Genomic DNA, 57,053 nt, shown 5'->3' on the forward strand with positions numbered 1-57,053 from the left:
ACCTCGAAGCGCAGCTTGGGCTGAAGCTGTTTGAGCGTGAGGGCACGCGTGAGCCGCAACTGACCGATGTCGGCAAGGCGACGCTGGAAGATGCGCGGCGCATGGTCGGCGTGCTGCAACGCATCCGCTCGCGTATCGACGGATATCGGCAGGGATTGGAGGCGGAAGTTGCGCTGTCGGTCGACGTGACGCTACCGTCGCCGGTGCTGGTTCGGGTGCTAAAGGCATTCGAGGTGCAGTTTCCGGCCGTGACACTGCGTCTGCATATCGGCTCGCTTGGCCTTATCCTCGATCATGTTGTCGGCGGACAGGCCGATCTCGGCATCGGAGGGCTTCTGGGCGAGGCGGACGTGAATCTGCTGCGCATCGGTTTCTTCTCCCTGGTGCCGGCCGCAGCGCCTGATCACCCGCTGGCGCTGCTGCCCAGACCAGTGGCGCTGGAGGATGTCCGCGAACACATCCAACTGGTCGTCTCGGACCAGTCCGAGCGTACGCGCGGGCGCGACTATGGCGTCTTCGCCTACCGCACTTGGCGGCTGACGGATGTGCGCACCAAGCACGTGCTGATGCGCGAGGGGCTGGGCTGGGGCGGGCTGCCGCGATGGCTGATTGCCGATGATCTGGCGAACGGCCGGCTCGTCGAACTCGATCTCGAGCCTTACAGCGAAGTCCGCTCGCCGCTTTATGCCATGCACCGCGCCGATCGCAGCCCGAAACCGGCGGCCGCCTGGCTGATCGATCAGTTCAAGCGCCAGCTTGGTTGTTTCAACGAATTCGAGCCGGGTGAGGTGCCTAAGGAGGAGCCGGAGACAGACCGTCGATCAGCGCGATGAGAACGGCGCGATAGTCTTCGATCGATGCTCCAGCTTCAATGGCGAGCGCTGCGCGGTCGAAGGCAGCGGCGAGCAAAGCGGTCAGTGCTTCCACAGGCAATCTCGTCATAGAGTGCGAGCGCATCGCGGCAACAAGGCCCTCACGCAGCGAACGGTTGCCATGGCGATTGTCGATCGCATCCATGGCGGCGCGGCCGAGCACGGCGGGGCCATCAAGCAGCAAGAGCCGAGTTCGGCCGGGGGCGCGCATGGCAGCCAGATAGGCATCCGAGCCGGCAATCAGCGCATCGCGGGCAAATAGCGAAGGCGGCGACGCGCGTTCGATCTCTTCCGCCACGGCTTGCGCCTCCTGTTCGACCACAGCGGCAAACAGCGCCTGCTTGTCTGCAAAGTGATGATAAAGCGCGCCGCGCGTTACGCCGGCAGCGGCGACGATCTCGGGTGTGCTGGTCTCGGCATAGGATTTTTCGGTGAACAGTTTTCGCGCCGCGGCGATGAGCTCGGCGCGTGTCGCTTCGGTGCGATCACGGTTGGAGCGGCGAGCGGATCGCTGTTGCATACATTCAGCCTGTATGTTAGTTACATTTACATGCAGATTGTATGTTGTTCGCCGGGAGAAGGAAAGATGAGGACGACGAGCTATTATCCGGTGCTGATGACGGGCGATGTTGCCGGCACTGCAGCCCTTTATGTCGCGCATTTCGGCTTCAAGCCGCTGTTCGAGGCCGACTGGTACATCCATCTGCGCTCAGCCGAAGATCGCCGCGTCAACCTCGGCATCGTCCAGGGCGATCATGAGACGATCCCGGAGGAGGGGCGGGGCCGCGCGTCTGGCGTGCTGATCAATTTCGAGGTCAGGGACCCGGATGCCGTCTATGAGCGGATCACCGCCGCCGGCCTGCCGATCCTGCTAACGCTGCGCGACGAACCCTTCGGCCAGCGCCATTTCATCACCAAGGATCCCAACGGCGTGCTGATCGACGTGATCAGGCCGATCCCGCCGAGCCCGGAATTCCTGGCGCAATATGCGCAGGTGCTGCAGCGAGCTAGCTTGCCCTCGCCAACGGCATCACCGTGACCTGGGCAATGCCGGAGCGGCGCACCACCGTGCACAGTGTCTCGCGGCCGATGCGCTCGGCGTCGAGCATGCGCACAAGATCGTCGACGCCGGTGACCGGGCGGCCGTCGATGGCGGCAATAATGTCGCCTTCCCTGAGGCCGGCCTTGTCCGCCGGGCTGTTCTTCTCGACGCTGCGCAGGCGCACCGCCGTGCTGCTCGACACTTGCGACAAGAGTGCTGCGCGGCGCGGCAGGTTGGTGGTGTCGGCGGAAACGCCGATGAAGGCGCGGCGCACGCGGCCGAAGCGGATGATCTCCGAGATGACGAAATTGGCGGTGTTGGAGGCAACCGCGAACGCGATGCCTTGCGCTCCGTGGATCATCGCGGTGTTGACGCCGATCACCTCGCCGGCCGAGGACACCAGCGGTCCGCCGGAATTGCCGGGGTTGAGCGCGGCGTCAGTCTGGATGACGTCGTCGATCAGCCGGCCGGTGGAGGCACGCATCGAGCGGCCGAGCGCCGAGACGACGCCGGTGGTGACGGTCCATTCGAAGCCGAGCGGGTTGCCGATGGCAATTGCAATCTGGCCGCGCCTCAAACGCTTGGAATCGCCAAGCGGCGCAACGTCGGCAAAGTTGCCGTCGGCGCGCACCAGCGCAATGTCGGTGTCGGGGTCGCGGCCGAGCACGCGGCCTTCCCTGGAGGCGCCGTCCGGCATCGACACGCGCACACTGCGCGCATCGCCGACGACGTGGAAGTTGGTGACGACCAGCCCGTCCGGCGTGATGACGAAGCCTGAGCCATGGCCGCCCGGGCCACCGACACGCTCGATGCGGCAGACGGCGGGCCCGATGCGGTCGACGGCATCGGCGACCGTCGCCGAATAGGCATCGAGAAGGGCATCGTCATATTGCAATTGCTGGGCGGGCAGGGCCATCTGCGGGGCTCCGTAGCTTTTGGAACAAGATGAACAATGCCTATATGTGCGGAGCGGCCGGACCGGCCGCGACCTGACCAGATGGCCAGTCAAACGCCCAACTAGCCGTCAGGCGAGTATCCGCCAACGCCCTGCCGGGCGATATCTGGGTCACGAGGAACCCAGGAGACAAATCATGAGCGATTTCAATCTGAGCACATTTTCCGACGCCATTGCCGACATCGCCGCAGCCGCGGCTCCAGCGACGGCCAGCTTCGCGACGCACCACCACCGCACGTCTACCGCTTTCCACTGGCAGGACGGCTATTTCGTCACTGCCGAGGAGGCGGTCGAGGCCGGCGAGGAGATCGAGCTGACGTTTCCTTCGGGCGAAACCGTCAAGGCCGAGCTGGTCGGCCGCGACCCGTCCACCGGCACGGCCGTTTTGAAACCCACCGGCGCACCAAGCGTGCCGTCCCTGGTGAAGGCGGATGCAGTGCGGCCGGGCAATCTGGCGATCGTCGCGGGCAATAGCGACGGCACCTCGCTCGCTACCTTCGGCACGGTCGGCGAGGTCGGCCCGGCCTGGCGTTCAATGCGCGGCGGCACGATCGACCGGCGCATCAACCTTGCCGTCAATGCCGGCGGCCGTTTCGAGGGCGGCCCTGTGCTCGACGCCAAGGGCGGACTGATCGGCATGCTGCTGTTCGGGCCACGCCGGCGGGCGCTGGTCATGCCTTACGAAACGATCGAGCGGGCAGTCACGACGCTGCGCGAGAAGGGTCATGTGGCGAGGGGCTATCTTGGTGCCGGCCTGCATCCGGTCCGCAATGGTGATACACAGGGCGCCATGGTGATGAGCCTTGACGATAGCGGCCCGGCGAAAGCCGCCGGTCTCAGTCTCGGCGACATCATCGTATCGTGGAACGCAGAGACGGTGCATGGCCCGCGCGAGCTGATCCGCAAGCTCGGGCCGGACAGCGCCGGTGCCTTGGTGACACTCGGCGTGGTGCGCGGCGGCGAGAACCGTGAGGTCTCACTGACCATCGGTGAAAAACCACTGAGCTGAGGGATAGATGGTAAGCGGTGAGGTCGCTGGCAGACGGCTGACGGTGCTGATCGTGCTCGGTGACGTCGAGCGCGCGCGAAGTCTGTCCGCGGCTCTCGCTGCGACCGATGACCTGCAGCCTTTTCTGGCGGGCGAAGTCGACGGGCGTTGGGCGGCGGATGTCGCCATCGTCGATGATCATGGGGTGCAAGGCGGGCTCGTCGACGCCGCTATGCCTCGGGTGCTGCTATCGTCGCGAGCGGCCGGGGAGCGGCCGGCCGATACAGTGTTTGCCGTGCTGCCGGTGGCAGCGGACGACGTGCTGATCGCCGCTGCGGCGCGGCTGGCGGCGGCTGGCTACCGGATTTCGCGTGACAGCCACGCTCTGTCAGACGGGCACGATTTTACCTTTCATGACAGCGACCGGTTCGACGAGGAACCGAGTAACGAGCAAATCGTCCGGCCGACGCTTTCGCCGCGCGAAAGCGAGGTGCTGGCACTGCTCGCCGAAGGCGCGCCCAACAAGGTCATCGCGCGGCGGCTGAACATCTCCGTGCATACGGCGAAATTCCACGTCGCAGCGATCCTGACGAAGCTCGGTGCCGCCAACCGCACCGATGCGATCGCCATCGCCATGCGGCAGGGCCTGGTGCTGGTCTAGCCGTGGATCAAACAGCCGGTTCGATGTCGGTCAGCCGGAAATCGTCACCCTTGAACAGCAACGGCATGGCTTCGATACGTGCCGCAGCATAGGCAATGCAGTCGCCGAAGTTGAGGGCGGCCGGATGCCGGCCCTTGCCATAGCGCAGGAACGCCTGACGAGCGACCGCGGCGTGGTCGGCCGTGAAGGGGATCGTCTCGATCGAGGCGGTGCGCAAAAAAGTTTCGAAGCGATCGATAATCTGGTCCTGCCAGCGGCCGACGAGCACCATTGTCGTTTCAAGCAGTGTCGGTGCCGGAAGCAAACGTCTTTCAGCCTGGGTGATCGCCAAAACGAAGCGGTCGTAGCCCGGCTCCGTGCGTAAAATGGCGACCAGCGCCGAGGAATCGATGATCATCGCGTCGGGATACCCAGTTCGTCATAACCGAGAATTTCATCGTCGCTCATCGCGTCTTTGCGCTCCGGTATTCGTGCAGCTCGTTCCGCAATCGCCATCAGACGTTGAAAAAGGTCACCGGTCTCGTCGCGCGGCACAAGCCGCTCGCGCGCAACTTCGCGCTCGAGGCTTTGACGGATGGCCTCCGTCACCGATACCTGGCGCCGGCGGGCGAGCTCACGTGCCAGTTGCTCGACCGCCATATTCTTGATCGATAAGGCCATTTATATATTCTCCCTTTTCGTATAGAATATATACCAACTTGCCCGACAGATTCAACGCGCGCTCCCGCGAAATCCACGACCCTCCGTAGCGTCACACCACCGCTGCGGGTTAAGGGCGCTTGTATCCGCCGGCGGTGCAGGCAAGGATCGCAAGGAGAAAAGATGGTAGAAAAGAGAGTAGCACAGGGAGGGGCGAGGATGTCGCTCAAGGGAAAGACGCTGTTCATCTCTGGCGGGTCACGCGGCATCGGGCTGGCGATTGCGCTGCGCGCCGCGCGCGACGGCGCCAATGTGACGATCGCGGCCAAGACCGCCGAGCCGCATCCGAAGCTGCCGGGAACGATCTACACAGCGGCGCAAGAGATCGAGCGGGCCGGCGGCAAGGCGCTGCCGGCGCTGTGCGACATCCGCGATGAAGCGCAGGTCGCCGAAGCCGTCGCCAAAACCGTGGAGACGTTCGGCGGCATCGATATCTGCATCAACAATGCCAGCGCCATCCAACTCACCGGCACGCTGGAGACCGACATGAAACGCTACGACCTGATGCACCAGATCAACACGCGCGGTACTTTTCTCGTCTCCAAAATGTGCATTCCACACTTGAGGTTGGCGGAAAATCCTCACATTTTGAATCTGGCGCCGCCGCTCGACATGAAGGCCAAGTGGTTCAAGAACCATGTCGCCTACACGATGGCGAAGTTCGGCATGTCGATGTGCACGCTGGGCATGAGCGCCGAGTTCGCCAGGGATGGCATTGCGGTCAATTCGCTCTGGCCGATCTCGACCATCGACACGGCGGCGGTGCGCAACCTCCTGGGCGGGGCGACGGTGGCGGCGATGAGCCGTTCGCCCGACATCATGGCCGATGCCGCACACGCCATCCTGGTCAGGCCGTCGCGCGGGGCAACCGGTAATTTCTACATCGACGAAGAAGTGCTGCGCGCCGAAGGCGTCAGCGATTTCTCAGCCTATGCGCCGGGCGCGACAGGCCCGCTCGCCGGCGACTTTTTTGTGCCGGACGAGGTGTTCGAGCGGACTGATACCAAAATCAAAGGTATTTACTGACGGAAAGCATCTAGCTGACAGGCGTATCTCTTAAAGACCGGCACAGACGCGTGCTCAGCCTTCGGCTTTCTTGGCTTTGCCAAGACCCATCAGCCGGTCGATATAGGCAAGCATCAGTGCCGACAGAACGAAGGCCAGATGAATGATGGTCAGCCACATCAGCTGGTCGGTCGTGTAGGAGACCGAGTTCAGGAAAACCTGCAAGAGGTGGATCGAGGAGATGGCGACGATTGTCGAGGCGACCTTGACCTTCAGCGAGCCGACATCGATCGTGCCCAGCCAATGCACCTTGCCGTCATTTTCATCGAAGCGGCTTACGAAGTTTTCGTAGCCCGAGATGATCACCATCACCACCAGTGAGGCGACCAGCGCGGCGTCGATGAGGCCGAGGATCTTCAGGATGGTATCGGTGTCGTCGAGCGTGAAGGCCACGGAGACAAACTCGAACAGCTTCTTGCCGAAGGACACGGCATAGATGGCAAGCGCCGCGCCCAGTCCGAGATAGAAGACGACCAGCAGCCAGCGCGAGGCGAGAATGATCGATTCGATGGCGAGTTCGAGGCGCTTCATGCGGCGATTCCGGGCTCCGTTGTCGGAGTGCCGTATTTCGGGCAGGCTGCGGCGGTTTGCAAGGTTCTAAAAAACGAAACCCCGCCGGGGAGGGGAACCGGCGGGGCTCGTGTGTCCCGCTGGAGTCGGGACGGGGCAGGGACGCCCTTTCCAAAATTTGGGATTGGTGACCTCGCGTTTCAAGATTGGTGACCGCGCGATTCAATGGTTGATCGGATCGCGCGGTTCACATTCCGCTTATTGGGCGCTGGCCACCGGCGCCACCAGCGAGGTGATGCGGCGGATGGCGACGCGGCGGTTCTCACGGTTGGGTCCCGACGTGTCTACCTTGAGATACTCCTCGCCATAGCCCTGTGTCGTCAGGTTCTCCGGCGGGATGCCGAAGGCATTGGTCAAGGCTTCGGCGACTGCCTCGGCGCGGCGGTCGGACAATGCAAGGTTCGCTTCCGGCTTGCCGACTGCATCCGTATGGCCTTCGATCAGGAAGGTCTCGGCCGGGTTTTTCTTCAGCAGCTTGTCCATGGCGTTGGCAACACCCTCCAGCTTCTGGACCTCGGTGTCGGAAATCGAAGCCGAACCGAATTCGAAGTTGAGCGTATCGAGGTCGATGCGGCGGGCAATGTCGCGCACGCGGGCCGAGCGTTTGACCTCGTCGATCGAATAGAGGCGCTGGACCTTCTCCACCGGCGGTCGTTCGAGGAAGGTGTAGTAGTCGTCCGGATCCTCGACCTCTTCGGAATCCAGAATGTATTCCTCTGGCGGGATGGTAAGGCGCATCGGCGGCAGGTCGTCGCCCGGGTCGCGCCAGTCTGCATCATCGTCATAGTTCCGCTCGTCGACATAGCTCAGCACATATTCGCGTCCGTCAGGCGCGATGCGTGAACGCTGGATCACGTCGCCGTAGTGGTTGCGGATGGTGACGATCCGGAAACCGTTGTCACGCTCCACGATTTCCCGGGTGCGATCGCCCGACAGGTCCTCATAATAGACATTCCTGGCGCCGCGGTGCATACGCGGGGCGTCGCTGCTTTCGACGAACGTCTGGTTGTTGAACTGGAGGATGACGCGGTCGCCGAATTCCCTGAGGACATTGGTGCCTTGCGGGCGCCGCCGACGACGAACATCCTCGAAATCGGCTGAGCGCTCGACGCGCTTGCCTTTTTCCTCGGTCACGGGAGCGATCTTTTCAGGTTTGATCTCCTGCTGCGCTGCCCGGTCGTCGGTCGGGGGCGGCCCCTGGTCGACCGGAGCCGGTTTCGAGACTTCCGCCTGGTTGCCGTTCTCCTCGACGGGCTGGTTGCCTTCCTGACCACCCGTTTTGCCGCCACTTTGGCGACCCGCGTTTTGGCCGCCTTGGTCCTTGCCGTGCCTGCGCCTGACATCCTTCTGACTGTCCAGTATGGGCGCCTCGTTCGGGTTGGCCGCGGCTTCGCCCGGAGCAGGGGGCCTACCCTCGGTGGGTGCTGCCTGTTCGCCGGTGGCGGGTTGCTCACCGGTTGCGGGCTGCTGTTCGCCTGTCACCGGCTCTTCCCCAACGGGCTTCTTGCCGCGCTTCTTCGCCTGGTCCTGGGGCTGTTCGGCTTGAGCAGGAGCGGCTTGCTTGTCGGTTGGAAGTGGCTCGGCCTGTGGGAGAGCCGGCGCCGCCTGCTGGTCCTGCTTGTTCTTCCTCTTGCGCGGATTGCCCTGCTCGTTGGCGTTTGCAGGGGCAGCCTGCTCGGCCGGCTGGTCAGCAGGTGCGGCCTCCTGCTGTTGCTGGTCGCGCTTCTTCCTGCGCTGCTTGAGCTGCTGCTGAACGTCGTTCGCGGGCGCAGCCTGCTCGGCCGGCTGTTCAGCAGGTGCGGCTTCCTGCTGTTGCTGGTCGCGCTTCTTCCTGCGCGGCTTGATCTGCTGATCGTCATTCGCGGGCGCAGCCTGCTCGGCCGGTTGTTCGGCAGGTGCGGCTTCCCGCTGTTGCTGGTCGCGCTTCTTCCTGCGCGGCTTGATCTGCTGATCGTCATTCGCGGGTGCAGCCTGCTCGGCCGGCTGTTCGGCTTCGATCTGCTGTTGCTGCCTCTTTTTCCTGCGTTGATTGCCCTGCTCCTCTCCGCCCGAGGGCGCGAGTTGTTCGGCGGGCGCGGATTCGGTCTGTTGCTGCTCGCGCTTGTTCCGGCGCGGCTTTTGCTCGGACTCGCCTGATTGTTCGGCGGGTGCTTCGGTTCGCTCCTGCCGTTCGCGCCTCTTGCCGGGCTTCTGTTCCGGCTCCGCCTGCCCGCCTTGGGCACAGGCTTCGGCCGACTCGCCTTCGGCGCAATTCGACTGCGCCGGGATAAGCACTGCGCTGTTCCGAGCGGGGCCGAATGCGGCGCTGCCTTGCAGCGGGAACGCGCCTAACGGCGCGGACGCCATCAACAGGCCAAGCGCCGTGCCTGCCAGAATCCGTGGTTGGCGTTTCATCATAAACACTCCTTGTGGCGTCCCATCCCTGCCCAAACTTTCAGCAACCATGTTTGGTTCCTGTTTGTAGGTCTTAGCGGTGGCACAGGGCGATTGACCGGCGTTTTGAAGGCGACTTCATGTCATTCGTATGGTCTTGGCGTATGGTCCCGGCGTATTGTTCGGACGAGGGTGCATGGGTTGCTGCGCTTGACCTTGACGCCTCCGAGGTCCACATGCCGACGATGGAAAAGCCGTTCTGGAAAACCAAGACGCTGGAGGCGATGACCCCGGCCGAGTGGGAATCGCTCTGCGACGGCTGTGGCAAATGCTGCCTGTCCAAACTCGAAGACGAGGACACCGGAGATATCTACTGGACCAGCGTCGGCTGCCGGCTGTTCGACGCTGGAAGCTGCCGCTGCTCCGATTATACCAACCGGCTGGCGCGTGTTCCGGATTGCGTCGGGCTGACGCCGCAGAATGTGCGCACCATCAGCTGGCTGCCCAAGACCTGCGCTTACCGGTTGGTTGCCGAGGGCCGCGATCTCTATTGGTGGCACAGGCTGGTGTCGGGAAGCGACGAGACTGTGCACGAGGCCGGCATCTCGATGCGCGGCCGGGTCAGCGCCAGCGAGACGGAGCTTGCCGAGCCGGAGGATTATTTCGACCATATGCTTGCAGACGAGCCTTAGGATTCACTCCGGAATCGAGGATCCAGAACCGACAGCAAAACGGACGTTGCCTATCCGCCCATGCCGGTCCACCCTATGTAGGACCGCCGTCCATAGCACCGGTTCCGGAAGCGAGAGACTATCCCGGTTCTGCCGCATGAACCGGAGATGAACGGCCGGTTCGCAAAAAATTCAGACAGGCGGGTGCATTCTCCTCCCATCGGTTCGACGAAAACGGGTGGAAACCCTCAAACAAGGAGAGAAGACAATGTTCAACACCATCAAGACGGCGGCTCTTTCGGCTCTTGTCGGCCTTGGCACGCTTGCTGCCATCCCAGCCCATGCAGACAGTATCTATCTCGGCTTCGGCAACAACCAAGATCCGCGCGTCGGCGTCTATACCGGCGACGAAGATGATGGTTACTATCGCGAACACCGCCGTGAGCGCAACTGGCGCCGCTCCTGTTCGCCGGAGCGTGCCCTCGACAAGGCCGAACGTATGGGCCTGCGCCGCGCCCGCATCGTCGACATCAACCGCCGCACGGTCAAGGTCGCTGGCCGCCAGTACGGCGACCGCGTGGTGATCGTATTCGCCAACGAGCGCGGTTGTCCGATTATCTATCGCTAAGCCCGTCGAAGCTTTGCGGCCGGCGTCTTTCAGTCGGTAAAGTAGCGGAGCCTCTTTCCGCCAGGACGGAAAGGTGCGGCTCGAAAACCCCGGAGGATCGGTCCTCCGGGGTTTTTTTATGTGCTGCGATCGACGATCACTTCAGTTCGAAAGTCACCGTCACCTGCGCGGTATAGGAATTCTCGCCGGCCTGCACGGGGACCGATGCGCCGGCCGCATCGAAAGCCTTGGCGTTGATTGGCATCGGCGGCGGTGCGAAATTCTGGTCGGTGATTTCCAGAACCCGGCCGATGCCGACGCCGGCCGCTTCGGCCAGCGTCTTGGCCTTGGCCATGGCATTGGCGACGGCCTTCTTGCGCGCTTCAGTGACGGCTGCCGCCGGATCGTCGTTGGAGAAGGAGATGCCGCCGCCCTGGTTGACGCCGAGCGACACCGCCTTGTCGAGAATGTCGCCGGTCTTGTCGATGTCGCGGATGCGCACCGAAAGCGTGTTGGTCACCTGATAGGCGACAAGTTCGGCCTCCTGGCTGCCGTCGGGCTTGTTGGTGTAGTTATAGCGCGGGTTGATCTGGATGCCCGCGGTCTGCAGGTCGCGCTCCTTGATGCCGGACGATTTCATTGCCGCGATCACCGCGGCCATGGCGTCGTTATTGGCATCGAGCGCGGCACGCGCCGTCTTGGCCTCGCGCATGACGCTGAGCGTCAGCAGAGCCAGATCGGGTGCTATCGCCGCCTCGCCTTCGCCGGTAACGACGATGCGCGGCGGCGGCGGCGAATCGGCGGCGCCGGCGATCGCCGGAAATGCGATTGCGGCGGCAATCGCCAGTGGCAAAATACGTCTGGTCATGAAATCTCCTCGATCTGCGATCCCAAGACTGCCGAGTGTCGAGCGGCTCCAATGGGGGACGTGCAATAGGTTATCAATATGGGCTGATTTGGGCGGTCTCGGCCAGCCCCCTCGGAAAGCCGCTCTGAAAGCCTTGTGCGGTTCAGGGAAAAACACTAATCCAACGCCGTGGGGCCTGTAGCTCAATGGTTAGAGCCGGCGGCTCATAACCGCTTGGTTGGGGGTTCGAGTCCCTCCGGGCCCACCATTGGCTTTTGTGGCCGTTGATTTAATTGGATTTTTTGGCCATTTTTGTCCCACCTCTTTCAACCCCCTCAGAAAGTGGGACAATTTTGTTCTCTTTTCGATCGATAACCAGCAGGTATTTCGCCGCTCTCGCTACCTTCCGGCGACGCGCTTTCTTGATGTAGTGGTCGGGCTGCTGGTACGTAGTCCACCCATATATCGCCTTCAGCTGCTCGTGCGTCGCGCCGTTCTCAGCGGCGATCGTCGCGCCGGCCTTGCGAATTCCATGAGCACTGCAGTGCGGCAGCTCAGCTTGATCACACCACTGGCGCATCTTGTTGCCCAGACCGTTCTCCGAGAACGGGCGACCATACTCATTGACCAGGAAGGTCATCTGGTCGGAGGGCGTGTGCTCAAGTTCCGCCTCTAGTTCGGGCAGAAGCGGGAGCTCCACCAACACCGCATCCTTGTTACGACTGGTCTTCCCAGGCTTAATTCTGATCCACTTCTCCCACTGCTCGGTCTCCTCGTTGTAGACGAGCGTGATGTGCTGTCGACCGAAGATCGCGACGTCGGACAACCGCAGGCCAGTAAACATGAAGATCGAGAGCGCACGTCTGGCTGCGGTACCCAGCGGATGCCGCTTCTCATATTGAACGATCTCCGACACGTCCCATGGGTGCCAGCCGTCGCCGCTCTTTAGCCGTCTGATGCCGCGGGCGGGATTGGAGTCGACGCCCGGAATCTCTGTGTCCTTTGCCCACTCAAACATCGCGCTGATGGCTTTTACGATATTGTTTGCCGCGCCAAGGGCGTCGAGCCTGGTGTCCCTGATCTCCTTAACATGAGACCGTTTCATACCGGCGAATGGCAGAGATCCCTTGGTGGGATACTGAGGATCCGGGTCACCTTCGAGGGGATGAGGTAATTCGCATACGCGCTCCAGAATTGCTCGTCGGCGCGCCATAGTGTCTTGGGTGATTTCCGTGCCGCCCCGACGGTAATACTCCTGGCAAAGCCACAGCAACGTGCCTTTCTTCGCTGGCTCGGAAGGCTTGGGGAGGCGCCGGCAAATCTCGGGAAGAGTGCCGGGCCGAACATAAGTGACCTCGGCGCGCGCGCACCGCAGTTCCTCGAGGAACTCGTCGCTGCCGGTCGGTTCACGGAGCCGGACCTTCTTCCGACCCGGTGCGCGAAAATAGTACCGATCATTGCCGTGGCGATCAGTGTCCTTCACTACGCCCTTAAGATCGACCTTCACGGGCTCATCCGTCATGTTCGTGGTTTTCGATCCCAAGGATTGTCTAGTGGCGGCGAATCTTCGTCAAGCTTTGGTGCTCCTCCGATTTGGCGGTGAGGGAGCTTTCGAAACGCCAATACAAGTTCCTCGACGTCCCAAACAATGCGCCCCTTGCTCGGCATTCGTGGCTGCGGCATCCGGCCGTCCTGGACCATTTCATCAAAGGTCGTTGAGCTTACGCCGATGAACGTCGCAGCCTGCTCGCGATTGATTCCTACCGGCGGGAGCGAGGGCGGCAAGACGCTCGGGGTGCGCAGCATCGGTTTAGTGCGTTGAAAGCGCGTCTTTGGCGCCTGCCTGTCTTTCTATGCACCTGTCCGAATATTGCAGACGCTCAATCATGTCCTGGCCCTGTGCTTGCAGGCTCACCTAGGTCTCCAGACCTAGGATCGCTCAAGACACCGGACTCTTTTCCAGCCTTTGTGTACGATGATGGGTATCTTAATGCGCTCGAGGCCAAGAACTGAATGGGCAGCGACTTGCAAGGGCAAAATGACCGCGGAACCACGTATCTGAGTCAGAGGCGCAATCCAACTGAGGAACGCATGGTTGTGTTTTCAGACGGTTATGACTCTCATGCATGCGTAACAACCAACAAGAATACCAACAAAATATTTCTGTGGATCACTTTCATTCCTCATGGAATGCGCGACTGATTTGGTCCGACAGCGGCTTCACAAAATAAGAAAGCGCCGTACGCTCGCCCGTCTGGATCATCGCTTCGGCCGGCATGCCGGGCACGAGCGTCAGGTCCTTGAGCTTCGTCAGTTCCGCATGCGGAACCGACAGACGCACCAGGTAATACGAAACGCCGTTTTTTTCGTCCGTCGCCAGATCGGCTGCGATCCGGCTGACATATCCGTTCAATACCGGCGTGGTCCTCAGATTGAAGGCTGACATCCGCAGCACGGCCTTGTGACCAAGCTGGATTTGGTCGATGTCCTTCGGGGTGATTCGTGCTTCAAGCGCAAGATCGTCGCCTTCCGGCACGATTAGCATAATCGGATCGGCGGGCGTGATCACTCCTCCGACAGTATGAACTGCGAGTTGTTGAATGGCGCCTGACTGCGGCGCGACAATATCGATCCGTCGCAGTTCCTGTTCAGCCGCCACCTTGCGCTCAACATACTCCCCAACCTGCGCCTGAACCTCTCTGAGCTCTTGGCCGACTTCCGTCTTGAAATCCGGATCGATCTGCAGGATCTGCAGGCGCGTTTCGGCTATGCGGGCTGCCCTCTGTGCCTGTTGTGCAATCTTCTCACCGCGTTCGCCGCCGAAAGTGGCAACCTGCGTCTTCAGACTGTTCAAGCGTTGGTCCGAGACAATGCCTTGGACGCGCAGCCCACTCAGGGCAGCAATTTCCTTTTGGAGGATCTCGGTGCTTTTCTCACAAGCGATTTCCTGCGCCTTGAGCCCCTCGATCTCGTGCTCATATTGAGTGATGCGTTCCGCTAGCTGCGCCTGCCTTCCGTGGCGGGATTGTCTGCGGAATTCGAACAGCCGCGTCTCGCCATGTACTGCCGAAGCTACGTCCGGAACATCTCTGCGGGCGAGCAGCCAGTCCGGGAAGGCGATCTCCGCCAGATCGTCACGCTCAGCTTCGAGTCGTGCCAGGTTGGCGGCCAGCTCATCGAGCCGCTTGGTGACTACAGCGAGAGTGGCGCGCGTCTGGGTGGCGTCGAGCCGCATGAGGATGTCGCCGGCTTTTACTTTATCACCTTCGCTCACCAGGATTTCTCCCACCACCCCGCCGGTCGGGTGCTGCACCTTCTTCACATAGGAATCGACGACAAAGTGTCCGGACGCGACAACCGCGCCGGACAGATTCGTGAAGGCCGCCCAGGCTCCGGCTCCTCCCACAAAGATCACGCTCGCCAGCAGGCCCGCCACCAGATGCCGGCGAATGGACCTGGAAACGTCATTGTTCTGATGAATGCCGGACACCGGGATCCTCCATGTCAGCGCGCTCGTTATCCTGTGTAGACTCGATGGCCTTGACCCCAGCGCCTGATGCCATCGCTGCCCCCTTAAGGACTTTGGAAAGCGCTTCATCACGCGCACCGAATGCTCGCTGCCGTCCACCTTCCATCACCAACACCAAATCCACGGCGCGGATGGCGCTCGGCCGATGGGCAACGACAACCGCAATGCCCTTGCGCTCGCGCACGGAGGCGATCGCCTTAACGACCGCAGCCTCGCCTTCCGCATCGAGATTGGCATTGGGTTCATCGAGCACAACAAGGAAAGGGTCTCGATAAAGGGCACGGGCAAGACCGACACGCTGGCGCTGCCCGGCGGAAAGTGCCGATCCGGCCTCACCAATCGGGGTTTCGTAGCCGTGCTCAAATCGGAGGATCAGTTCGTGCGTGCCCGCTGCCTTCGCCGCGGCGACAATAGCCTCAGGGTCAGGATCGTCTTCAAAACGAGCGATGTTTTCGGCAATGGTGCCGTCGAATAGTTCAACACCTTGCGGCAGATAGCCGATATGACGGCCTAGCGCTTCCCGGTCCCATTGATCGAGGCTTGCGCTGTCGATGCGAACCTTTCCGGCGACCGGCGTCCATGCGCCGACGATGGCGCGCGAGAGTGTCGACTTGCCCGAACCCGATGCACCGATGATCCCGAGTGCGCTTCCCGCCTGAACGGCAAACGCAAGGCCGGTCACGGTCGGCTTCCTTTCGCCGGGCGGAACGATTGTCACGCCTTCGAGGCGGAGTTCGCGTTCAGGTGCAGGCATTGGCATAACAGGAGCGGTTTCAGGAACCTTTCCCAGGAGGTCCTCCAGCCGCGCCCAACCCTGGCGCGCCATGAGGAAGGGTTTCCAGCTTGAAATGGCCAGATCGACCGGAGCCAGCGCACGCCCCATCATGATCGAACTTGCAATCATGACCCCGGCGGTAGCCTCCTGACTGATCACAAGGTACGCGCCGACGGCAAGAATGGCCGATTGCAGCAGCACGCGCAGCGACTTTGAAATGGCACCCAGCCCACCTGCCACGTCCCCGGCTTTCCGGCTGGCGGCCAGATACTTGGCATTGGCCGTGTGCCATCGGGCAGCGATCCGCCTTCCGAGACCGAGAGCTTGCACGACCTCGGCATTGCAACGCGCTGCTTGCAGTAGACCATTTCGTGCCATGTTGTGGGCAATGGTATCGCGTATCGGTTGTTGCGAGAGAGTGTTGGCAAGAAGTGTCAGAGATGTGAGACCGATCGCCCCGATAAGGGCCGTCATGCCGATCCAGAAATGAAAGAGGAAGCAAATGGCAAGATAAAGCAGCATCCATGGCAGATCGAAGAACGCTGTCGGACCGTTTCCACCTAAGAATCCGCGAATATTGTCGAGATCGCGAAGCGGCTGCAAGCCGTCGCCCGGCATGCGCGTTAAAAGCGGAAGGCGAACGATCGCATCGTGAACGCGTCCGGAAAACTGTTCATCGAAACGCTCGCCAATCCGCAGCAGCACGCGGGCGCGCAAAACGTCGAGCAGGCATTGGAACGCATAAAGCCCCGCAGCAAGCACGACGAGCCCCACTAGCGTCGATACGCTGCCACTTGCCAGAACGCGGTCGTAGACCTGAAGCATGAACAGCGGCGAGATCAGCGCAAGCACGTTGACCACGCCGCTGATCAACAGAATTCCCCAAATAGCGGAACTCAGAGGGAAAGGTCTCAAAGCTGAATCCTTCAAGGAATGGTTACTCACGTAGGTCTCCGTGAGGATCTGGCGACCCAGCTCCCTATATTGCTCCCCGAGCGGCAACCGACTGCATCCGCGCGCTGATTCAGGATCAGTGCTCCCGCCGAATGTGTTTGGTTTGGCATCTAATGGAGCGGGTCAACAACAACACCGTCCGGCTGAAGGTTTGGAAGGGCAACGTCATCGTGGCCGGCCGCAAGGGCCCGAACAGGCTTCCGCCTCCACGCCTTCAGGGAGATTTCGGTGTACGACCAGCGCGACGTGCAGGGCTTCGTCAAGCTGTACACGCTGCGACTGCTCCCGGGCGCCCCGGCCCATCGCAAGTAGCGGAAACGGAAAGCGCCCGCCCCCGGGGGGCGGGGCGCTGTTCCGTATGGGTTTTCTGGATCAAACGAAGGTGAAGTCCGACGCGGTCAGGCCTAGGTCGGCCACGGTGACCACACCGCCCAGGTGGACGAATTCATGCGCGTTGTTGTCGGCGGTGACATAGGCCAGAGTTGCGACTCTGTCGGTGTAGCTGCTTTGGTAGACAATGATGTCGCCGGCGTGCTCGCCGGAGATCGCACTCGCGGCTTCAGAAGCAGAGTTGAAAGATTCGCCAGTGATTACCACGACGTGTTCGCCGTTCGCACCTGAGGCCGCACCACTGTAGAAGCTGCTCACCGGGTAGCCGGACTGTATGCTGGCGTTGTTGACGAAGTTCGCGCCAAAACCGTCATTGTAGAGGCCCACCGCATCGAAGGCGAACTTGTCCTCCGCCGGGTTGAAATCGGTGATAGTGGTAATGTCCGACTTCGACCCGACAACCCCAGGCACCGGATTGTGGAACTGGAACACGAACGTGTCACTGTCGGTGCCCCCGGTCAACGTGTCCTGGCCGTCACCCACGTAGAGGACATCCTGGCCGGGACCGCCGCTGAGCCTGTCATTGTCCTCACCGGAGACGCGCGGGTTGAAGCGGCCGTTGTCGCCGGAGAGATCGTCCCAGCCATCTCCGCCGAAGATGCGGTCGTTACCCTTGCCGCCGATGAGTCGGTCACTGTCCGGGCCACCCGAGATCTCGTCGTTGCCGCCACGACCGTCAATCCAGTCACCGCCCTGGAAACCCTCCATCCAATCGTCAAGCTCGGTGCCGATGAGTGTTTCGGCACCCGGGCCACCCTCGATAATCTTTGCCATCGAAAATACTCCTAATGATGCACCCTGCCTGACGCGTTCATATTGCTCATCGGATAATTAGAGAAATCGATTGCTTGGATAGACACACATTTACGAAATGGATGCACTCACGTTCACTTCCTTCTGCTGAGCAGTTGCGGGCTCGCTGGCGGCGGGGACGCTGGTCGCCCAAGCAATCGATCTGAAGATTCGACACTCAAACCACCAGGACAACACTTCGTAACGGGGCCGACCTGGTTCGGCCCCAAACTTCTCTCTGTTTGCTCGACGCCGGCATACCCGCACCGTAAGCGCTGGACGAGGACAAGTTCCGCTGGCCGCGGGTGGAGAACGGCGTGATCCGGCTTGCCGCGCGGAACTGATGGCGCTCGTCGAAGGCATGGACTGGCGCGTTTGAGCCGAACGGAGACGGCGTCCGACGTCGGCCGGATAGGCCGTGGCGAAGTGACTCAGGCGCAAAAGGCGGGCCTCAGGCCGTGCAAAATAAGCTCCTGTCGGCGTCATGACGAGAAGCGCTTCGGCCCGTCCCCACGAATCGATCCGCTCAAGGCGATGTTCGTCGCCATGGCGGCGGAGAAGGCCGAACTGCAACAACTCCGGAGCGAAACACTCAAGGCCGAGATCGTCCGGATGGCGACACTCAACGAGCGTGCCCAGGAGAAGATCGCCGACCTTCATGGGATCATCAAGCAGCTGGAGCGCGCCGCTTCGGTCGCAGCTCCGAGAAGCTCGAACGTGCCCAGCAGGCCTTCGCCTTCGAAATCCAGACCGGGCTCGGCGCGATTGAGTCCGAGCTCGAGGCCGCAAGACCGACAGGCGAGCCGCGACGTGCTGCGCGACCGCGCAAGGCGTTCCCGGCGCATCTGGAGCGGGTCGAGATCGTCATCCAGCCCGAGCCATGGGGGAAGAAGCGCTCCCGCAGCCAATCGTCCAGTCCGTCAAACGCGGTCGGCCGCACAGGCTTGCGAAACGGAACAGTCCCGCCCTCACTTAGATACCGAGGCACCGTGTTGCGCGCGCACCCGAATTCCTTCCCCCGTCGGTTCATTCCCCAGCCAAGCTCATGCAGCCGCAGCATCGTTGCCACCTCTTCAGGCTGAAGGATCTGCTCTCCCTGCATCGTTCTCGACAATGCAGGAATCGCCCAATCCCAATCGCCATCCATGCCTCCTCTCATAACCGAGGGGTCGTCGGCCGACAACTGAGACGTCCGGTGCTCTTAGGCGGGGTAATCATACGAGATGCCTCCTGCAACATCATTTCCCGCATCCATAGGCTTGCCGGATCATTATTGTGAAGCGCAGGCCATTGGACGGCCTCCGTGAATGCGGCAGGAAGTGGCGGCGGAAGTTCGACAATCCGCAGGGGTGTTAATTTTGCGAAATGCTGCGCCAGCCGTAAGGGCATTGTCCCGATGCGGTTGGTGCCTGATAGAAGGGGCGGGATCATGCTAAAGCCCTGTACGACGACCTCGATACGTCTCTCGAAACCGTTCTCGAGCAAATACCATTCCTCGATGGAGGGCTGCCGGGTGTCCCCGAATTTAAGCACAACCTGCCCCATCGACAAGTATCGGTCGAATGTAAGTGGCTCTGACAGCTGCTTGTTCGTGCCGCAGCCTACGCACACGAGCATATCTTCGAACAGGGCTGCGCGAGGATGTTTCGACATGAACACTTCCGGCATAATCAGAAAATCAACGTCGCCGCGCCGGAGAAGCTCCTCGGGGTCGTCGGAAATAAGCAGACATTCGAAGCGGACGGCGGGAGCTTCCCGCGCAGCACGCTTTACGATCTTCTTAAAAAATACGAGCGTGAGGTAATCGGAAAGGATGATGCGGAAGCGACGATCCGATCGGGCCGGGTTAAAGGCGTCCCAGGAAATAATCGACAGCTGGATGTGCAGCAATGCCTCCCGGACTGCTGTGGCGAGCCCCTCCGCGCGCGGTGTCAAAATGAGCTCGCGGCCGTTCATCGTAAATAGCTCATCGCTGAAATAGGCGCGTAACCGACCGACGGCGGCGCTCATGGCCGGCTGACTCAGGTTAATACTGCGGGCCGCGGCGGTGACTTTACGCTCCCTGATCAAAGCGTCCAGCACAACGAGGAGATTTAGATCGAGTCCCTTAAAACGCATGTATTGACCTATCCGACGCGTGGATGGGTATCGCCCAAAGAATCAATTTTACGAATGGTGAGTAGCGTCAACGCATCAGCCGACGACGAAATAGAGCAACCGATAGGAAGAACGGTAAAACCGTGTATATGCAAAGCGCGCCGATATGCAGGCCCATGCTGCCGGCCGGACGGCCAAGCATCGCCGGACGAATGAGGTCAATTGCATGTGCGAGCGGCAACAAGGAGGCGACGTCCTGAAAAGCGCCGGGCAATTGGTTGACCGGAAACATCGCGCCGCAAAGGAACAGCATGGGTGTTATAACAAGCGTATTATAAAATATGAAATATTCATAACTGGGCGCAAGCGCCGTGACGACCATCGCTAGACTCGCGAAGGCGAGGCCACTGAGAGCGATGACTGGCAGCAAGCAGAGGATGGATGGCCACGATGTGTAGCCGAGCGTGGTGGCAACAATAGTGATTGCTGTGCCCGCCATCAGGGCCTTGGTGGCTGCCCACGCCAATTCGCCGAGTAAGATATCGCCGAGCGTCAGCTGAGTGCATAGCATTCCTTCCCAGGTGCGCTGGTTGTCCATGCGGCCGAAACTCCCGTAAACCGTTTCAGCAGTCGCCGATGCCATCGCGCTTGTGGCAACCATGCCAGCCGCGAGAAACGCAATGTACGAAGTGCCCTCAACAGGACCTATCATTGTTCCGATGCCAAAGCCGAGACCGAACAGATAGATCATCGGATCGGCGAGGTTGCCGAGAACCGATGCAAGCCCGATTTTCTTCCATCCAAGATAGTTGCGGCGCCAAACCGCGACCCAATTCCATGCATTGGCGGGCATGGCCGCCGCATAACGTTCGCCCATTGTTCAGTCCTCCATCTCGCGCCCGGTTAGCCGCAAGAACACATCCTCGAGATTGGGGGGTCGCTGCAGAAGGCGCAGACCCGCGCGCCCGCGTAGCTGCACCAGCACCTGCTCCGGATCGGGTGCATAGCAAAAAAGCGTCTCACCGCTCACCTCGATGCGCTGTGCGTACGGCCGGATCAGCGCACCCAGTTCATGCGGATTGCCGCCGTAGACCTCGACCACGTCACAGCCGATCTGCTCGTCAATGAGTGCGGACGGGCGGCCTTCGGCGATCTTGCGCCCCTCCTCCATAACGCACAGCCGATCGCACAGCCGCTCGGCCTCTTCCATGAAATGGGTAGTCAAAAGAATAGTCTTGCCCCGCGCCAGCAGCGATCGCAGCCGTTCCCAGATCAGGTGGCGGGCCTGCGGATCGAGGCCGGTGGTCGGCTCGTCCATCACCAGCAAGTGCGGGTCATTGATCAGCGCACGCGCGAGCGTCAGGCGCCGCTTCATGCCGCCGGACAGTTCGCCGACGCGCGCATCCGCTTTGTTCTCGAGGCGGGCGAACTCAAGCAGCGACGGTATGACCGCTTCGATCTGGCGTCTGCTCATCCGGAAGTAGCGCCCGAACACCAACAGGTTCTCGCGTACAGTGAACGCGGTATCAAGATTGTCGAACTGCGGGACCACGCCGATGCGCATACGTGCCAAACGCGCGCGCGCCGGCACTGGAGCGCCGAGCACAGTAATCTTCCCCGCATCAGGCGATGTCATGCCGAGGACCATACGCGCAATCGTGCTTTTGCCCGCACCGTTCGGTCCCAAGAGCCCGAAGCATTCCCCCGCCGCAACGCGGAACGACAGTCTGTCGACAACGAGCTTGTCATAAGTTTTGCTTACGTCAGTAAGATCGATCGCTACCATGGACATGGGTTCATTTTACCGAGGGGGACGCCAAGACTGGCGGTTGTTTGGTTGCCTGCCGGACCTGAAACTGTGACTCGTCTTCGCCATCCCAGGCGTCGATAACGAACTGATCGACATCACAAGGATTTAGCCCCTGTTCCGCCAAAGCGGCGACAATTGCGTCGAGATTATCGATGGTTTGATAACGCGGATTGTTGTGCCGCTTTTCCTGCTCAACGCAGAAGACGAGCCGTCCATCCTCGACAAGGGCGATCGCCCCATCATGGGTCAGCTTGGTACCACAGATGCGCATACTGTCTCCACGTTAACGGCGATAGATTCGATTCATCAGGAAGCGGAAAGCGGGTTCCGGAAACGGACGAGCAAGCAGTCTTCGTTGACCGACTCGCCCCGACACTCAAGACGCTCTACCTCGATCAACGTTTCGTTCAGCATGGCGATGACCGGCTCAGCACCAGCGGCGTGACCCCAGCGACGGCAATTAGCATCCCTTGCCGATCCGAAGATCAGATGCCCGCCTGGCGCAAGCACCCGCACCAGGTTTTTGACGGCCGCGCGCATCTCGGCTATGTCTTCGAGGTAGTATAGGACCTCCGCCACAACGATCAGGTCAAACAACTCGTCGGTCGAAAACTGTTGAACATCGGAGACTATCCAGTTGATGCGCGACGGCTCCTTTATCCGTTGACGTGCTCGAGCAATCGCTTGCGCCACGACATCGATGACGGTGAGCCCTTGGCAGTTGGGAGCTAATTTTTCCGTGAATGCGCCGGCAGCGCACCCGACTTCGAGGGCATTTGTAATGGAGCCTTGGGCAAGCGCCAGCTGGAGCATTTGCGTGTGGCGCTCCCGCTCGAACGGATTGCCGTCGAGGCGCCACGGATCGTCTGCGGCCAATTCCCGATCGAGCAACTGATGATTCATGTTCTGGGTCAAACTCGTCCACCTCTCGTCCACCTAGGTAATTAGCGATCACTCGTCGCCGCAGATGTTGCTCGACAGCGCTAATCCCGAAGAATCCGCGCAAGATTGAGCCTGCGAAGCGGAGCCGCATGCGGTGAGAATTCTGCCCTGCTTGATCCAGTGATCGGAGTTTGGGTGGGGGCCTGTTTTCCCCCAGTGTTCGATGTAGCGACAGCAGAGCTTCGCGACAGCCAATCGCTATTGCTCAATGTACACAGCGCGTAGGCCTTCAAGGGAAGTAAGAGAAAGATGTTGATGAACGTGTGCAGGGAAAAGCCCAGAAATCGAAACTGTCGAGCACGAAATGCTACCACGCTGCATCGGAGCATGGTCATGGACACAATCATCAGTCCTGTCCACCAAGGCACAGTGCCTGTCAGTGCGAAATGTGCGAGGCCCGTTAGTACCGATAGGGCGAGGAGTAGCGGCCCGAGATTCTGTCCGACCACGTCCAACGTGAGATAGCTATTGAGGCCGGGCAGCAAGCGCAGCCCAAGCAGCGTGTCCCGGAATGTGCTTCGTGCCCAACGGAGTTGTTGGCGCAGATACGGTCCGAGTCTGTTCGGAACGACTGTGGCCGCGATGGCGCCCGGAACGTACTCGGTTCGAAAGCCTGCTTTCAGCATGAGGATAGTGAGATGCCGATCCTCCCCGAAGTCGCTTGGCTTGCCCCGAAAAAATTGCGACTCGTACTGGTCCAGTAACAAAAGGAGCGCAGACCGGCGGTACATGGCACATGGGCCGCAACAGCACATAACGGCACCGAAGCGAGCCTGTGCCGCGCGCTCCTCGTTGCAAGCCAGCCAGTACTCCATGTCTATCAGCCTTGTCAGCCAGCTCTCGCTCCGGTTACTGGCAATCAACTGACCCATGACTGCGCCGACCGCTGGATCTCGCATCTTCGGTACAAGCTTGGTGATGACGTCGGGCGCGAGTATCGTGTCTGAATCAACGTTAAGCACCAAATCCCCGGATGAGCGGCGTATCGCGGCGATCTGCGCCTTGCGCTTTCCAACATTCTCGGGAAGCAAAATGATGTCGAACCTAGGGTCGCGCGCGTAGGTTTCGTGGACAGTTCCTACGGCTTCGCGATTTCCAGAACCGTCATCAACCACATAGACCCGAAGTCTTCCGGCGTATTCTTGGTCTGCAATGGACGCCAGGCACTCTGAAAGCGTGCGCGGATCCTCGTTGAAGCAGGGGACGATGACATCCACGCTGGGCAGTTGATCGGAGCCGACGAGATCCTCCAACGCCGATGAGTCGTTTGTCGGCAGAGCATAAATCCCCTGCATGCTCTTATAAGCAGTCGAGAGCAGTGCATAAAGCGAAATGGCCACAGTGCTGGTTGTACCAAGAAGAGTCATGGGATCTCGTTTGTTCAGTGATGTTGAGGAAGTGAGCGGATTACAAATCCGCGCTCATGAAGTGCTGGAATCAGCCGGGACAGCGCCGTGACCGTCTGGTCGCGCAGACCGGCGTGAGCGCCCTGGCTCAACTCGCCGGGAGGGCATCCGTCGTGCAAGAGTACGATTGCGCCCGGCCGGACAGAGGCGAGCACGGTATCGATGATCGCGTCGGCCCCAGGGCGAGACCAATCTCGAGGGTCGACGGACCAATGGAGGGCCGTCAGCCCGGCGATCTGTGACGCTGTGAAGACTTCTTCGCTCCAGGCCCCGTAGGGCGCGCGAATATAGCGCACCGAGGCCTGAGGGCACGCCCTCATGATGGCGCCGTTCGCTTCAAAGATCTCACGTTGCACTTCGCCGAAGCCGCATTTGTACAGATCCGGATGAGTCATCGTGTGGTTGCCTAGCTCGTGCCCTGCTGCAAACATTCGTTGGATTAGATCCGGGTGCTCTAAGGCGTAGGCGCCGATGACGAAGAAAGTCGCCGGCACCCGCTGCTCTGCCAACACATCCAGAATCTCCGGTGTGAAAAGTGGATTGGGACCGTCGTCAAACGTCAGATAAACGCTGCGACGGCCGGTGCCGTCAGAGCACTCACGGCGCACTTCGTACAAGCAATCGGGACGGCTCATAGCTCTGGTCCGTTCCGATCGATCATCGTGCCCGTGGGCCATTCGCTGATCGGCCGTCCAACTGGCAGAACAATGGTGAGTGCGTCATCGATGCGTGTGGGCGGCAGGTCGAGGCGCGCCTCTGGTCGGGTGGAGCGCACGCGAATTCCCGACAAAACGGCCATAGGGCTGTATCGCCGCCCGAACCTCTCAACATGATTCCGCAGCGCGTCCCGGACGGTTCCGAAAGCGAATGGAACGCCAAGCTCCTGCAGTATTGGAAGCATGACATGGATTGAATGGGCGATTCCGAGACCCTCAAGATCCGGACGTACCCCGTACAGGCCCAGCTCAGCCACCAACAGATCGACCGCGTCAACCTTGATGAAACGGCGCAGTATGCCCATGTGAGCCGCTACACCGCTCGAATCATAGGCGATTGCGCGGAGTTCAGGCCTGGCTCCGGCCCAGCTTCGACTACCTTTGAACGGTTCTGCGTTGGACGCCCCAGTCGGCCCGTAGGTATTACGAAAGAACTGGGCGAGCTCGACGTGGTCCGAGAGCTGCAACTCGTTTTCCCAGCACAATTTCCACTGCACCTGAGGGCGCATTCAGGACCTCTCTTCAAAATAGTTTCTTGCGGGCCGCATTACCCGGCCAAAGCGGCGGCGTTGTTGGCTGCACTCAACCGTTGTCGTTAGCGAAGGTGAGCCAGCCGGTGGGGCTCGCCAATGAGCTCTCTCGATGTTCCCGCCCGTCGCGGCGCCGTCGATTTGAGCTTGACGTCGGTCATTTACGTTCCTCTAATGCATGGTTCGTAAATTCGTAAAATTGATTGTTTAGATGATGCCCATCCACACGCTGGATAGATCAGGATATGCGGTTTAAGGGGCTGGATCTGAATCTCCTCGTTGTGCTGGACGCTCTGATCAGGGAGCGTAAAGTCACTGCCGCGGCCAACAGTATTAACCTGAGCCAGCCGGCCATGAGCGCCGCCGTCGCTCGGTTACGCGCCTACTTCAGCAATGAGCTATTTACGATGAACGGCCGCGAGCTCATTTTGACACCGCGCGCGGAGGGGCTTGCCCCAGCAGTCCGGGACGCATTGCTGCACATCCAGCTATCGATTATTTCCTCCGACGCCTTCAACCCAGCCCAATCGGATCGTCTCTTCCGAATCATGCTTTCCGATTACCTCACGCTCGTGCTTTTTAAGAGGATCGTAGAGCGTACTGCGCGGGAAGCTCCCGCCGTCCGCTTCGAATGCCTGCCTATTTGCGACGACCCCGAGGAGCTTCTCCGGCGCGGCGACGTTGATTTTCTGATTATGCCGGAAGTGTTCATGTCGAAACATCCTCGCGCAGCCCTGTTCGAAGATATGCTCGTATGCGTAGGCTGCGGCACGAACAAGCAGCTGTCAGAGCCACTTACATTCGAGCGATACTTGTCGATGGGGCATGTCGTGCTCAAATTCAGGCACACCCGGCAGCCCACCATGGAGGAGTGGTATTTGCTCGAGCACGGTTTCGAGAGACGTATCGAGGTCGTCGTACAGGGCTTTAGCCTGATCGCGCCCGTCCTATCAGGCACCAACCGCATCGGGACCATGCCCTTACGGCTGGCGCAGCATTTCGCAAAAACAACACCCCTGCGGATTGTCGGACTTCCGCCGCCACTTCCTCATCCCGCATTCACGGAGGCCGTCCAATGGCCCGCGCTTCACAATACTGATCCGGCAAGCCTGTGGATGCGGGAAATGATGTTGCAGGAGGCATCTCGCCTGGCGCCTTTGCTTGAAAGCTATTGAGCGTCTCGGGCTTCCTGGAGGCGGTCGCGATCGCGTAGGAGCGGTTGCCATTCGGGCGTCAGGCCTTTGGCTCGGCAGAGCGGCGCAGTTCCTTGCTGAGTACGAGGGCCAGGAACGAGCAGAACACATGCCCGGGTTGGTGCTGAGTTGACTGCCGCCTCCGATTTCGCGTGCGAAGTCCCAGAAGATGTCTAGCCCCACTCAAATGCCAACTTTGCCGGCCTTGCCGCGGCTTTTCACGCGCGGCCAGGCGAGGAGGTGCCGGTCGACGAGGTCAATCCCAATGGACTGTGCCGGCCTCGCTCGGCTACTGGCGTGAGGCATCCTTGACGACACCGCCCTGGACCGACAACGTCGAGATGTTGGCAATGAAGCCGGTCGCGACCTCGCGCTTCCGCCTGAACGCGTGGCCGATCCGTTCACCCAATTGGCGCTTCATCCTGGGCCGCGGCTGAGGCCTGTGGGGTGCGGCTACCCCGCGTGGATGGGATCATCAATCAACTTTCTCTCATTTATGAAAGGAAACTTCCCCGCTTACGATAGAAGCCATCAGTTTCATATATTTTCCGGCAGATGAATGTCGAACGGCAGAAATGTCTGTCCTGGTGTTTCAGCAGTGCCGGTCTCGATAGCCCGCGTCATCAGCGTTATCAGCTCCTGGGAAAGCCGGCGCATTGGCGTGGCGACCGCCATCGTGATGATGTTATCAGCGAGTGCCGCCCGAGATTCCGGCGTGATTTCATTCACGATCGCGACGAGATCGCGACTTTTACCCTCTTCCCGGACCGCGGAGATGGCGCCCTCCATGCCGCCCCCGGCGACATAGAAGCCGACGAGCTCGGGTTCCCGCTGCATGAGATCAAGCGTTGCCTCGTAGGTGACCTGCCGTTTCTCCAGGTTCACAAGCGGATCGAGCACCTCGAACGTCGGCGCGTTCTCACGGCAATAGGAGCGAAAGCCGACGTCACGGAGCTCGTGCCCCTGGAAACGATGGCTACCGACAAACACCGCCACCTTGCCGGGCCGTTTTGCGACCTTGGACACCATCCAAGCGGCCGTGCGCCCCACCTTGCGGTTGTTGAGGCCGATATAGCCCTGTCGCACGCCGGCGGCGAAGTCGGAAAGCAGCGAGAAAACCGGAATGCCTTTGGCCTTGAGGTCCTCAACCGCTGCTGTAATTTTCGGGTGGTCCGGTGCCACCATCGCGATCGCATGGCAGCGTGCGCCCAAATCCTTGAGCGGTGCGATTAGGTCGCTCGGCATATGTGACGGGGCGAATTGGATGAGCGGAATGCCGTGGAAGGACTGGGCCAAATTGACCGACGCTTCGACCTCGCGCGCAAAGTCTTGGTAGAAATGCTGGGCCGGTTTTCTCAAGATGAAGCCCAGACGGTAGCACGGTAGGTCTCGCCGCAAGCGCTGCTTGATGAGCCCGGCAGCATGATAGCCGATCGCGTGGGCGGCGTCGTGGACCCGCCGCGCGGTCTCCTCGCGCACCGGATGGCGGGCGTTCAGAACCCGATCGACCGTTGCTACGCTGACTCGGGATTCGCGGGCGAGATCGGCAATTGTGGGGCGCTTGGTCATGGGTCCTATTCTGATTGGTTTTTGACGCAGGCTGGCTCTCTGTCACCTAGCGCGATTCGACAATGGTTTCGGGTGGGCAAAGTGAAGACGCCCGCATACTGAATGATCGACAGCGTATTGGACTACTCCAGACGTAGACCGGCCGGGTATAACGGAAGGTTCATTCGCTTAGGGCGGCGATGATTTGCACTCACACATTTAGCGCTTCTGATACATGGTTCGTGAGGCGCCGTTTAGAGCCTGCGAGTCGATCGTTCAGGTCATGTGACCAGCTTGCCGAAACCGGTCGCGGTGCGTCGACCTTACTCGGCGGAGGATAGCCGGTTTGATGCCTCGGCAAGCTGATTACCGCAGAAGGCGGCTTTCATCTGCGCTTGGTCCAATTCTCCTTCCCAGCGGGCGACGACGAGGGATGCCACTGCGTTACCAACGCAATTAGTCAACGCCCGGCATTCGGACATGAAGCGGTCGATGCCGAGTATCAGTGCCATCCCAGCAACGGGAACACTCGGAACTACGGCGAGCGTAGCAGCCAGGGTGATGAAGCCCGCACCTGTGACACCTGCAGCGCCCTTGGAGGAAAGCATCGCAACGAGCAGCAGCAGCACCTGATCGCCGATTGACAGGTCCGTGTTCGTCGCCTGCGCGATGAAGAGGGCCGCCAGGGTCATGTAGATATTCGTGCCGTCCAGATTGAACGAATATCCGGCCGGGATGACGAGACCCACAACCGAACGCCTGGCGCCCGCCTTCTCCATCTTCTGCATGAGCGAGGGGAGCGCGGCCTCCGAGGAGGACGTTGCGAGCACAAGCAGCAGCTCTTCCTTGATGTAGCGAATGAGAGAAAAGATCGAAAAGCCGTTGTAGCGGCAGACCGCGCCGAGAATCCCGAACACGAAAAGAAAGGCGGTGAAATAGAACGTCGCGACCAGCATCGCGAGGTTCACGACCGAACCGATGCCATATTTGCCGATCGTGAAGGCCATTGCGCCGAAAGCGCCGATCGGCGCGGCCTTCATCAGAATGCCAACGAGCTTGAAGACAGGCGCGATGAGCGCCTGAAGGAAGGAGACGACAGGCTTGCCCGTCTCTCCGGCCGTTGCCAGCGCCATGCCGAACAGAACCGAGAAGAACAGGACCTGCAGGATGTCGCCTTCCGCGAAGGCACCGACAATCGTTGGCGGGATGATGTTCATCAGGAAGCCGGTGACCGACTGCTCGTGGGCCTTTGCGGCATAGGTATTCACGGCCTGGACATCGAGCGAGGTCGGATCGATGTTGAGGCCGGTGCCAGGCTGGACGACATTGGCGACGATGAGGCCGACGATCAGCGCGAGCGTCGAGAAGGTGAGGAAATAGACCATTGCCTTGCCGGCGACCCGGCCGACCTTGTGAAGATCGTTCATGCCGGCAATGCCGGTCGCAATTGTCAGGAAGATGACAGGCGCGATGATCATCTTGACCAGCTTGATGAAGGCATCACCCAGCGGCTTCAGGCTCTCGCCGGTCCCCGGATAGAAATAGCCAATTGCGACGCCGAGGGCGATGGCGGCAAGCACCTGCGCGTAAAGCTTGGCATAGAAGGGTTTGCGGGGCGCGGGACTCGCGCCGCGGACTTGTGCAGCTGACACTGTTTCTCTCTCCCTGATCGAGGTGGCGTGACTTCTCCCGGGCTTCTCCCTATCGCGGCGCTCCGGTCGAACGCTGCACCAACGCCGCCGCAATACCCATGCCAAATGGATCCGCATGACCTGGACGTTGGGCTCGCCAATGATCGGATGCGGTGGCACAAGACGGGAATGACAAGCCCGCCGTCCAGCACGCGCTTGATGTTCTCCGGCAGATTGCCGGTCGATCTCCCTGGCTTGCGGTTTTGCTGCACATCGTGGTGGGCTCCTCGGTTTGCCGACTTTGGGAAGGGCCGCATCGCTGGCACCAGAGCGGAGAATTGCCGTGTTCTTTGCCGCGCTCCCGCTGCAGCGACAGCTTGAAAGCGACGTCGAGACGTAGGGATTGACGCCGCTGGTGCTGACCGCGACGATGCGGTTCAGAAGTTCCGAGCACCGCCGAGAAAGCCGCGCTCGACCGCCAGCTTCGCGCCTTCACACGCGACGCCGCCGCCTTATCTGCGTCATCAATATCGAGGAAATGGCGGTTGCCGCGACCGACCAGTGTCGTCGGCAGTGATTATCGCTCCCGCCCCTGGTTCGCAGGCGCTGGTGAATGGCACGGCCCGGCAATTTATACTCGGCGCGGTCAGCCGCTCGGGCACCGCATCGCCGGCGCCGTATTTCTGTCGTTCAACATCGCCGACAAAAATTAGAACTGATGAATTCTATCATAGGCCGCGAGGTTTCCTTTCACGAATGAAAGAAAGCTCGATTGACTATCCCGCCTCGCTCCAGTCTTTTGAAAATCAACGTGTGGTTGCCCCCGTGCAAGCCGAGAACGTGGCCAAGCTTCGTGGAGGGAGAGCCAAGCGATGCGTCAGGGGTCGACCCGCTTTGCACTCGACCACACGGCGGTGGCACGAGTTCACGTCAGAGCATTTTCGCGCTTGCCCCGGTCGCGGGCGCACATGCCGCCGGCATGCATTTCATGGCGCGAGATCGAGGATCACATGCACCACAACATTCCCAAATCAGAACAAAATGCCAGCGAGTGCCGCATTTCGCTTCCGGATGCGAAAAGGGCTTACCCAAAGTCCGAGACGAACACCGCGGTCCCTTTTGTGCCATCGCACGAGCACGCGCTTACCGGCATCTTCGAAATATCGAAAGTACTCACCGACCCCGCCCGGCTCGAAGTCACGTTGGCCAAGGTCGTCGATCTCCTGCCCTCGTTTGTGCAGATGCGGCACGGCATCATCGCTCTCTTCGACGCTGAGGGCATACTGGACATCACCGTAGTCACCGGCTGCGACGAGAACAGCGATGAGCGCTCCCGAATGCGTCTGCCGCGCAAGGCAATCGATCGGATTGTGACGACGGACACGCCGCTCGTCGCCGAGAACGTAGCGGTGCATTCGGCCTTCACTGCCGCTGACATAGAGGTGCTTGGGGCCTCGGACCCCGTGTCGTTCATCGGCGTTCCCATTCGTGTTGATGGGAACGCCGTAGGCACGCTGACTATCGACCGCGCCTTGGACAGCAGGTCAACGTATCGGCTCGATTATGATGTCCGGCTGCTCACCATGATAGCCAACATGGTGGGACAGACAGTCAAGTTGCACCGCTTCTCCGCGGGCGACCGCGAACGACCGACAGAGGTGGAAGATCGGCTGCAAACGCAATTCTCTGATGTCAAGCACCCTGCACCGCAGCGCAAGAAGGTTCACGTCAAGGGAATGATTGGCGATAGTCCGGCGCTAAGCGCGCTGCTCGAGAAGATCGCAGTGGTAGCTAAGGCAAAGACCACGGTTCTGTTGCGAGGCGAATCCGGTACCGGCAAGGAGCTGGTCGCCAAGGCAATTCACGAGTTGTCGCCGCGCGCCAAGCGGCCCTTCATCAAACTCAATTGTGCAGCGCTGCCAGAGACAGTCCTGGAATCCGAATTGTTCGGTCATGAGAAGGGTGCCTTCACAAGCGCGTTCAATTCCCGCAAGGGTCGCTTTGAGCTCGCCGACAAGGGGACGTTGTTTCTGGATGAGATCGGCGAGATCTCGGCCTCCTTCCAGGCAAAGCTACTGCGCGTGCTGCAGGAGCAGGAGTTTGAGCGCGTCGGCAGCAACCAGACCATCAAGGTCGACGTTCGCGTGATTGCCGCCACGAACAGGAACCTTGAAGAGGCGGTTGCAAGGAATGAGTTCCGCGCCGACCTATATTATCGCATCAACGTGGTTCCCTTGCTGGTGCCGGCGTTGCGCCAAAGGCGCAGCGATATTCCGCTCCTCGCAGCTGAGTTTCTCAAGAATTTCAACGATGAGAACGGCCGTACGCTGACCTTCGATCCGCGTGCGATTGAAGTACTGATGAAATGTGAATTTCCCGGCAACATTCGCGAGCTTGAAAATTGCGTGCACCGGACAGCGATCCTGGCGGAGGGACTATCAATCGGGAGAAACGACTTTGCGTGCTCCCACGACCAATGCTTTGCCGAGGCGCTGCGGAAGAGCAGATCGGGCAAGGCCGCGCTGCAACCAGCGCCAATCCTGCCAGACGCAGTGAATCCGGCCACGCCTCCGGATGCGGCCGCTCGTTCGGCCGCCACCACAGTCCCGCCTGCCGGAGCAACCCACTCATTGGGCGCGAGGACCACCGACGCCGAGCGCGTCATTGCTGCCATGGAAAGATGTGGCTGGGTGCAGGCAAAGGCGGCGCGCCTGCTTGGACTGACCCCGCGCCAGATTGGCTACGTGCTGAGGAAATACGGCATCGAGGTCAAGCGTCTGTGAAAGCATGACTCAGGCGGATTAGCTGAGACCGCTTAGCGGCTTGGCCCGCGCAGGGATGCAGATCCGCGTCCGCGTCAAGTCGATCCGACCGAGGACAGCCTGGCCGAATTCCCGTGGCAGCCGGCGTTGCGACCATCTTGTGAAAGGCGACGCTGCCATCGTCAATCCGTCCGCCATGTTGCTCTCGTTGCGAGCTCATATGGATGCCCCTGTGCGACTGAAACGGAGATAAAATATGTCCGATGCAAAACTGCAAGCTGTGCTTTCGTCTCTTCCGCAAGGGACGCGACAGTTAGATGCTCTGCCGTCCAACGGACCAGCGCCGGACAGAAGTTTTGTCAAGCTGAATACGAATGAGAACCCGTTTCCGTTGCCGCCAATCATAATGCAAAGTGCAGTGGCGGCCCTCCAGCGCCAGTATCTGTATCCGGACGACGATAACATCAGCTTGAGGGAAGCAGCGTCCAATACCTATGGCGTATCCACGGATCAGGTCATCGCAGGCAACGGGTCGTCTGAACTGCTCGGACTCATCTACAGAGCTTTCCTCGCCCCTGGCGACAAGGTGGCGATGATATCGCCAGGGTTTTCGTTCAACCGCAAACTTGCCATGTTGCATGGTGCTGAGTTTCTCGAGATCGGATGTCAAACTCATTCGCTGCCAATGGAGCAATTGCTTTCCGGTCCGGCAAAAGACGCCAAGTTCATTCTGGTGGCCAATCCAAACAATCCGACCGGAACATTCCTCTCGATAAGCAATATCGAACGCCTCGTGTCACAATCGGATCGCCTGGTCGTCCTTGATGAGGCCTACGTCGACTTTGCACCCGATCACGGGCTGCGCCTCATCAACCGTTATTCGAACCTTCTGATCTTGAGAACATTTTCGAAGAGCTATGCCGCCGCCGGCATTCGCGTCGGTTTCGGTTTCGGTCACCCTGAGATTATTGGCAGGCTGCGCAACATCCAGAACGTCTTCAACATGAACGTGATCGGGCATGCGGTTGGTATCAGCGTGCTTGCGCATCGCGGCGCCTACGCAGAGAACCACAAGCACATCAGACATGAACGACAGCGAGTGACAGCCGCACTGTCGCAACTTGGATTTTCCGTAACGCCCTCCCACGCAAATTTCTTGCTAGCCCGTGTGCCAGCGGGACAGGACGGCTCATGGTGGCAAGCAGCCTTGGAAAGGCAAAAGATACTCGTTGCCTACTTTCCGGACAATGGTTTGGAACATTGCATCCGCGTCAGCATCGGCACAAAAGAGCAATTGGATGCATTTCTTGCTGCCGCTCGCGATATAGTTGGAAGCTTAAACATACCAAGCACCACGGGCAGGGGAGCGTCAGGCTCTGCTCGTTCGGTACGCTGACGCTAATCCGATATCACACATTGCTATCTAGACTTGCTTGGTCACCCAAGCACGACAACATTTTTCTTTAAAATCGGGGACAATATCGAGTGACAAACGTCTTTCCTTCAAACCTAGCCTTCGGCATCTTCGATCATCTGGACGAGGACGGCCTCGATATCGCCCGGCAGTACGAAGATCGCCTGATATTAGCAGAGGCGTGCGATCAGCTAGGGTTCTATGCCTATCATCTCGCAGAGCACCACTGTACCCCCCATGGGAGAGGTCCATCGCCGAATCTGTTCTTATCGAGCGTCGCCCAGCGCACCCGGCGCCTGCGTCTCGGACCCTTGGTGATGCTGCTTGCGCTTTATCATCCGCTGCGTGCGTTCGAAGAGATCTGTATGCTGGACCAGTTGAGCGGTGGCAGGCTCGAACTGGGCATAGGGCGCGGTGCTCTCCCGATCGAATTGGGTTACTTCGGGATTGGTGCGGACGCGGTGCCGGGCCGCTATGCGGAAGCCAGCGAAATTCTTGTTGAAATACTTGTTAATGCCATGAAGGTTGGCACGCTGTGCTATCAAGGCCGCCATTTTGAGCTCAATGACGTTCCTTTGACGCTAAGACCTCATCAGCGTCCACATCCGCCGACATGGGTCGCCGCGAATCGACCCGAGTCCGCAGCCTGGGCCGCTGCGAATGGAGCAAACATCGCGTGTGTAGGGCCTTCCTCTTCTGTTCGCAAAACTACAGATGCCTTCCGCGCCTATCGAGAGGACAACACTGACACCGGCGATCGAGCGCCATTTATTGGATTGCTCCGCATGGTCGTGGTTGGGCGTTGTGACACACATGCCTATTCGCTCGCGGCACCTGCTTACGAACGATGGCTCAAGAGCTTCCAATTCCTTTACGAGCTTAACGCTATCCCCACTCCACCAAACCTGCCGCTGACCTTCGATGCGGCAGTCGAGAGTGAATTGTGCGTGGTAGGATCAGCAGCGTCTGTGCGAGAAGCTCTGCTTGGTCAGTTGGAAGAGGCAGGTGCCAACTACCTTCTTTGTCAACTGGCATTTGGGAATCTGCCGCTAGACGCTTCCCTATACACCGCGACGACCATTCAATCCGAAATCATGGCTCGAGTTGGCTGACCAGGCAATTTTCGGAAGGTAAAAATAGCAGCGCTCCCTGGCATCCACGTGCTCGAGCGTGCACGTGGTGGAGACGGCAAGATCGGGACGGAGGCCAAACTGACGCACGAGCGGCAGCACAGATTGCCGTGTTTGTGCGTTGGCTGGCGTCTAGGCTCCGTGTGAGCCTGCACGATCCTAAGGAGATGATGGCCGAGCGCGTCACGGTGCCGGCACGCGTCTGCTCGTCGCGCTCGCGCTAGTCGTTGCACATAGCCCGCCGCAGAGCTTCTTCTCGCCCGGGGCGGCGCCGGTGCGGCGCCCAGATCCAGCTTCATCAGCGGCTCGGCGGTAGCAAAGCCGTCACTCGCTACGGCGCTGTTGAGGGCGCGCTCGCGAGCGGGTTTGCTACGCCGAGGGACACCACCTGGAGCGAGTTCGCCCGATGTCGCGGCGTGCACCGCGGCCGGATAACGACGCTGGAGGAAATCGTTCGCAGCCGGTCTTCACGATCCGCGCGAGTGCTTTGCATGAATGCTGCCTGCTTCCTCGTCTGCGGCGGCCCGAGTGTCCGCCGGCACGCCCGAGTCAATGCCAGTACCACAAGGCCGGCAAGACGTCAGGTCTGGGAGCCAGCTTGTACGGTCGTATCGTATTCGGGAATGTCGTCGAAGGAGGCGTAGTTGAGATTGTAGAGTTTGGAATAGAGGCCCCCCGTGGCTATTAGCTGATCGTGGTTGCCAGCCGCAATAACTTGGCCATTCTGAAGCACGATGATGCGGTCGGAACCCCGGATCGTGGCAAGACGGTGGGCGATCACGAGGCCAGTACGGCCTTCAAGCAGCTTTATCAGAGCCTTCTGAATCTGCATTTCCGTGTAGCTGTCGATGTTGGCGGTAGCTTCGTCGAGCACGAGGATCTTGGCGTCGGCGACGAGGGCGCGGGCGAAACTGATAAGCTGGCGCTGTCCGAGAGATAAGTTGTCGCCGCGTTCGCCAAGTTGGGTCTCATACCCGTCGGCGAGGCTCATGATGAAGTCGTGGGCGCCGACCGCCTTGGCCGCCTCGATCACCTTGTCTCGCGTGGCCTCTGTCTTGTGGTATCGAATGTTCTCGAAGACCGTCCCGGTGAACAGGAATGGCTCCTGCAGCACCATGGCGACCTGGCGGCCGAGCGATTCCTGAGTGAGATCGCGCACATCATATCCACCGACCAGCACTTGGCCCTGCTGAACATCATAGAAGCGGTGGACCAGGGCCATCGCACTCGATTTGCCAGAACCGCTCGGCCCGACCAGTGCGACCGTCTCGCCGGGATTGACCCGGAAGGAAACATTTTTCAGCACCGAACGGTTCGGATTGTAGCCGAAGGTGACGTCCCTGAACTCGACCGAGCCGTCCATTTCGGGCGAAAGCACCTCGGCATTGGGTTTGTCCTGAACATCGATCTTGACGTCGAGCACATCGGCCAGGCGCTTGCCTGAGGCCATGGCGCGCTGCATGACCGAATATTGCAGGGTGAGTGAGCGGATCGGGTCAAAGAAGCGCTGGATGTAAAATAGGTAGGCAACCAATACGCCCACATCTATGCGGCCATTCAGGACCATCGAGCCGCCGACCACAATAACGGCGGCCATGGCGAGGCCGGTGAGGCCATCGACGATAGGCACCATGACCAGTGCATATTTGGCAGCGATCAGGTGGGTCCTGAGGTTGGCATGGGCCTTGTCGTCAAAAAGGATGAAATTCACCTGCTGGCGGTCCATGGACTGGACGGTGCGCACGCCGTGAATGGCTTCGGCCTGCGCGCCGTTGACGACGGAATTAGTCTCGTGTGCAGCCATGAAGGCGGCGCGGGCACGCGGCAGCCAGACAATGCGGACGATCACCAGGACCGGCAGAACCGAGAGCGTCAGGAGGCCGAGGCGGAAGTCGAGCCACAGCATTAGGAAAACGATGCCGAAGAGAAGCGCAACATCGCCTACGGAATATACCGAGGTTTCGAGGAATTCCTGTATGGAGTTGACGTCGCCTTGCAGGCGCGACATGAGGCGTCCGACCTCGGTCTTGTCCATGAAGGAGAGCGAGACCTTCTGCAGATGGCCAAACATGGCGCGGCGGATGTCGAACAGGACAGTTTCGGCCACTTTCCCAACCACGGTTTCCTGCATGTAGCCGGCAGCGAAATTGACCAAAATCGCCAAAACGAACGCGCCGACGGCCGCAAGCTGGGCTGAGCGATCGTTCCTTGCCGGGTTCATGCCCTGGTCGATCGCGTAGCTGATGATCAACGGGATGAGAAGCTGCGTCCCGGTGAAGATCAGCATTGCTGCAATCGTGATGACTACCCTGGCCCGATAGGGACGGACGAAGGCCCAGATGCGCCGGAGGATGCTCTTGTCGAAAGCCCGGCCGAACATCTCCTCCTCGATGCGGTGCGAGCCGACAACCGCGCGCGGAGGGCGTCTGCCGTCGTCACGGTCGGCTTCGAGTTCGCCGGCGCGGCCCTGGGCCATCAGCGGGCGTCCCCATACTGGGTCATAATGTCATCACCCGGGCGCGTCTGGAGATCGTAAAGGGCCCTGTAGCGTCCCCGCTTCGCCAAAAGCTCTTGATGCGTGCCGCGTTCTACGATTTCGCCGTTATCGACAAAAAGGATCTGATCGGCATGCATAAGCGCACTCAGCCGGTGCGCGATGATGATCGTCACCCGATCCTTGGCGAAGCGCCGCATCGCCGCGCGGATGCGCTGCTCGGTGCCGGCATCGATCGCGGCCGTTGAGTCGTCGAAAACGACGACGGAGGGGCGCAGCATCATGGTGCGAGCAATCGTGAGACGCTGGCGCTGGCCGCCAGAGAGAGAGACGCCGCGTTCGCCCACGACCGTCTCGTAGCCTGCTGGGAGCCCGAGGATGTAGTTGTGGAGCTGGGCGAATTCGCCAGCGCGTTCTATTCGCTGTCTCTTCGCCCAGGGATCGCCATAAGCGATGTTGTTCTCGATCGTGGTGGTGAATAGGAATGCATCCTGCTGTACGACGGCGACCGCCTTGCGAAGCGTCGCGAGGGTGACATTACGTATGTCCTGGCCGTCCAGCGTGATGGCGCCACCGGTCACGTCGTAAAAGCGGGGGACCAGATGAGCCATCGTCGATTTGCCCGAACCCGGCGGACCGACGATCGCGATCGTCTCGCCTCTACGGGCCTCAAAGCTGAGGTTCTTCAAAATGGCGCGGTTTTCGGCGCTGGGGTACGCAAATGAGACATTGTGGAAGCGCAGAGTGCCGTCGCTTATCTCGAGCGGTCTGGCCTCGAGAGCATCCCTGATTGTGATCTCCTGGTCGAGGAGACCGAAAAGCCGCGAACCGCAGCTAGAAGCGCGGGCAAAGGCATTGACCATGAGGCCGATCTGGCGGACTGGCATTTGCAGGATTGTCATAAAGGTCAGGAAGGTCGCCACCGTTCCGACGCTGATCTCGCCAGCGACGAGCCTGCTGCCACCGATCCAGAGCACCAATCCCATTGCGAAAAAGAAGGACAAGGTCATCGCCGACGTGCTGGGCACGTAGATGTCAACTCGGTCGTGGGCGAGGTCGAGCGCGTTCTTGGAAGCGCCGTCGAACTTCAGCATCTCATAGGCTTGAGACGCAAAAGCGCGGACCACGCGGATGCCTGCGAGATTTTCCTCCATCACGCGGCTTAGTACCGAAAGCCGCTCATGCAGGTCGAGCCAGGTGGCGCGCAGCCTAAGCTGTGTGGCCGATGAGCGCCAGGCGACAAAAGGCACGAAGCTCAGCGCGACCAGGCCGAGCATGGGATCGGTCGAGATCATCATGTAGGCGCCGATCCCGATCAGCATGGTGAGCAGGAGCACGCGAACGAGCGCGGTGGAAAAATACATCCGCACGCCTTGGAGATCGAGCATTCCGATGGTGATCAGATCGCCTGAATGGACCCGGTCGTGAAAGGAAAAGCTGAGACGCTGGATCTTGTCGTAGTAGGCGAGCCGCAGTTCGTACGCGACATGATGCCCGACGGCTTCGGCAAAATAGTTCTGCGCCATCGTGAAAAGGCCGCGTAGCGCGCTGACGGCGAGCAGCAGGAGAGCCGGGGTCCAGAGCGCTTGTCCTGCCGCGGTCCCCGCGACACCGCCCCCAATGGCTGTCTGGGTCTGGTCGACAGCCCGGCCGAGAAGCTGGGGAATGAGCAACTGGAGGATTGCCGCCATGATCGTCGAGCCCATAGCGAAGGCGACCTGCCAGGGATGCCGCAAATTCATACGCGTGATGCGCAACAGCGTACTCAAATCCCGGCCCCAGGGCGCCGCTTCCACATGGGTCAACGAATTCAGAGCGTTCGTTGCGCTGCCGATAGCATCACTGCTCACGGGTGTATTCCCGACTGCATTTTGCGCCTTCGAGGCAAGCCGAAGGACCAATCATCAAGGGGGCCCGCCATTGTTAATCCTGTCCACCACCTGCAGCAGTGCCCGTTCCTATAAGCCGAGCCGCGGCTTCACTTACTGGCATGTCGATCACCGTGATTCCGCTTGCCGCAAGGAAACGCGCTTCGTTTCTGGTCAGCGTTTCCGCGTCCATTACCGCGCAATGTGGACCTCGGGAGCGCTTCATGATCTGCCTGGCGTAGGTGCGCAGCATCTGATCGTTGAAGCGGCAGCCAACGAAGAAAAATCCACGGGTGATGCGCCGTTCCTTCACCACGTCTGGGATCGGTGACTGGATATCGATTTCGGTCAGGACTTCGACATAGTCGGAATCTGCGACGAGAAAGTTTTGCGCCGGCCCAATACTCCCGTGAGGTGTATAGAGAACCGTCTTTGCCCCCGATCGGGGGTCGAGTTCCCTCCCGGACAAATCGTAGGTTTTCGTCCAAATGTTACCGATTTCGTTCGCCCGCGTGACGCCTTGTATCTCAACGACGTCCGTTCGGCCGGTCTCTACGAGAGCCGTGCGCATCGCGCCGTCGTACCAGCTGTCGACGATGAGGGAGAGCGGCAGCCTTGCGAGCCAGGCGTGGAGGAGGGTAGGCGCCACCGGCGCTGCGAATATGTCGGTCATCCAAGCTTGAAGCGTCCGGCGATGCCGGCGCTGTTCGATGAACTGCGCAACCGACCACATATTGGTGCGGATCCTGGAAGGGGCTGGCGCCCGTGCATTGAGTGCCGCGGCAACGACCTCGGGCGTATGCGGCACAGGCGGTTCCGCACAGTTGAACCCAAGAAGACCCGGACCGAGATAGGGGATCACCTGATCGGCGGCGAGCGCTTCCTTCGCCAGGTCAAGCAGCTTTTCGGCAAAACTGTCCCGCACGATGACCAGGTGGCCCGATGTCAGGATCGTGTTCATGCTCGTTTCCTCGCGACGCACCTTATGAACGGGCAGCATCAGTCCTCTTCGGAAACCTTCCTTGCCTCGACGGTGATCGGCAGACGCGTATCCCGTGGAAGATCGGGTAGGAGGAGCCGCCACCCGTTCCTGAGCGTCACAGTTCCGCCCCACAACTCTTCCTTCTCGAGCTTGATGATCGGCTCTTCGAGGTCCTTCTTCGGGACATACGCCGACAAGCCAGCATCGGTCCTGCGGATCATGACTTTCATCTGGCCGTCCCTTCATTGGTATTGCTATCAGCACTGCAGGGCACCTCGGCTTTGTCGAGGCTCATCAGTTCACGCGCTCGCATGCCGACGACTGTGCCACGGTCGATCCATTCGACCGCATAGATGAAGAACTGCTGGAGAAAGGTGCCAATGTCGCGCACATATCCCTCGTCGCCCTTCCGCACGAGATTTTCGCCGATCTCCCTGCCAGGATAGGTGCCGTCATTCTTTATGTGGCGAGTGGCACGTACCCGCTCTCCCGGCATGAATCGTGGAGGCCTGCGGATTTCGACCTCCTCTTCGCGTCCGAGCGACATGTCCGTTCCCTGATTTCTCTTGAGGCTGCAGATTGTGAACAAAGGCGTTCCAGGTGTCCTGCGAAGGCATCCCCGACCATGTCGGCGGCCCAATGTCCGTCACGCAGGAACGCAGGTCTTCGGCACCGGGCATACCGAGGCACATTGCTGCGCATCGAAGACCCCCTCGCATTCGGTGCACTTTTGCGGCTCGATCACATAGCTCTCGCCTTTGAACTTGATCGCGCCGGAGGGACACTCGAATTCGCAGGCGCCGCATTGGGTGCATTGGGATGCGATGATCTTGAAAGCCATTTTAACTCCTGGTCCGAATGGATGAGACGCGCTCAGGCCGTCGCCGCGAGTGCGGGGGTCCCAGACGCGGCCGCGTAAATCGCGCTGATTGCGGTCTCGAGATAGTCGTGGGCATATGCGTCGGTGGCTTGGATTCCAGCGTCGGCGAGCTGATCCTGCGGGCAGTTTCCGATCTTGGCGCACAGCACGATATCTATGCCTTCAAGCGCTGCGATGACGCCATCGAGGGCGGCTTCTCCGCCCCAGCCGCCGAGGCAATACTGCTCCACCTTCCGATGCCCGACAAAACTGATCCCTCTCGGCGAGGCTTGATAAACCTGGAATTCCTTCGCATGGCCGAAATGTTCATTGACGCGGCCGCCGCCCTTGGTCGCCACCGCGAAGAGAAGGGACTTGCCGGGGCTCGCTGCCTTGACCAATCCGATCGCTTCTCTCCTAGCCGCCACGTGATCACGGCGCTCCTCCGCGACCAGCTCCCGATAGGCCTTGCGATTGCTGGCATCGTAGGTGACCTCGCCGGGAATCCGGTCGACTGTGAATTCCTGGCCACGATCCTCTCCGAGCAGGCCGACGGCATCTGCCCGGCACTGCCGGCAGTGGCGCATCAACTGGGCGCCGCCTTCGACACGATCCTGAAGAGCCTTCATCTCCATTGCGTTTGGGCCGCGTTGCCCGCTCAGTCCGTAGTGCGTGCCGTGCGCCGGGTCCGAAATCAGCGGCATGAGGTTGTGCAGGAACGCGCCTCGCTCCTTGACCCATCTATTCACCTCGATCAGATGCTCATCGTTCACGCCGGGGATCATCACCGAATTGATTTTGGTGAGGATGCCGCGCGCGGTCAGCATCTCCAGACCCAACATCTGGCGCTCGTGCAGGATCCGGGCGGCTTCGATGCCGACGTAGCGGCGATGGTCGTAAAAGATCCAAGGATAGATCTTTGCACCGACCTCAGGGTCGACCATGTTGATGGTGATCGTCACGTGATCGACATTCATGTCGGCAAGCTCATCGACATGGTCCGGCAGCGCGAGCCCATTCGTGGAGATGCAAAACTTGATGTCTGGGATTTCCCTGGCGACTCGTTCGAACGTTGCCTTCGTCTTCTTCCAATCGTAACACGCATCGCCAGGTCCGGCGATGCCGACCACGGAAAGCTGCGGCACCTCGTTGGCGACCGCGATCACCTTGCGTAGCGCCTGGTCGGGCGTCAGCTTTTCGGAGACCACCCCAGGCCGGCTTTCGTTGGCGCAGTTATATTTGCGATTGCAGTAGTTGCACTGGATATTGCAGCCGGGCGCGACCGCGACGTGCATGCGCGCGAAATAGTGATGCGCCTCTTCTGAAAAGCAGGGGTGATCCTTGATCTTCTCCCAGATAGCCGGATCCGTGTCGTCCGGCTTTATCGACGAGCCGCAGGACGAAGACGCGCAGCCACCGGCTTGCACGGTGGCAAGCAACTCGTCATCGAATGTCGTGCTGAGGCTCTCAAGCGAAATTGCCGGTGCGGACATCGAACGGCTCCGTTGCTGGTGAATGTCGCAGTTCAAACCGCAAGAGCTATGCCAGCTCAAAGAGCGGTTTTGGTTCACGAATTGGCTTTCGTGTCGGATTCCGTGGGATTGCTCCGACACACCTTTGTCGGGCTTCCGACAGTGGACAAGCAAATCGGGTCGCGAAGGCTACCAGCCTTGGGCGCGCAGAGTGTGAGGGAGACTACTCCGGGCTTACGTTTGACGTCATCACGACGTCTAGAATTTCTTCACCTCGATACCATGCCGGCGCAGCGCGTAGCCGATTTGCCGCGGCGTGAGGCCGAGGATACGAGCCGCCCTGGCCTGAACCCAACCGGCCTTGTCCATCGCGTCGATCAGCCGGTCGCGTTCCGTCAGACGCGGGGGACAAGCGGGATCGTTCGGATCGCCCGCCGCAAGGGGAGATACCTTGCCTGCGGAGGCACCGATGCGACTGGCCGGCAGCCGCAATCCGACGGGCACTTCGTTGAACCGTGCGAGATCGTCGATGGCATTGCCGCCATTCGAGCGGTCGGCTCGCTTCCAGAGGAGCCAGGAAAGGCACTGGCTCTTCTTACAGGCGAAATCGGATGGCGTGATCGTCCTTGAACGCGCAAGTGTGGCCGTCCTTTGGACGCAGTTCTCCAGCTCGCGGACGTTACCAGGGAAGTAGCATTGCGAGATCAGGTCAAGCGCCGACGGCGCGAAGGCAAGTGCGCGATCGTTCTCCTTGTTGAATCGGTTGAGGAACGCGTTCGCAAGGCGTGGAATATCGCCGGGTCGCTCTCTGAGCGGAGGCAGGATAATTGGCACCACATTGATGCGGTAATAAAGGTCGGCCCTGAACTCCCCTTTTATGACGGCCGTCTCGAGGTCCTTGTTGGTGGCGCATATGAGGCGCACGTCGACCTGTAGCGTTTTGGTGCCGCCGACTCGCTCCAACTCGCCTTCCTGCAAGACACGCAACAGCTTGGCTTGAAAGGCCGGCGAAATCTCGCCGATTTCATCAAGTAGCAGCGTTCCCTCATTTGCCAATTCAAAACGACCGGCGCGCTGGGAGATAGCACCCGTGAAAGCGCCCTTTTCATGCCCAAACAGTTCTGACTCCAGAACGCTTTCAGACAGTGCGGCGCAGTTCAATTTGACGAAAGACCTCTTCCTCCGACGTGAGAGCTTATGGATGGCTTGCGCAAAGAATTCCTTGCCGGTGCCGCTTTCACCCCGCAGAAGCACGGTGGAATTGGTCCCTGCTACGACCGAGACGGTTTCGAGCACCTGCTTGAGTGCGGGGCTTTCCCCGATGATCCCGTCGATTTTGGCATCCGCATGCCGGGCAGGGTCGTAGGTCCTCCCCTCGTTGGGCGATTTCTCCGGTCTCCATTGTTCATGGACAGACCGCTGACGATCTGTACTCAGGGTGCGATGGAGACGGATGGTCCGGCCGACAAGGTTGGCGACCATCGTCAGGAAGTATGTGTCCTCGTCGTCGCGAAAGTCGGTGACGCCGTCTCCGGCGCGGTCGATCGACAATGTCCCAAGGATCTTATGATCAGCCTTTAGCGGGATACCGATAAAGGCAATTGGGATGGTCCCGCTGCTCGAAGACGTTTGAAGGTCAGCCTGAAATAGTTGGGACTTGCGGACGTCCGGTATGAACAGCGGCGTCCCCGTAGCGACGATTTGATCTGTTATGGCCTGTGGTATGACGCGGCGAGTGCCTGATTGAGGTGCGTGGATGTTGCCGGCAGTTGCGGCAATCTCCGGCTCTCCTTCAGCGTCCAGGACGACGATTGCTCCGTGACGCATCTGCAGAAACGAAGGCAGGATGTTCACGACATTGGCGAGCGTAATCTCCAGCTCGGTGGGGGCGGTCAGCACCTTCGATATCTCGTAGAGTCCCCTGAGCGCGATATCTGCTTGGGGCATGCTTTTGATGGGCGGTTCAGGGCGGGTATCCCGAGGTGCTACCTCGTCGACCCGATCTTGCGGTACGTGAGCCATGGAAACACCTCAGGGGTTGTCGTCCAGAGTGCTCCTCCTTTTGAATCTGAGTCTGAATTCTGAAAGCACACTATTCACGAGCTTCTCTTCGTTGCGAGGCGATTCCAGCAAAGATAGACTTGGCCTTGGTCCCGACCTTAGGTGTACCAAGATTGACCCTGTTGATACGGTGCGTGCCTCAGTCATCCGAATTTGAAGAGGACTCCGAAGCCGCCGCGTGGATAGTTCCACTCGATCTCGCCACTGGTCTCACACAAAATCCGGCAGGTGCCGCACTCCATGCAGCCGTCGGCAGTGATCTCCACTTGACCTTTGTCGTTCAACTCATAACATTTCGCCGGGCAGACGTGGGTCAGCGCGAGCAAGTTCGCGCTTGGCCTCTCGTGCGGTCGCACTTTGATATGCGGACGGCCGGAATCCACCAAGTAGCGGTTCTGGTAAAGCTTGTCCTCGACACGTGACTTCGTCACTGCGATCGTCATTTCATCTCCCCTCAGCGCCACGCCAATGCAAGGCGGACCGCGTCGCTGACCAGCCCCCAGCGCGAGCGCGCCTTGATGAAGGCCGCCGTGGTCGCCTTTTCCTTCTCGATCTTCGGCATGCCGTCGACACGCATGAAGTTCTGCGCGGCTTGCGACATCAACCGCGGATAAGTCGTGAAGTAATTGCAGGAATTGGTGTGGAGCAAGGCCGGCATGTCTTTGTATTTCCTTAGGTCCTTGACCACGAAGGACTTGTCCAGCATGGCTTTGTAAAGGGCGAGATTCCGTTTGGTCATAGGACCGTTGCGGCTCCTGACCTCGATGATTGCCTCAGCCGCGATGCGGCCGGAGGTCATGGCGAGGTTCGAACCCTCGCGGTGAATGGCGTTGTTCAGTTGCGCGGCATCGCCGACCACGACCCAACCGTCGCCAAAGAGCTGCGGAATAGCCTTGTAGCCGCCTTCGGGAATGAGATGCGCGGAATATTCTTTCACTTCCGAGCCGGCGATCAGCGGCCGGATCGAAGGATGGGTTTTTAAGGCGTCGAGGAGGACGTAAGGGCTCTCGACCATCGCCGCGAAATCGGAGACGAGGCAGCCAATGCCCAGTGAGATCGACTCCTTGTTGGTGTAGAGGAAGCCGAGCCCGGCCATGCTGCGGGAGGTCGTGCCCACCGCCTCGATCACGCAGCCTTCATCGCCCTTGAGGCCGAACCGCTCCTCAATGACCTCTTCGGGCAGGAAATGCATTTCCTTGACGGCGAGCGCCACGGTTTGCGGCTTCGGCATCTCGCGCAGGCCGGCCCGCGTGCCAAGCAGCCCGGAAACACCTTCTGCGAGGACGACCACGTCCGCGTAGATGGCTCCGCCGGCCCGGTCTGTGCGGACGCCGATCACCCTGTCCTTGGCGTCACGGATGAGTTCCGTCACGGTCGTCTCGCACAGAACCGTCGCGCCGGCCTCGCGCACCTTACGCGAAAACCATTTATCGAACTGGGCACGAATGATCGTGTAGCGGTTGGGCTTCGCCTCATTGAAGTCGTCCGACCGATAGTGAATCCCGGTATGGGATGTGTCGTCCATCACCCAAAGCCGCTGTTCAACCAAATGCCGCTCGAGAGGCGCATCGTCCCGGAAATCCGGGATGATCTTCTCCAGCATGTTCGCGTACATGATGGCACCCTGGACATTCTTGGAGCCCGGATATTCACCCCGCTCCAACTGCAGCACCTTCAGGCCGTGGCTGGCCATGGTGTAAGCAGCTGCGTTTCCGGACATGCCGGCCCCAATAACAATGGCGTCGAATTGTTCCTCAATCATGTCCATCCCTTAGCTCGCAAGCTTATCGCGACTGTGGGGCGACAGCCGCCGGGTGAAGGCTTCCGTCAGTGCGGGCAGGAAGCGGATCGCGTCGGTGACGATCCCGAGGTGAGCGAAATCGAAAATCGGCGCGTTCGGGTCGGTGTTGATGGCCACGATGAGATCCGCCCCCTCCACGCCAACCCGATGCTGGACGGCGCCGGAAATCCCGGCCGCTATATAAAGCTTCGGCCGGATGGTCTTGCCAGTTTGGCCGATCTGCCGATCAGCTGGCATCCAGCCCTTCTGGACCAACGGGCGCGAACAGCCGTGCTCGGCGCCGATTGCTCGCGCGAGATTCTTCACAAGCTGCAGGTTCTCCGCCGCGCCTAGACCGAGGCCTCCCGCAACCACGACGTCGGCATAGGCAAGATTTGCCTTTGCCGACTGACTATCCGGCAGGAAGCCGAGGATTTTGGTAACGATCTCGTCCTCGGCTACCGAGAGCTTGTGCCGGATGACACGCCCGACCGGTTTATCCGCCCGCTGCGGCATGGGCATGACCCTCGGTCGCACTGTCGCCATCTGGGGGCGGAAATTGAGCGTATAGATCGTGCACAACAAGGAACCGCCGAAAGTCGGACGGGTGGCGGCGAGCGAACCGTCGGTATCCACATCGAGTTCGGTGCAGTCGGCCGTGAGCCCTGTCTGCAAGGTCGTCGCCACGGAGCCGGCAAGATCCCTGCCGAGTGTGGTGGCACCGAGAAGAAGGATCTCGGGTTTGTGGGTATCGACCAGATCCGTCATCGCCTTGGTGAAAGGCTCGTTCCTGTAGTCGGCGAGCAGCGGCTCCTCGACGATGTAGACCAGGTCGGCACCATAAGCGAAGGCTTCGGCAACGGCGTTCCCGATGGCCTCCCCCGGCGGTCCAAGCACGACGCCCGCAAGCTGGACCTGAAGCTTGTCTGCTAACATGCGGCCTTCGCCGAGCAGTTCGAATGATACGGGATGGACCTGACCGCGTTCGAGCTCGATGAAAACCCAAACGTGCCGGTAGTCCTTGAAATGCGCGGGCAGCTCCTTCTTTATGCCGGCACGGCCGGCGGCAGGGCGAGGGGTTTCTCGGTTCGCGTTCGACATCGTCTGATCCTTGCCCTCTCACGCGCCGCCGTTGAAGGCGAGCTCATGTTCCAATGCCGGCTGGCGGGTGAAGATTGCCGTGATGAGTTCGTCAGCGACATCGCGCAAAGCCATCTCGGCGGTGTCGATTTTTGCCGCCTTTTCCGCCCGCGCAGGAGGGGCGAAAACGCGCTTGACGACCGTCGGTGAACCGCGCAGGCCGCATTTGGTGAGATCCTCAATGCCGGCGTCGGCCGCACTCCATTTCAAGACCTGGCTGCGCGCGGCGCACAGGGCGTCCTGGATCGAGCCCCGGCGGATCTCGTTTGTGCCTTCCAGCATGGTGATGAGGCAAGGGAGCCTGCTCTTCAGCATCTGTGTGCCGCCTTCGGAGCGGCGCTCGACCTTGATCTCGCGTGCAGCAAGGTCAATAGAGGCGATCTTCGCGACATAGGTCAGTTGCAGGAGTGCGAGGCGCTTGGCGATGCCGGGCCCGACCTGGGCGGTGTCGCCATCGATCGTCTGCTTGCCGGTGAAGACGAGGTCTGGCGTGCCGAACGTCTCGCCAACCTTCGCGATTGCCTGGGAAAGGGCGAACGAGGTCGCCAGCGTGTCGGAGCCGGCAAAATAGCGGTCGGTCAAGAGCACCGCTCGGTCGGCGCCGTAACCGAGCGCCTTGCGCAGCGCGTCCTCTGCCATGGGCGGACCCATAGTGAGCACGGTGACTTCGCCACCGTAGGCGTCGCGCAGTCTGAGGGCTTCTTCGAGGGCGAACAGGTCGTAAGGGTTGATGATAGTCGGAACACCCTGGCGCATGATCGTGTTCGTCACCGGATGGACCCTTATCTGTGCCGAGTCCGGCACCTGCTTGATGCAGATTACGATGTGCATTGGCGGTTTCTCTAGGCTCCTGTCCGGATGCGGGCTTGGCGGTTGTCTCCTTGGTGCGCATCATTCGTGCCAACTGTTTTGCGTGCCCCTATTCCTAGAACTTCGGTTGGTTGCTTCTGAGGGCGCCGTGGTGATGACCGGATTTGTCGGCTTCTCGACATTGTCGCGTCGCAACCCGTGTCGCGGTCATTCCTGTCCGAACCGCTTCAGTACGGAGTCGAACGGGACAAAGGTGCGGCCCGGCGTGGCAGGTTTGTTCGGATCGTGGTCTTTGAGCACCTTGAAGACCCGATGCGTGAGTGGCGAGGAAATCACGAAGTCCTCGTAAGCGCGTTCGAGCGTCGCGCGCACCCGCGCGGCAATCACCTTGTCGGGCAGACCGGAGAAATCTTCTTCGGCAAGGTATTGGCCCACGCGCTTCATGATATGGAGCCGCGAGACATTCAGCACCTTCGGATCATAGGAGACGCCAAGGACTGCGAAGAACTCCTCCGCAGCCGACAGGCGCTTCAGTCGTGCGAGGATGTCGGTGACATCGATGGGGCGGCTGTCAGCGGAACAATTCATTGCATTCTCCCTGGTCGGAAAACTGTGGTGTCGGTGCGCTCGCGCACGGCTGACCTGGACCCGCACAGCTCCGCGAGGGATGCCTCGCTGCACATTCCATCGTAGAGCTCGACCAGTTGAGTTGCAGTGACGGTCGATTTGGTCTCGGCCGCCTCGCGCCGGACGCGGGCCACCATCGCGGCTGCTAGATCCGGGTCGAGATCGCGGCCGCTTTCGCTCAGCACATGGGCAATCGCAGTGGCGCCGGAATGCTTGCCGATGACCATACGCCGGCAGCGGCCCACGAGAGCCGGATCGAGCCCCTGATAAGTACGCGAGTCCTTCAGCAGCCCTGCGACGTGAATGCCGGATTCGTGCGTGAAAACATCGGCGCCGACGACCGGCTTAGTGGCCGCGGTCTGCCGGCGGGCGGCCCAAGCCACCTGGGCAGCGAGGTCGGGCAATGCGGTCAGCTCAATGCCGGTATCCGCGCGGTCGAGGACCGCCATCGCGGCGGCCACCTCTTCCAGCGCGGCATTGCCCGCACGCTCGCCGAGCCCCAGGACGGTGACGGAGCCATGGCGCGCGCCTGCGCGGATCGCGGCCAGCGTGTTGGCGGCAGCAAGTCCGAGATCGTTGTGGGCATGAAGTTCAAGGTCGATTGGAGACTGCGCCACGAGCTGGGCGACAAGTTCGAAGGTCGAAAACGCATCGAGAACGCCGACTGTGTCGGCTAGCCTGACGCGGCTTGCGCCGGCGCGTGCAGCCGTCTCGATGACGCGGGCGAGATGATCCCGATTGGCCCGCGAGGCATCCTCGCAGCCCACCGCGACGAAGAAGCCGGCGGCGGCTGCGCGCCTGACCATATGTTCGATGACCTGGAGCGCTCCCGCCTTATCGAGGCCGAGCTCGGCGGCAAGTTGGATGTCCGACGCAGGCAGCGATAGACTGACGGCGTGGACGCCGCTCTCGATCGCTGCATCGAGATCCAGCGACGTCATCCGGCACCAGGCCATGAGCCGAACCGGGAGACACCGCGCGACCACGGCGCGAATTGTTTCGATCTCGTCGGCGCCCATGACCGGCGTGCCGATCTCGATCTCTGTGACGCCGGCCGCCGCAAGAGACTCGGCGATCTCCAGCTTTTCCGTCGTGGTAAAGGCGACGCCGGGCGCCTGCTCGCCATCGCGCAAGGTCGTATCGTTGAGAAAGACATGACGGGTCATGAACGGTAGCCGGTTCTGCTGCCGCTCAGGCATAGACCGGATTGAACGTCTTCGGAGCTTCGCTTACCCGGCCCAGAACTGGGAAAGCCACGCAGCTTCTCCACGATTGCCGGCATGACCTCGAGCACCCGGTCGACGTCCGCTTCGCCGTTGTCCCGCGCCAAGGAGAAGCGGACTGCCGCGTGTGGCGTTTTCATCGCGCTCAGGACATGGCTCGGTTCCAGAGAGCCGGAGGTGCAGGCAGAGCCGGAGGAACACGCGATGCCCACGCGGCTGAGGAGGAGTGGAATTCCATCACTTTCGATATGTTCGAAGGAGATGTTTGCGGTGTTGGGCAACCGTTCCAGGGGATCTCCAGTGACACAGGTGCTTGGGATGCGCTGGAGAATCCCGTCCTCTAAACGGTCGCGGAGCGACTTTACCCGTGTGGTCTCGTCGTCCATGAATTTCAAGGCGAGTTCGGCCGCCATGCCGAGCCCGACTATGCCGGGCGTATTCTCGGTGCCAGCACGCCGGTTGTGTTCTTGGTGGCCCCCCTTGATCAGCGAGTGGAAATTGACGCCACGTTTTACGAAAAGCGCGCCGATCCCTTTCGGCCCGTGCAGCTTGTGGCCGGAGAGCGACAGCATGTCGATTGCGGTCGACTTCAGGTCCATCGGAAGCTTGCCGACCGCCTGCACAGCATCGGTATGGAAAAGGGCGCCCACTTCCTTGGCCAACTCGGCAAGCCTGGCGACGGGGAAGATCACACCAGTCTCATTGTTCGCCCACATTATCGAGACGATTGCCACCTGTGGGGTGAGGACGGCCATATAGGCGTCGAGGTCGAGCCGGCCACGGCAATCCACCGGGATCCTGTGCACCTTGACGCGGCGGGTCTTCTCAAGATGCGCGCAGAGCGTCAGCACGGCGGGATGCTCGACCGCGGACGTAACGATCTCGGTTCGGTTGGGCGCCGCCTCGAGCGCCGAAAGAAGCGCTGCATTGTCGCTTTCTGTCCCACCCGAGGTGAAGGTGATCTCATCGTCGAACTCCGCCCCGATCAGAGCTTGCAACTGCCTCCGCGCCTTTCTCACCGCCGCACTGACTGAGGCGCCAAGAGCGTGCGCCGACGAAGGGTTGCCGAATTGATCCCTAAAGAACGGCAACATCGCTTGCACGACCTCAGGATCGACCCGTGTGGTTGCGTTGTTGTCGAGGTAGACAGGTTTCATGTGCGATCCTCAGTTGACCGGAATGACGCGAGCGCGCGACCGGCTCATTGAGCCTCTGGCGTATGCCGTTGATGATGATGGGCCCGAACTGGCGGCCGGCGCGGACGCCCGAGAGTTTGACGTAGACCGGATCGGCGTCGGCATGGCCAAGTCCGCAGTCGCCGCCGTCAGCCCGCAGGTAAGGACGCCCGAACACGACAACGTTATCGATAAGCCGAATTTGGCGCAGCGGCGCGATTTGGCCGCCAGCAGCTTGGGTGCCACCAGGAACCGAACTGTTTCGGGAGGCGACGTTCTTTGCATCCTACCTGAAGCGATTGCCGGTCCCAAGATCGGCTTCGACCTTGCCTTGTTCTTGAGGACAGGGACATCTGTTGTGCCGGCCATATAAGCCTCCTCTGCCGCAAATGAGTCCGTCGGCGGCAATCGCTTCATGGACCCGCACAGGCGCTTCGGGCGATCAACTGAAGGACTTGCCGCAGCCGCACTTCTTGCGCGCGTTGGGGTTATCGAAGACAAAGCCGGAAGATTCGAGCCCGGTGAGGAAGTCGACGGTCATGCCGGCGACATGCGGTTGGGAGCCCGCGTCCACGAACAGCTTGATCCCATCTGTCTCGGTGATCGCGTCGCCCTCGCGCGACACGCTCTCCAGGCCCATTAAGTATTTGAAGCCGGCGCAGCCGCCGGCCTGGACCATGATGCGAAAGCCTTCCGCCGGCTCGCTGGCGCGGGAAAGAGCAGTCTTGATGGCGGCAACAGCGTTGTCGGTGAGCGTAATCATGGCTCCATTCTCCTCAGTCCGGGACCTGCTTGCGCATCACGTTGCATGCACCGTGCCAAAGCGAAAAAATGTTTCAATACAGCGCGGCATCTCTGACCCTGCGGTGGTTCTTGTGAGTCCATTGCTGCGAAGGTGTCGGCCAACCGACACGTACTGTCGGGTTTGTCGGGTCCGCCACGCGGGATGTTGGGCCTGAGTTGTTGGCTGAACTCACATTAAACCAATGACCATTACAGAAGACTCCTTCTGAGCTTGCTTCGGCGCAATTGGCACAGTTTTTGAAGCTCCACTGGCGAGGCGGCAAGAGACTGCCGATCCACAATCGTGTCGTGGGTGCCCTCGCGATCGATGCGGCAAAGCAAGGGAGCAACATGTCAGGACTGGGTCAGACACGCTTTGTTTGGCGAAGCAGCGCCGCCCGTGGCATCCGAATGACCGATTGGCCGATTGCGACAACACCCACAATCGCTCACCACCGCCCGGTGGCCACCGACCGGCTCGATGAGATTCCATCGGCATGTGCCTGCACGTGTCACTCGGGTCTCGCCGCTCCGATAGCACCCCCGGTTTTCGCGCGGGTGCGACGACGTGCGCACGCTGTCCAGCGACACTTTGTTCACGGGCCAGCAGCAGATCAGGGTCGAGCATTACGGCGCGCCCTATCGGCTGAAGATTCACCGGCAGGGCAGCTGATCCTCACACGTAGGTGGAAGCAGGGGTAAGACATGGACCAGCGCGAGAAACCGTCGCCGGACGAAATCCGGCGGGCGTGCGAAGACAATCCGAAAATCCGGGAGCATGATCTCGTCGCTCGATTGGGCATTTCGGAAGCCGAATTGGTCGCAGCGCATTGTGGTCACGGCGCGGTGCGCATCGAGCCGCGCGTCGATGATCTGCTGACCGGCCTCGAAGCGGTCGGCGAGGTGATGGCGGTCACCCGCAACCAAAGTGCCGTGCACCAAAAGATCGGCGTCTACGACAAAGTGGTCACCGGCAACCCGCATGCCATGGTGCTCGGCGACGAGATCGACCTGCGCATCTTCCCGAAAGCGTGGGCGTATGGCTTCGCCGTCGAGAAGCGCGAGGGAGCCGAGATCCGCCGCAGCCTGCAATTCTTTGATGCCACCGGCGAGGCGATGCACAAAGTACATCTCAGGCCCGCCTCGAACCTGCAGGCCTATCAGAATCTGGCGGCAGAGCTCGCATCCTCCGACCAGGAGCCGATCATATCGGTCGAGGCGAGCGGGGCGCGCGATAACGCAGTGAGTCCAGACCAAGCCGCCACGGTCGACGACCTACGCGAGCACTGGAGCCGGCTGAGCGACGTGCATCAGTTCTACCATATGTTGAAGGCACTGAAGCTCAGCCGCTGCCAGGCGATGCGTATGGCCGACGAGGATTACGCCTGGCTGCTCGACAATGATGCCGTTGGCGCCCTGTTCCAACAGGCGGCCGAAGACGAGATGCCGATCATGTGCTTTGTCGGCAATCATGGTTGCATCCAGATCCATTCCGGCCCGATCAAGTCGGTCAAGCAGATCGGGCCGCGGATCAATGTGCTCGACGAGACCTTCCATCTGCATCTTAGGACCCATCACATCCGCGAGGTCTGGGCCGTGCGCAAGCCGACGAGGGACGGTCACGTCACGTCCATTGAAGCCTATGGCGCCGACGGCAAGATGATCATCCAGTTCTTCGGCACGCGCAAGGAAGGCGAACGCGAGCGCAGCGACTGGCGGTTTCTGGCCGAGAGTCTGCCACGCGTTCCCGGTCCGACCGACAGGGATGGGTAGAGCCGACAGGCCCTCGGATTGAACCGGCCGCCATAGGACTCGGCACCACGTTCCGACAGCGGCTCGCGAGGAAATAATAGGTCCATGTGCGATAGAGCTTGCCGTCGTAGCGCATACGGCGGTCAGGGTGCACGCCGGAATTGACCGCAGCGATACAGTCAAGCTCGTCGTCGGCCGGACCGCTGCGCACGAGTGCATCACCGTCTAGCCGGAAATCCTTGCAGCGGCTCCGAGCGATATAACGCATACGCCATCAGTGCCGAACCGAAGCGCGGCTCGACCTTGTTGATAATTTCGATCATCGCGCGCAAGCGCCGCCGGGTCTTGTCGGACCGCACCCGATCCTTGCGCTGGATCGCGTCGTTGCTCAGTCCGGGCCGTGCGAGCGATCTCCTCGCTCGTCGACCGGAAGGCAGTGCAGCAGCAAGGTCGAACAGCCCGATGTCGCGGCCTCGACAAAACCAACCGTGGATGTCGGTTGTCGGACGTTGTCGCAAGAATGATGGACAGCTGATCATCAACTTAGCGGCGGCGGGCCCAGTGCAGGCTGGCATCGCTTGGTGCAGCGCCATGGGTACGCCTATCCGGCACGCGACTTGCTTTGACAATTTGATCAGCAGGGCATCAGCAGGGCATCAGCAGTGCGTCACGGAGCTGAGCGATTGACCAGCCTCTCAACCCTAACGGGGATAAGCAGCGGCTTTGCTTCATGACCGCAGCGCGGCGGAGATGCCCCTTCTGATTGAATTCGCAACCGATCTCATCCGCGCTGGTGCAGGTGGACTGTATCGGGCGACAGAATCTAGAAGGCGCCCGACAAGAGATGTACCCATGCTGGAAATCGACTTTATGAACAGCGGTGCAATCTCAATCGAGCCATGAACGCCAATGTAGAGAAAGCAAAATGGCGACCAACCCCGTTCCAGATCATGTCCCGCCCGAAATGGTGAGGGACTTCAGCCTGTTTACGTCACCAGGGATGTCACCGACGCCCAACGGGGATCCGCAAGCAGCCGTCGCTTGCGTACATGCCGGGCCGCCGATCTTCTATTCGCCCTGCAACACGCGCGATGGGCGGGGTACCTGGGTCATCACTCGCGCCAGTGATCAGCGCCGGGTGCTGCAGGACGCCGAAACGTTTTCGAGCCATCGCAGCATCTTCGCGTCCGCGCTTGGCGAAAACTGGCCGATGATCCCGCTTGAACTGGATCCGCCTGCCCATGGCGTTTTTCGCTCACTACTCAATCCGCTGCTTTCGCCAAAGCGGGTGATGGCTTTGGAACCGGCTGTCCGCGAACGGGCGGTCGAGCTGATCGAAAGGATCGCCGCGTCGGGCACAAGCTGCGACGTCATAAAGGATTTTGCATTTCCTTTCGCGGTGAGCATCTTCCTTCGCTTTCTGGGGCTGCCGGATGACCGACTCGACACATTTGTCGGCTGGGGGAAAGATCTGCTTCACGGTGACGATGTGAAACGCCCGGCGGCGGCCCGGACGATCGTGGCATTCATCGACGAACTTGCAGCCATGCGGCGCGAGGAGGCGGTTGACGATTTCATGACCTTTATCGTGCAGGCACAGGTCGAGGGCCGCCGGCTGACGGACACCCAAGTCCGCGGCATCGGCGTGCTTGTCTTCGTCGCTGGGCTCGACACGGTCGCAGCAGCTATAGGCTTTGACTTGGCCTATCTCGCGCGCAACCTCAAAGATCAGCAATTGCTTCGGAGCGAACCGGACCGGATCGTGCTCGCGGCCGAAGAATTGCTGCGCGTCTATCCGACCGTTCAGTTGATCCGCGTGGCAACGAAAGATATCGACTTCGAAGGCGCGCCGATCCGGAAGGGGGACTATGTTTCCTGCGCCACGATGATTGCCAATCGTGACCCGGCGGAATTCGAATGCCCCAACACGATCGATTTGGAGCGGGAGGACAACCGCCACGCCGCCTTTGGCTATGGTCCCCACCGTTGCCTTGGCTCACACCTTGCCCGGCGGGAGATTGTCGTTGGCCTGGAGGAGTGGCTGGCGCGCATCCCGGCTTTCAGGATCAAGCAGGGTACGGCACCCATAACCTCTGGCGGCCATGTATTCGGGATCGAAAATTTGATCCTGGACTGGTCCTAGGCCCCGCCCCAAGCCGGGGCACAGAGAATGGAGGCAGCGCCATGCGCATCATCGTCCAAAATGCCAAATGCCAGGGTCACGCGCGATGCGCGGCGCAAGCGCCGGACATCTTCAAGCTTGATGACGAGGGTTATATCCTGCCTGGTGACATTGAAGTTGCGGAAGGGGAGGAGCTGCCTGCATCGCGAGGCGCGCGATGCTGTCCTGAACGTGCGCTGGAACTCACCCGCTGACGCTTTGAATCAGACGTCATTCAACCGAGAGTCTGGCGGGCTTGAATGGGGTCGACCATGTGGCCGCACTGGAAAGGACGGCACGCGACCTCTGTGCCAGCACGGTCCACGTCCAACTCCGCGGGGGCACTTCCGGCGCCGAGGTGTTCCCCATGAGGCGCAAACGGCACGGCGGGGGTTCGCGACACACCTCTTCCAATCACAGACAGAGCCGATGGACCAGACGAAAATTACCGCACTACTCGACCGCGAGACGATCCGCGACTGCCTCTACCCGAAGAACTGCCCAACCCATGTTGCGGCCGGCCGGGTCGCTGCATGACTTGATAGGACAAACCAGGAGAACGGCACCATATTTGCCCAACACTATGCCCGGCTCAGCACCGGCCGATGGCCGCAGATCGAGCTGGAGAGGAGGTTCGACCAGCATGTGCTTGCCTGTGTGCTTTCACGTGCGCTCGAGGAGATCGAGGCCGGCGAGGCGACGGCGACGCAGGCAACCGGCCTTTCGCGCGCCGAGCTGCGCGATGTCCTGGCCCGCTGTTTCCCTGCTATTCCTATCACCGCGTTTGCCTTGGAAGAGGTGAGCGAGCCCGAGCCGGACCTGGAGGAAGAACTTCTGCGCGGACTGCTGCTGGCGCATGCCCGGCCGGGCGACCCGGCGAGCGCTCGCTTCGCCAAG

The 57,053-nt window shown here is 60.5% G+C and carries 54 protein-coding genes, 1 tRNA gene and 4 pseudogenes (2 of these 59 running past the window's edge); 20 read left to right on the forward strand and 39 right to left on the reverse strand.

Annotated elements, in window-relative coordinates:
* On the forward strand, positions 1-833 hold the 3' portion of the coding sequence (locus tag NKI50_RS04890) for a LysR family transcriptional regulator (RefSeq protein ID WP_352639934.1). Its footprint begins 124 nt before the window's first position; the window shows 833 of its 957 coding nt (coding positions 125-957); its start codon lies beyond the left edge, outside the window; the stop codon is at positions 831-833.
* Here NKI50_RS04890 and NKI50_RS04895 read toward each other — a convergent pair.
* A complete protein-coding gene (locus NKI50_RS04895; RefSeq protein ID WP_023719331.1) occupies positions 793-1,392 on the reverse strand; it encodes a TetR/AcrR family transcriptional regulator in 600 nt (199 codons plus the stop codon). The two genes, NKI50_RS04890 and NKI50_RS04895, sit on opposite strands and share 41 nt — an antisense overlap.
* Before the next feature lie 66 nt (positions 1,393-1,458).
* Between NKI50_RS04895 and NKI50_RS04900 the strand changes: the two genes are divergently transcribed.
* On the forward strand, positions 1,459-1,911 hold the full coding sequence (locus tag NKI50_RS04900; RefSeq protein WP_352715564.1) for a VOC family protein: 453 nt from the start codon (positions 1,459-1,461) through the stop codon (positions 1,909-1,911).
* Here NKI50_RS04900 and NKI50_RS04905 read toward each other — a convergent pair.
* On the reverse strand, positions 1,880-2,830 hold the full coding sequence (locus NKI50_RS04905) for a S1C family serine protease (protein WP_352639932.1): 951 nt from the start codon (positions 2,828-2,830) through the stop codon (positions 1,880-1,882). The two genes, NKI50_RS04900 and NKI50_RS04905, sit on opposite strands and share 32 nt — an antisense overlap.
* A 175-nt stretch (positions 2,831-3,005) precedes the next feature.
* Between NKI50_RS04905 and NKI50_RS04910 the strand changes: the two genes are divergently transcribed.
* Entirely contained in the window at positions 3,006-3,878 is an 873-nt protein-coding gene (locus tag NKI50_RS04910; RefSeq protein ID WP_023719328.1) for a S1C family serine protease, read from the forward strand.
* A gap of 7 nt (positions 3,879-3,885) precedes the next feature.
* Entirely contained in the window at positions 3,886-4,518 is a 633-nt protein-coding gene (locus NKI50_RS04915; RefSeq protein WP_352483191.1) for a helix-turn-helix transcriptional regulator, read from the forward strand.
* A gap of 7 nt (positions 4,519-4,525) precedes the next feature.
* Here the strand turns inward: NKI50_RS04915 and NKI50_RS04920 are convergent, their stop codons facing one another.
* Positions 4,526-4,915 (reverse strand): type II toxin-antitoxin system VapC family toxin, encoded by a 390-nt coding sequence (locus NKI50_RS04920; protein ID WP_023719326.1) that lies wholly within the window; start codon positions 4,913-4,915, stop codon positions 4,526-4,528.
* Positions 4,912-5,178, reverse strand: a complete 267-nt coding sequence (locus NKI50_RS04925; protein ID WP_023719325.1) for a type II toxin-antitoxin system VapB family antitoxin — start codon at positions 5,176-5,178, stop codon at positions 4,912-4,914. The genes NKI50_RS04920 and NKI50_RS04925 overlap by 4 nt, the downstream gene beginning before the upstream one ends.
* Positions 5,179-5,376: 198 nt before the next feature.
* Here NKI50_RS04925 and NKI50_RS04930 point away from each other — a divergent pair, with 198 nt between their 5' ends.
* Positions 5,377-6,243, forward strand: coding sequence for an SDR family oxidoreductase (locus NKI50_RS04930; RefSeq protein WP_352494950.1), 867 nt, complete (start codon positions 5,377-5,379; stop codon positions 6,241-6,243).
* Positions 6,244-6,297: 54 nt separating this feature from the next.
* Here the strand turns inward: NKI50_RS04930 and NKI50_RS04935 are convergent, their stop codons facing one another.
* Positions 6,298-6,813, reverse strand: coding sequence for a TIGR00645 family protein (locus NKI50_RS04935; RefSeq protein ID WP_023719323.1), 516 nt, complete (start codon positions 6,811-6,813; stop codon positions 6,298-6,300).
* A gap of 237 nt (positions 6,814-7,050) precedes the next feature.
* A complete protein-coding gene (locus NKI50_RS04940) occupies positions 7,051-8,334 on the reverse strand; it encodes an OmpA family protein (protein ID WP_352639931.1) in 1,284 nt (427 codons plus the stop codon).
* Here NKI50_RS04940 and NKI50_RS04945 point away from each other — a divergent pair.
* The 3 genes from NKI50_RS04945 (at position 8,299) to NKI50_RS04955 (ending at position 10,524) form a co-directional block, all read left to right on the forward strand.
* Positions 8,299-8,988, forward strand: a complete 690-nt coding sequence (locus NKI50_RS04945) for a hypothetical protein (protein WP_352715569.1) — start codon at positions 8,299-8,301, stop codon at positions 8,986-8,988. The two genes, NKI50_RS04940 and NKI50_RS04945, sit on opposite strands and share 36 nt — an antisense overlap.
* Before the next feature lie 482 nt (positions 8,989-9,470).
* Positions 9,471-9,917: a YcgN family cysteine cluster protein gene (locus NKI50_RS04950; RefSeq protein ID WP_023719321.1), complete on the forward strand. Its 447-nt coding sequence runs from the start codon at positions 9,471-9,473 to the stop codon at positions 9,915-9,917.
* Between the two features lie 247 nt (positions 9,918-10,164).
* A complete protein-coding gene (locus tag NKI50_RS04955) occupies positions 10,165-10,524 on the forward strand; it encodes a hypothetical protein (protein ID WP_023719320.1) in 360 nt (119 codons plus the stop codon).
* Between the two features lie 136 nt (positions 10,525-10,660).
* On the opposite strand, the gene NKI50_RS04960 is transcribed toward NKI50_RS04955, so the two are convergent.
* Positions 10,661-11,371 (reverse strand): SIMPL domain-containing protein, encoded by a 711-nt coding sequence (locus NKI50_RS04960; RefSeq protein WP_023719319.1) that lies wholly within the window; start codon positions 11,369-11,371, stop codon positions 10,661-10,663.
* A 171-nt stretch (positions 11,372-11,542) separates the two neighbouring features.
* Here NKI50_RS04960 and NKI50_RS04965 point away from each other — a divergent pair.
* A tRNA-Ile gene (locus NKI50_RS04965) sits at positions 11,543-11,618 on the forward strand.
* Between the two features lie 21 nt (positions 11,619-11,639).
* On the opposite strand, the gene NKI50_RS04970 is transcribed toward NKI50_RS04965, so the two are convergent.
* The 4 genes from NKI50_RS04970 to NKI50_RS04985 all read right to left on the reverse strand — a co-directional run bounded on the left by NKI50_RS04970 (position 11,640) and on the right by NKI50_RS04985 (position 17,772).
* Positions 11,640-12,857: a tyrosine-type recombinase/integrase gene (locus NKI50_RS04970; RefSeq protein ID WP_352715572.1), complete on the reverse strand. Its 1,218-nt coding sequence runs from the start codon at positions 12,855-12,857 to the stop codon at positions 11,640-11,642.
* Positions 12,858-13,526: 669 nt separating this feature from the next.
* The gene (locus tag NKI50_RS04975; RefSeq protein ID WP_352715575.1) at positions 13,527-14,840 is read right to left on the reverse strand and encodes an HlyD family type I secretion periplasmic adaptor subunit; all 1,314 of its coding nucleotides are present in this window, start codon (positions 14,838-14,840) and stop codon (positions 13,527-13,529) included.
* Complete coding sequence (locus tag NKI50_RS04980; protein WP_352715648.1) at positions 14,815-16,584, reverse strand: type I secretion system permease/ATPase; 1,770 nt, start codon at positions 16,582-16,584, stop codon at positions 14,815-14,817. Before NKI50_RS04980 ends, NKI50_RS04975 begins: the two co-directional genes overlap by 26 nt.
* Positions 16,585-16,980: 396 nt before the next feature.
* Complete coding sequence (locus tag NKI50_RS04985) at positions 16,981-17,772, reverse strand: calcium-binding protein (RefSeq protein ID WP_352483785.1); 792 nt, start codon at positions 17,770-17,772, stop codon at positions 16,981-16,983.
* 710 nt (positions 17,773-18,482) lie between these two features.
* Here NKI50_RS04985 and NKI50_RS04990 point away from each other — a divergent pair.
* Positions 18,483-18,641, forward strand: a pseudogene (locus NKI50_RS04990) (IS66 family transposase); the annotation flags it as partial.
* A gap of 29 nt (positions 18,642-18,670) precedes the next feature.
* Here NKI50_RS04990 and NKI50_RS04995 read toward each other — a convergent pair.
* From NKI50_RS04995 to NKI50_RS05035, 9 genes and pseudogenes are all read right to left on the reverse strand, one after another.
* Positions 18,671-18,937: pseudogene (locus NKI50_RS04995) on the reverse strand (hypothetical protein); the annotation flags it as partial.
* 8 nt (positions 18,938-18,945) lie between these two features.
* Complete coding sequence (locus NKI50_RS05000; protein ID WP_352516375.1) at positions 18,946-19,908, reverse strand: LysR family transcriptional regulator; 963 nt, start codon at positions 19,906-19,908, stop codon at positions 18,946-18,948.
* Positions 19,909-19,975: 67 nt separating this feature from the next.
* The gene (locus NKI50_RS05005; RefSeq protein WP_352450738.1) at positions 19,976-20,764 is read right to left on the reverse strand and encodes an ABC transporter permease; all 789 of its coding nucleotides are present in this window, start codon (positions 20,762-20,764) and stop codon (positions 19,976-19,978) included.
* A gap of 3 nt (positions 20,765-20,767) precedes the next feature.
* Complete coding sequence (gene nodI, locus NKI50_RS05010) at positions 20,768-21,679, reverse strand: nodulation factor ABC transporter ATP-binding protein NodI (RefSeq protein ID WP_352715578.1); 912 nt, start codon at positions 21,677-21,679, stop codon at positions 20,768-20,770.
* A gap of 7 nt (positions 21,680-21,686) precedes the next feature.
* A pseudogene (locus tag NKI50_RS05015) lies at positions 21,687-21,968 on the reverse strand (carbamoyltransferase N-terminal domain-containing protein); the annotation flags it as partial.
* Between the two features lie 35 nt (positions 21,969-22,003).
* Positions 22,004-22,600 (reverse strand): nodulation methyltransferase NodS, encoded by a 597-nt coding sequence (nodS, locus tag NKI50_RS05020; RefSeq protein ID WP_031194123.1) that lies wholly within the window; start codon positions 22,598-22,600, stop codon positions 22,004-22,006.
* Positions 22,601-22,680: 80 nt separating this feature from the next.
* Positions 22,681-24,006: a chitooligosaccharide synthase NodC gene (gene nodC, locus NKI50_RS05025; protein ID WP_352715584.1), complete on the reverse strand. Its 1,326-nt coding sequence runs from the start codon at positions 24,004-24,006 to the stop codon at positions 22,681-22,683.
* Positions 24,007-24,020: 14 nt separating this feature from the next.
* The gene (gene nodB, locus NKI50_RS05030; protein WP_352715587.1) at positions 24,021-24,680 is read right to left on the reverse strand and encodes a chitooligosaccharide deacetylase NodB; all 660 of its coding nucleotides are present in this window, start codon (positions 24,678-24,680) and stop codon (positions 24,021-24,023) included.
* The gene (locus NKI50_RS05035) at positions 24,677-25,270 is read right to left on the reverse strand and encodes a NodA family N-acyltransferase (protein ID WP_352715590.1); all 594 of its coding nucleotides are present in this window, start codon (positions 25,268-25,270) and stop codon (positions 24,677-24,679) included. The genes nodB and NKI50_RS05035 overlap by 4 nt, the downstream gene beginning before the upstream one ends.
* A gap of 266 nt (positions 25,271-25,536) precedes the next feature.
* Here NKI50_RS05035 and NKI50_RS05040 point away from each other — a divergent pair, with 266 nt between their 5' ends.
* A complete protein-coding gene (locus NKI50_RS05040) occupies positions 25,537-26,466 on the forward strand; it encodes a LysR family transcriptional regulator (RefSeq protein WP_352457033.1) in 930 nt (309 codons plus the stop codon).
* A gap of 555 nt (positions 26,467-27,021) precedes the next feature.
* Here NKI50_RS05040 and NKI50_RS05045 read toward each other — a convergent pair.
* Entirely contained in the window at positions 27,022-28,053 is a 1,032-nt protein-coding gene (locus NKI50_RS05045; protein WP_352687758.1) for a LacI family DNA-binding transcriptional regulator, read from the reverse strand.
* A 302-nt stretch (positions 28,054-28,355) separates the two neighbouring features.
* Positions 28,356-29,684, reverse strand: a complete 1,329-nt coding sequence (locus NKI50_RS05050) for a dicarboxylate/amino acid:cation symporter (protein ID WP_352715594.1) — start codon at positions 29,682-29,684, stop codon at positions 28,356-28,358.
* Positions 29,685-30,673: 989 nt separating this feature from the next.
* Here NKI50_RS05050 and nifA (NKI50_RS05055) point away from each other — a divergent pair.
* The 3 genes from nifA (NKI50_RS05055) to NKI50_RS05065 all read left to right on the forward strand — a co-directional run bounded on the left by nifA (NKI50_RS05055) (position 30,674) and on the right by NKI50_RS05065 (position 34,951).
* Positions 30,674-32,446: a nif-specific transcriptional activator NifA gene (gene nifA / locus NKI50_RS05055; RefSeq protein WP_352715597.1), complete on the forward strand. Its 1,773-nt coding sequence runs from the start codon at positions 30,674-30,676 to the stop codon at positions 32,444-32,446.
* A gap of 235 nt (positions 32,447-32,681) precedes the next feature.
* On the forward strand, positions 32,682-33,821 hold the full coding sequence (hisC, locus tag NKI50_RS05060; protein ID WP_352715600.1) for a histidinol-phosphate transaminase: 1,140 nt from the start codon (positions 32,682-32,684) through the stop codon (positions 33,819-33,821).
* An 89-nt stretch (positions 33,822-33,910) separates the two neighbouring features.
* A complete protein-coding gene (locus tag NKI50_RS05065) occupies positions 33,911-34,951 on the forward strand; it encodes an LLM class flavin-dependent oxidoreductase (RefSeq protein WP_352715603.1) in 1,041 nt (346 codons plus the stop codon).
* 598 nt (positions 34,952-35,549) lie between these two features.
* Here NKI50_RS05065 and NKI50_RS05070 read toward each other — a convergent pair.
* From NKI50_RS05070 to nifS, 15 genes are all read right to left on the reverse strand, one after another.
* Positions 35,550-37,445, reverse strand: coding sequence for an ABC transporter ATP-binding protein (locus NKI50_RS05070; protein ID WP_352715606.1), 1,896 nt, complete (start codon positions 37,443-37,445; stop codon positions 35,550-35,552).
* On the reverse strand, positions 37,445-39,313 hold the full coding sequence (locus NKI50_RS05075; RefSeq protein WP_352715609.1) for an ABC transporter ATP-binding protein: 1,869 nt from the start codon (positions 39,311-39,313) through the stop codon (positions 37,445-37,447). Before NKI50_RS05075 ends, NKI50_RS05070 begins: the two co-directional genes overlap by 1 nt.
* 73 nt (positions 39,314-39,386) lie before the next feature.
* A complete protein-coding gene (locus NKI50_RS05080) occupies positions 39,387-40,292 on the reverse strand; it encodes an SIR2 family NAD-dependent protein deacylase (protein WP_352715612.1) in 906 nt (301 codons plus the stop codon).
* 38 nt (positions 40,293-40,330) lie between these two features.
* Entirely contained in the window at positions 40,331-40,543 is a 213-nt protein-coding gene (gene nifT / locus NKI50_RS05085) for a putative nitrogen fixation protein NifT (RefSeq protein ID WP_023678250.1), read from the reverse strand.
* The gene (locus tag NKI50_RS05090) at positions 40,540-40,860 is read right to left on the reverse strand and encodes a nitrogen fixation protein NifZ (RefSeq protein WP_352450751.1); all 321 of its coding nucleotides are present in this window, start codon (positions 40,858-40,860) and stop codon (positions 40,540-40,542) included. The genes nifT and NKI50_RS05090 overlap by 4 nt, the downstream gene beginning before the upstream one ends.
* A 99-nt stretch (positions 40,861-40,959) precedes the next feature.
* Positions 40,960-41,154, reverse strand: a complete 195-nt coding sequence (locus NKI50_RS05095; protein ID WP_023678248.1) for a 4Fe-4S dicluster domain-containing protein — start codon at positions 41,152-41,154, stop codon at positions 40,960-40,962.
* Between the two features lie 32 nt (positions 41,155-41,186).
* A complete protein-coding gene (gene nifB, locus NKI50_RS05100) occupies positions 41,187-42,665 on the reverse strand; it encodes a nitrogenase cofactor biosynthesis protein NifB (protein ID WP_352705465.1) in 1,479 nt (492 codons plus the stop codon).
* A gap of 237 nt (positions 42,666-42,902) precedes the next feature.
* Positions 42,903-44,666, reverse strand: a complete 1,764-nt coding sequence (nifA, locus tag NKI50_RS05105; RefSeq protein WP_352715615.1) for a nif-specific transcriptional activator NifA — start codon at positions 44,664-44,666, stop codon at positions 42,903-42,905.
* Positions 44,667-44,848: 182 nt separating this feature from the next.
* Complete coding sequence (locus NKI50_RS05110; protein WP_023678245.1) at positions 44,849-45,148, reverse strand: ferredoxin family protein; 300 nt, start codon at positions 45,146-45,148, stop codon at positions 44,849-44,851.
* An 11-nt stretch (positions 45,149-45,159) separates the two neighbouring features.
* Positions 45,160-46,467, reverse strand: a complete 1,308-nt coding sequence (locus tag NKI50_RS05115) for an FAD-binding protein (protein WP_352705467.1) — start codon at positions 46,465-46,467, stop codon at positions 45,160-45,162.
* Between the two features lie 9 nt (positions 46,468-46,476).
* Entirely contained in the window at positions 46,477-47,586 is a 1,110-nt protein-coding gene (locus NKI50_RS05120) for an electron transfer flavoprotein subunit alpha/FixB family protein (RefSeq protein ID WP_352705426.1), read from the reverse strand.
* Between the two features lie 18 nt (positions 47,587-47,604).
* Positions 47,605-48,456, reverse strand: a complete 852-nt coding sequence (locus NKI50_RS05125) for an electron transfer flavoprotein subunit beta/FixA family protein (RefSeq protein ID WP_352705428.1) — start codon at positions 48,454-48,456, stop codon at positions 47,605-47,607.
* Positions 48,457-48,642: 186 nt separating this feature from the next.
* Positions 48,643-49,023, reverse strand: a complete 381-nt coding sequence (nifW, locus tag NKI50_RS05130) for a nitrogenase stabilizing/protective protein NifW (protein ID WP_352715618.1) — start codon at positions 49,021-49,023, stop codon at positions 48,643-48,645.
* Positions 49,020-50,228: a homocitrate synthase gene (gene nifV, locus NKI50_RS05135; RefSeq protein WP_352715621.1), complete on the reverse strand. Its 1,209-nt coding sequence runs from the start codon at positions 50,226-50,228 to the stop codon at positions 49,020-49,022. Before nifV ends, nifW begins: the two co-directional genes overlap by 4 nt.
* Entirely contained in the window at positions 50,225-51,442 is a 1,218-nt protein-coding gene (nifS, locus tag NKI50_RS05140) for a cysteine desulfurase NifS (RefSeq protein ID WP_352705434.1), read from the reverse strand. The genes nifV and nifS overlap by 4 nt, the downstream gene beginning before the upstream one ends.
* On the opposite strand from nifS, the gene NKI50_RS05145 reads away from it, so the two are divergent.
* The gene (locus NKI50_RS05145; RefSeq protein WP_352705436.1) at positions 51,441-51,833 is read left to right on the forward strand and encodes a hypothetical protein; all 393 of its coding nucleotides are present in this window, start codon (positions 51,441-51,443) and stop codon (positions 51,831-51,833) included. The two genes, nifS and NKI50_RS05145, sit on opposite strands and share 2 nt — an antisense overlap.
* Positions 51,834-51,902: 69 nt before the next feature.
* On the opposite strand, the gene NKI50_RS05150 is transcribed toward NKI50_RS05145, so the two are convergent.
* Complete coding sequence (locus NKI50_RS05150) at positions 51,903-52,223, reverse strand: HesB/IscA family protein (protein WP_352715624.1); 321 nt, start codon at positions 52,221-52,223, stop codon at positions 51,903-51,905.
* 588 nt (positions 52,224-52,811) lie between these two features.
* Here NKI50_RS05150 and hemP point away from each other — a divergent pair.
* Positions 52,812-52,916 (forward strand): hemin uptake protein HemP, encoded by a 105-nt coding sequence (hemP, locus tag NKI50_RS05155; protein WP_023678236.1) that lies wholly within the window; start codon positions 52,812-52,814, stop codon positions 52,914-52,916.
* A gap of 32 nt (positions 52,917-52,948) precedes the next feature.
* Positions 52,949-54,016, forward strand: coding sequence for a hemin-degrading factor (locus NKI50_RS05160; protein WP_352715626.1), 1,068 nt, complete (start codon positions 52,949-52,951; stop codon positions 54,014-54,016).
* A 127-nt stretch (positions 54,017-54,143) separates the two neighbouring features.
* Here the strand turns inward: NKI50_RS05160 and NKI50_RS05165 are convergent.
* Positions 54,144-54,481, reverse strand: a pseudogene (locus NKI50_RS05165) (hypothetical protein); the annotation flags it as partial.
* 439 nt (positions 54,482-54,920) lie between these two features.
* On the opposite strand from NKI50_RS05165, the gene NKI50_RS05170 reads away from it, so the two are divergent.
* The 3 genes from NKI50_RS05170 to NKI50_RS05180 form a co-directional block, all read left to right on the forward strand.
* A complete protein-coding gene (locus tag NKI50_RS05170; RefSeq protein WP_352715628.1) occupies positions 54,921-56,138 on the forward strand; it encodes a cytochrome P450 in 1,218 nt (405 codons plus the stop codon).
* Positions 56,139-56,179: 41 nt separating this feature from the next.
* Entirely contained in the window at positions 56,180-56,371 is a 192-nt protein-coding gene (locus tag NKI50_RS05175; RefSeq protein WP_352705440.1) for a ferredoxin, read from the forward strand.
* A 352-nt stretch (positions 56,372-56,723) separates the two neighbouring features.
* Positions 56,724-57,053 carry the 5' portion of a nitrogen fixation protein NifQ gene (locus NKI50_RS05180; protein WP_352705471.1) on the forward strand. Its footprint extends 291 nt past the window's final position, so the window shows 330 of its 621 coding nt (coding positions 1-330); it begins with the start codon at positions 56,724-56,726; its stop codon lies off the right edge, out of view.

The organism is Mesorhizobium sp. M0563, from assembly GCF_040321065.1.
GTDB lineage: Bacteria > Pseudomonadota > Alphaproteobacteria > Rhizobiales > Rhizobiaceae > Mesorhizobium.

Coding starts and splice junctions, on each gene's coding strand:
- NKI50_RS04925 (WP_023719325.1), bottom strand. CDS start 5,178: ATGGCCTTATCGATCAAGAATATGGCGGTCGAGCAACTGGCACGTGAG.
- NKI50_RS05000 (WP_352516375.1), bottom strand. CDS start 19,908: ATGCGTTTTAAGGGACTCGATCTAAATCTCCTCGTTGTGCTGGACGCT.
- NKI50_RS04905 (WP_352639932.1), bottom strand. CDS start 2,830: ATGGCCCTGCCCGCCCAGCAATTGCAATATGACGATGCCCTTCTCGAT.
- NKI50_RS05160 (WP_352715626.1), top strand. CDS start 52,949: ATGGACCAGCGCGAGAAACCGTCGCCGGACGAAATCCGGCGGGCGTGC.
- NKI50_RS05170 (WP_352715628.1), top strand. CDS start 54,921: ATGGCGACCAACCCCGTTCCAGATCATGTCCCGCCCGAAATGGTGAGG.
- NKI50_RS05070 (WP_352715606.1), bottom strand. CDS start 37,445: ATGGCCCAGGGCCGCGCCGGCGAACTCGAAGCCGACCGTGACGACGGC.
- nodC (WP_352715584.1), bottom strand. CDS start 24,006: ATGACTCTTCTTGGTACAACCAGCACTGTGGCCATTTCGCTTTATGCA.
- nifA (WP_352715615.1), bottom strand. CDS start 44,666: ATGGCTCACGTACCGCAAGATCGGGTCGACGAGGTAGCACCTCGGGAT.
- nodI (WP_352715578.1), bottom strand. CDS start 21,679: ATGTCCATGGTAGCGATCGATCTTACTGACGTAAGCAAAACTTATGAC.
- hisC (WP_352715600.1), top strand. CDS start 32,682: ATGTCCGATGCAAAACTGCAAGCTGTGCTTTCGTCTCTTCCGCAAGGG.
- nifA (WP_352715597.1), top strand. CDS start 30,674: ATGCACCACAACATTCCCAAATCAGAACAAAATGCCAGCGAGTGCCGC.
- nifT (WP_023678250.1), bottom strand. CDS start 40,543: ATGAAAGTCATGATCCGCAGGACCGATGCTGGCTTGTCGGCGTATGTC.
- NKI50_RS04950 (WP_023719321.1), top strand. CDS start 9,471: ATGGAAAAGCCGTTCTGGAAAACCAAGACGCTGGAGGCGATGACCCCG.
- NKI50_RS04895 (WP_023719331.1), bottom strand. CDS start 1,392: ATGCAACAGCGATCCGCTCGCCGCTCCAACCGTGATCGCACCGAAGCG.
- NKI50_RS05110 (WP_023678245.1), bottom strand. CDS start 45,148: ATGACGATCGCAGTGACGAAGTCACGTGTCGAGGACAAGCTTTACCAG.
- NKI50_RS04910 (WP_023719328.1), top strand. CDS start 3,006: ATGAGCGATTTCAATCTGAGCACATTTTCCGACGCCATTGCCGACATC.
- nifS (WP_352705434.1), bottom strand. CDS start 51,442: ATGAAACCTGTCTACCTCGACAACAACGCAACCACACGGGTCGATCCT.
- nifV (WP_352715621.1), bottom strand. CDS start 50,228: ATGACCCGTCATGTCTTTCTCAACGATACGACCTTGCGCGATGGCGAG.
- nodS (WP_031194123.1), bottom strand. CDS start 22,600: ATGAATCATCAGTTGCTCGATCGGGAATTGGCCGCAGACGATCCGTGG.
- NKI50_RS05125 (WP_352705428.1), bottom strand. CDS start 48,456: ATGCACATCGTAATCTGCATCAAGCAGGTGCCGGACTCGGCACAGATA.
- NKI50_RS04955 (WP_023719320.1), top strand. CDS start 10,165: ATGTTCAACACCATCAAGACGGCGGCTCTTTCGGCTCTTGTCGGCCTT.
- NKI50_RS04920 (WP_023719326.1), bottom strand. CDS start 4,915: ATGATCATCGATTCCTCGGCGCTGGTCGCCATTTTACGCACGGAGCCG.
- NKI50_RS05175 (WP_352705440.1), top strand. CDS start 56,180: ATGCGCATCATCGTCCAAAATGCCAAATGCCAGGGTCACGCGCGATGC.
- NKI50_RS05035 (WP_352715590.1), bottom strand. CDS start 25,270: ATGCGCCCTCAGGTGCAGTGGAAATTGTGCTGGGAAAACGAGTTGCAG.
- NKI50_RS05115 (WP_352705467.1), bottom strand. CDS start 46,467: ATGATTGAGGAACAATTCGACGCCATTGTTATTGGGGCCGGCATGTCC.
- NKI50_RS05145 (WP_352705436.1), top strand. CDS start 51,441: ATGTGCGATCCTCAGTTGACCGGAATGACGCGAGCGCGCGACCGGCTC.
- NKI50_RS05120 (WP_352705426.1), bottom strand. CDS start 47,586: ATGTCGAACGCGAACCGAGAAACCCCTCGCCCTGCCGCCGGCCGTGCC.
- NKI50_RS05040 (WP_352457033.1), top strand. CDS start 25,537: ATGCGGTTTAAGGGGCTGGATCTGAATCTCCTCGTTGTGCTGGACGCT.
- NKI50_RS04930 (WP_352494950.1), top strand. CDS start 5,377: ATGTCGCTCAAGGGAAAGACGCTGTTCATCTCTGGCGGGTCACGCGGC.
- NKI50_RS05150 (WP_352715624.1), bottom strand. CDS start 52,223: ATGATTACGCTCACCGACAACGCTGTTGCCGCCATCAAGACTGCTCTT.
- NKI50_RS05090 (WP_352450751.1), bottom strand. CDS start 40,860: ATGTCGCTCGGACGCGAAGAGGAGGTCGAAATCCGCAGGCCTCCACGA.
- NKI50_RS04985 (WP_352483785.1), bottom strand. CDS start 17,772: ATGGCAAAGATTATCGAGGGTGGCCCGGGTGCCGAAACACTCATCGGC.
- NKI50_RS05080 (WP_352715612.1), bottom strand. CDS start 40,292: ATGAACACGATCCTGACATCGGGCCACCTGGTCATCGTGCGGGACAGT.
- NKI50_RS04960 (WP_023719319.1), bottom strand. CDS start 11,371: ATGACCAGACGTATTTTGCCACTGGCGATTGCCGCCGCAATCGCATTT.
- NKI50_RS04935 (WP_023719323.1), bottom strand. CDS start 6,813: ATGAAGCGCCTCGAACTCGCCATCGAATCGATCATTCTCGCCTCGCGC.
- NKI50_RS05005 (WP_352450738.1), bottom strand. CDS start 20,764: ATGGGCGAACGTTATGCGGCGGCCATGCCCGCCAATGCATGGAATTGG.
- nifB (WP_352705465.1), bottom strand. CDS start 42,665: ATGTCCGCACCGGCAATTTCGCTTGAGAGCCTCAGCACGACATTCGAT.
- NKI50_RS05095 (WP_023678248.1), bottom strand. CDS start 41,154: ATGGCTTTCAAGATCATCGCATCCCAATGCACCCAATGCGGCGCCTGC.
- NKI50_RS05045 (WP_352687758.1), bottom strand. CDS start 28,053: ATGACCAAGCGCCCCACAATTGCCGATCTCGCCCGCGAATCCCGAGTC.
- NKI50_RS04900 (WP_352715564.1), top strand. CDS start 1,459: ATGAGGACGACGAGCTATTATCCGGTGCTGATGACGGGCGATGTTGCC.
- nodB (WP_352715587.1), bottom strand. CDS start 24,680: ATGAGCCGTCCCGATTGCTTGTACGAAGTGCGCCGTGAGTGCTCTGAC.
- NKI50_RS04915 (WP_352483191.1), top strand. CDS start 3,886: ATGGTAAGCGGTGAGGTCGCTGGCAGACGGCTGACGGTGCTGATCGTG.
- nifW (WP_352715618.1), bottom strand. CDS start 49,023: ATGAATTGTTCCGCTGACAGCCGCCCCATCGATGTCACCGACATCCTC.